We start from the raw sequence: 55,919 nt of genomic DNA on the forward strand, positions 1-55,919 counted from the left end.
TTATCGTAAGCTTTGCCCTGATTACGCCATATCCAGGCATCAAGCAGCATATTGCCAGGCCCGGTATCAAACCCGCGAACAGGCTGCCCCGGGATGAGTAAGGAGAGATTCGCAATCCCGCCGATGTTCAGCACCATGCGACGTTCGGTGGCATCCATCATCAAGGCCTGATGGAAGGCCGGCACCAGCGGAGCGCCCTGCCCGCCCAGCGCCATATCACGCCGCCTGAAATCCCCCACGACAGTAATGCCGGTCGCGGCAACAATCTGATTGTGATCGCCAATTTGCAGCGTATTCGGCGCTGCGCTCTGTGGCTCATGCCATACGGTTTGCCCGTGACAACCGATCGCCGTGATATCGCCAACTTCAAGGGATTCACGGCGCATCAGGGTCAATACCGCCTCAGCAAACAGCTGCCCCAGCCGCGTATCAAGCTGTCCTAACTGCGATAGCGTCAGGGCCTGTCCCTGGCAAATGGCCAGAATAGCCTGACGCAAATCCGGTGGCATGGGATGACAGTAGCTGGCCTGCTGAGCCACCATATTTTCGTCAATGGCCGCCAGAACCACATCCACACCATCAAGACTGGTGCCCGACATCACGCCGATGTAGCGTCCTGATTTCATAGCCGTTCCTTTTCATTAAGGTGAAAATGGTGTTACGCGCGTTAAGCCTGACAAAAAATTGCGGTTAAATCCATGATTAATTTGTTTTTAATCAATAAATTGCCTGTGAGTTAACGCCTTGGAACTTTTTTTCTCATCGATTGAATCATTGTTAAAATTTAACGGTCTATGCTGGCGTCAGCCATGTTTTATACCGGCAAAGGTCAATTCTCCAGTTTTCTGTCTTATACTGTTTACAGGATTTCGCGAGAGATAGGCGCATTCTTGAATAAAGGAGTTTTCAAATGATTAAGCGTGTAATTGTGGTCGCTTTGACTGGAGTGATGCTTGCAGGTTGTAGCAATACCGATACGTTGTCGGGCGATACCTACAGCGCCAGTGAAGCCAAACAGGTCCAGAGCGTTTCATACGGTACCTTAGTGTCCGTACGTCCGGTTAAAATTCAGGGCGGCGATGACAGCAATATCATTGGCGCTATCGGTGGTGCCGTACTGGGTGGATTCCTGGGCAACACGATTGGCGGCGGTGCGGGACGCAGCCTGGCAACAGCCGGCGGTGCCGTACTGGGTGGCGTTGCGGGCCAGGGCGTGCAAGGTGCGATGAACAAAACAGACGGTGTTGAACTGGAAATCCGCAAGGATGACGGCAACACCATTATGGTGGTGCAGAAACAGGCCGCCAGCCGTTACTCTGTAGGACAGCGCGTAGCGATGGCGACCGATGGCAGCCAGGTCACCGTTTCTCCACGCTAATACAGTAACCCACCGACGCCGGTGACTGGCACTGTGCGTCGGTATTACTTTTCTTTGTTCTGTAGTTCGAGAATATTCTTCTCAAGGCGCGCAATCAGCGACACCATCTGATTGATCTCATCGCGGCTGATACCGGTGAGAATATCGTCACGGGTAATGTCAATCACGTGTTCGACCTGCTGAATAACCGGCTCGGCCTGTTGTGTCAGCTTAATGCGTTTGGCACGGCGGTCATGTGCGCAGGTGGTTCGGGTAATCAGCCCTTTTTCTTCAAGCTGATCTAAGGTTCTGACCAGCGAAGGTTGTTCGATACCGATGGCTTTGGCTAACTGAATTTGTGACTGCTCAGGCGGTAACTGATGGATATTGTGCAGCGTAACCCAATGCGTTTGGGTTAAATCGAGTGGCTTCAGGCGTTGATCGATCAGAGCCCGCCAGATGCGCACCAGTCTGGACAGGTCCGTTCCGAGTGGGGTATCCATGTTATCTCCTTATAATTAGTCGGCTAGCTATCAGGCTGCATTGTATAGTATTTTGCAAGCCGGAAGTTAAATTACTAATCACTAAGTAGACAGTTTCGGCTGAAAATATTTCACTAACCTGTTCCAGAGTGCATCCCCATAATGGATATCATCAGCAACGGATTTCTCAGTGTTCACCCACTTACGGAACTGATTTTCGGTGCGTCACTTTACTTTCCTCCCCTGTTTAAAGCGGTGCTGGCCGGTTTTTTTCTCTGGCTGCTGATTCACCCACTGCTGCGCGGCTGGCTCGCCTCTGGCGACGTCTGGCATCCCACACTGTTTGATCTTTCCTTATTTGTGCTGTGCGTGACGGCCTCACTCTGGCTGATGGATCACGGATGAAAACGATGAAATTTTCCGGATTAAAGTACTTTTCAACGCTGATTGTTTTTACCCTTGCGCTACTAAGTGCCTGGTGGGCCTGGAATTACTACATGCAGTCACCCTGGACACGAGATGGAAAAGTGCGTGCCGAGTTAGTGGATATCACGCCGCAGATTTCAGGACGCATTGTGGCATTGAAGGTGACAGATAATCAGTTTGTTCACAAAGGCGAAACGTTATTGACGCTGGACCCCGTCCCCTGGCAAATCGATCTGAATAAAGCCGATGCGCAGCTTAGCCAGGCAAAAGCCGATCTCGCTAAAGCGCAAAACGAGTTCAGCAGGCGAAGCCGGCTGCCGCGCAATACCATTTCAGGTGAAGATCTGGATGTTGCCCGTCTGAACGCCGATGCCGCACTGGCCAGCGTGAAGGCGGCACAGGCACAGCGTGATCAGGCGCAATGGAACCTGCAGCAAACCACCCTCACCGCCCCCACGGACGGTTGGGTGAGTAATTTAACCCTGCGCCCTGGCAACTACGCCAGCGCCGGTACGTCGCTTTTTGCCCTGGTCGACAGCCACTCTTACTACGTCGTGGGCTACTTTGAAGAAACCAAGCTGCGCCACATTCATCCTGGCGCCGCTGCCAACGTGGTGCTTTACAGCAGCGGCGCGCAATTGACCGGTCAGGTAGAAAGCATCGGGCGGGCTATCTACGATCAAAGCCTGGAGGCGGATAACGGTTTACTGCCGGATATTAAACCGAACGTGCCCTGGGTTCGTCTGGCGCAACGTGTCCCTGTCCGTATCCGCCTCACATCGCTTCCCGATCGCGCGCTGTTGATCGCCGGTACAACCTGCACGATTACGATAGCACCATGAATCTCAACGGGCTGGCCTGGGGAAACCTTCCCTGGGTAAAGGCGGATCGCAGTCAATGGCGCTATGCGTTACGCAATGCAGGCGCGATGTGCCTTGCGCTGAGCATTGCCTATGGTTTGAACCTGGACGAGCCTTACTGGGCCATGACCTCAGCAGCAGTGGTAAGTTTTCCTACCCTTGGCGGCGTGATCAGTAAAAGCCTGGGCCGCATCGTGGGCAGCCTGTTGGGGGCGGCCGCTGCGCTGTTGATTGCCGGCCATACGTTAAACGAGCCCTGGCTGTTCACCTTGTATATTGCCGGCTGGCTGGCGCTGTGCACCTGGGTGGCAAACCACTATCAAAACAATGTGGCCTATGGTTTTTCGCTGGCGGGTTATACCGCAGCCATTATTGCCTTCAGCTGTGTCAACCTGACGGACATCACCAGCCTGTGGGAGATTGCTCAGGCGCGGGTATGTGAAGTGATTTCCGGGCTGCTGTGCGCGGGCTTTATGATGATGCTCTTACCCAGCACCTCTGACGGCGATGCACTCATCCACGCGCTAAAACAGATGCACGCCCGCCTGCTGGAACATGCCACGCGCCTGCTGCAGGACACCCGTAATGACGAGATACGCAGCGCCCATGAAACGGTGATTGGTCAGATCCTGACCATGAACTTATTACGCATCCAGGCCTTCTGGAGCCATTATCGCTTTCGCCGCCAGAATAACGTGCTGAATTACATCCTGCATCAGCAGCTGAGACTGACCAGCGTGCTGTCCAGTCTTCGTCGTATGCTGCTGAACTGGCCCGATGCACCTGAGGCGCTGTTTGAGGTACTGAAGGCTATCATGCAGGAACTGGCCAAACCCGACTGCAATAAGTATCGGCTCGCGGCGTTGTTGCGCACGATTACGCCTGCCAGCGAAGGGGATTATCGACAGCGGGCGTTCTGTCAGCGGCTGCGCTACTTCTGCTGGATGTACCTCAACGTATTGCGCTGGATACGACTGCTGGAGCACGCCGAGGCGGATACCCGCTTTCATCCACCGGCCGTATCTGCGCTGGCCAGTGAGAGCGATAGCGCAGAGGCAGGCTGGAGTACACTGCGCACTTTTACTGTCGTGGTCGCGGGTTGCGCATTCTGGATTACGACGCAGTGGTCTTCGGGCGCATCGGCGCTCACCTTCACGGCGATCGCCTGCGTGCTTTACGCCTCGGCTCCCTCACCCACAGGCAGCATTACATTATTACTGAAAACGCTGTTGTGGCTGTTTGCATTTAGCTTTGTGTTTAAATTCGGGCCGATGGTGCAGTTTAATCAACTATGGCAACTGCTGGCGGTGTTATTTCCGTTGTTGCTGACCCTGCAACTGTTCCGGGTGCAGCAGAAACAGCGGGCCGCCATGTGGGGACAGTTTATTGTTTTTCTGGGATCGTTTCTGGCCGTGACCAATCCACCAGACTGGGACTACCAAACGTTCTTTGACAGCAATATCGCCAAAATTTGCGGCGTACTGCTCGCCTGGCTGGCGTTTCAGCTGCTGCGCCCCAGTTCGGATAGCCGCCGCAGCCGACGCCATATTCAGTCTCTGCGCATGGCTTTTCTCGATCAGCTTCGCCCCCGGCCCCATTTGAGTCAACACCGCTTCGAGTCGCTGATCTATCACAAGATCGGCCAGCTCAGCAGCAGTCGGGATGAAAAAGCGCGCGTCTGGCTACTGCGCTGGGGCGTGGTTTTGCTCAACTGCTCACACCTCGTCTGGCAGCTGCGCGACTGGCCCACCGAATCCGCAGTTCTGAATCAGTATCGCGAGCGTGCGATGCAGGATCTGCAACATGTGATGAGCCTTCGCGGTGTTCAGCACCGGCAACTTGATGCGGCACTGGATGCGCTACAGACGATGACAGATGAAACGATCAGGGAAAATACCCGGGAAGCCGGAACGCTTGCCGGATTGTTGTGGCGCTTACGTTGTTCGCTGGAACAGCTGAAACAGGCCATTCCCGACTGACTACTGACAGTACTGCTGATGCTGGCGGTTAAAATCATCCTGCAGTTGCTGTACCGTTTTTTGTCCTTCGAATCGCGTCTTATCCGCCTCAGAAACCGGCTCAATAACCAGCGCTTTTTCATCCGGGGAGAAAATAAAGCGCCGGGAAATGAAGGTGCCAGTGAAGCTTTTCCCCGTGATGCCGCCGCAAATCATCACCGTATTGTGGTGATAGATCGTGGTATCTGTGAAATTGGTTTCCGTGGCGCTACGCAGAACATTTTGGCAATGCGATGCTTCAAGTTTTTGCACCACGTCCCGACTCAGCCGCTCACGGCCTTTCGCGATATGTTCACACCGAATCCGTGCAGGATTGGTATCAATGGTACGCTGAAGCTCTCGCCCGGTTTCGGTTACCAACTGCGTATCATTGGGTTTATCACAGCCTGCCAGCAGCAGGCACAGTAACCATGCGCCCTTCCATTTCATTTACCCTGCTCCTCAGGTTGTCAGGCTTTATGACGGGAATCAGTATCATAGGGGGGAATGAAGGCATGATGCTACAACAAATCTTCAACGTACGAAAAGCCATGCTGGCGGCAACCGATGCCGCCAGACTGTCTGATCAGATTACGCCGCAGGCAAAGCGGGCCCCGCCGCCGCCGAGCGGTTTCGGGTGATCCGCGTGATTATCGCCGCCCACGTGAACCATCAGTGCCTTGCCTTTTATCTCACTCAGGTTTTTGATCCGGGGTGCCAGCACTGGATAGCTGGCCTTGCCCTGGTCATCCACGTAGAGCGCTGGCAGGTCCCCTAAGTGACCTTCACCGTAGGGTCCGAGATGTTTACCGGTATTATCCGGGTCCAGATGACCACCCGCCGCGCCCGCGGCCACCGTTTTCCCCTCTGATTCACCTGGTTCACAGCTGCCTTTCGCATGGACATGGAAGCCGTGGATGCCCGGTTTTAGCCCCGCCAGCATGGGCGTAAACTGCAAACCATATTGCGTTTCTTCGATCTTCACCGTGCCAACAGATTTGCCGATACCCTGCGGCGACACCTCATGAATCGTCACCTCTTCACTGGCGGCCTGGGCTGCTCCGCAGGTTAACAGCGTCAACAACGCGATAGTTTTCACTTTCATTGTGGCTCCTTAGTGCTCTGGGTTCAGCTTAAGCCTGGCCTCAGTGCGCAAAGATTGCCGCAAATTGACGAATGTTTACGCTCAGGGTACATCGTAGCCCAGCGCTGCTTTACGAATACGGAACCACTGTTGGCGACTGAGCGACAGATCCACGGCCCCCGCCGCCTCAGTGACGCGCTGGGTTTTGCCGGAGCCGATGATAGGTAACGGCTTGCTCGGCAGGCGCATCACCCACGCGTAGACGACCTGTTCCAGACTGAATGCGCCTGTCTCCTCTCGGACCCGCGCCAGCTCGTCGCGCAACGGCTGGAAATGGGGATCGCTGAACAGACGTCCGCCCCCGAGACAGGACCATGCCATAGGGCGCAGGCGCTGCTGCTGGCAGTGATCCAGCGAACCATCCAGCAGCACGTTTTGCTGAACGGGAGAGATTTCAAGTTGATTAGTGACCAGGCTAAAAGGCAGACGCGACTGCAACAGGGCAAACTGCGCAGGTGTAAAATTGGACACGCCGAAATGAAGCACTTTACCGGCCTGATGCAGTTGAAGAAACGCCTCGGCAACGTCATCGGCGTCCATAAGGGGATCGGGCCGATGAATCAACAGGAGGTCGAGATAATCGGTGTGAAAAGCCTGCAGCGAACGCTCTGCGCTGGCAAGAATGTGTGCGGTATCGGTGATGTAATGGCCAATCTGATGTTCGGGTTTGGCGCGCGTCGCAATGCCGCATTTCGTGACAATCTGAAGCCGCTGGCGCAGCGAGGGTGCCTGTTTTAATGCTTCACCAAACGCCGCCTCGCAACGGTAATCACCATAAATATCGGCATGATCGACCGTGGAAATCCCCAGTGAAAGATGGTGTTCAATAAAGGCGACCCGTTGCTGTGGAGTCATGTCCCACTCCATCAGGCGCCAGTAGCCCATAATCAGCGGGGAAAAGTGAGGGCCCTGTGGCGCAATAGCTTGCGGTTGTAACATCGTGTTCTCCCTTTGACACAAAAGCGGCTGGTTGTCTGTCAGGGAGTATAACGGAAATCGTGCGGGGGTCAGAACAAGGTCGGTTGCTGGGGTTCCTGAGGCTCATCCTTATGCTGCTGACGCAGCATACGCAGGCGGCGCTGATGGCAAAGGCGCAGCACGTCACGTTTCTGGCTGTCGGTATAGCGCATCCAGTTAAAACGCTCGTCGCGGCTGCGCAGGCAACCGAGACAATAGCCACGTGAATCTGTCTGACAAATACTCCGGCATGGACTGGGAACCGGAAAAAACTCAAGCTGCTCTGCCACAACTGCCCCCGCTAAAACGTGCATCCCTCTATTGAAGACAGACTGGTGCGATTGTGCAAGAAATAATCACAACAAGGACGATTTATTCACTTTCAATACGTGATGATTTAACACTCTGTGCCTGTCCCGCGATTAAAATTTGCATTAGACCGATTGGTCTACCAGGATAAAGCCCATGAACAAGATGCCACAACGTCATGAAACACGTGAACACCTGCTGATAACGGGCGAGAAGCTTTGCCTGCAGCGCGGATTTACCGCCATGGGGCTGAGTCAGCTGCTGACACAGGCGGCCATTCCGAAAGGGTCGTTTTATTACTATTTCCCGTCAAAAGAAGCGTTTGGCGTTGCCCTGCTTGAGCGCTACTTTGTCCGCTACCTGCATGAGGTAGAGCAACAGTTGTCTCAGCAAGCGGGCACGGTGAGAGAACGATTGTTAGACCATTTCAGACATGCGCTTGCGGTGTTTGAACAACAGGGGCACATCGTCGGTTGTCTGAGTGTGAAACTGTCGGCTGAAGTTTGCGACCTGTCTGAACCCATGCGCGGTGCCCTGCAGCACGGTGCCAGTCATGTTATCGCGGCTTATAGCCGCGCCTTAACGACGGCACAGCAGGAAGAAGGACTGATATTGCCGCATCCGCCTGAACAGCTGGCAGAGCTACTCTATGTCTTGTGGCTCGGTGCCAGTTTGCAAAGCAAGCTTTCCCGTAAGGCACAGCCCCTGCGGCTGGCGTTTATTACCATCGAACAGTGGCTGAAAGCGCCACTGGTTTAAAAAAACCACAATTTGTAGACGACCGGTCTACTTAAAAGGAGTTGTTATGGCGAGTACTCAGCTGTTTCGTCCGCTAAAAGTTGGCGCAATTACCGTGCCTAATCGTGTCTTTATGGCCCCGCTGACGCGCTTGCGTAGCATTGAGCCAGGCGATATCCCGACGCCGTTGATGGCCGAATACTATCGTCAGCGCGCGGGGGCGGGCCTGATTATTACCGAAGCTACCCAGATTTCTTTCCAGGCCAAAGGTTATGCGGGTGCGCCGGGTTTACACACCCAGCCGCAAATCGCCGCGTGGAAAAATATTAACGAAGGTATCCACCAGGCAGGCGGACACAGTGCCGTACAGCTGTGGCACACCGGCCGTATTTCACATAACAGCGTCCAGCCGGAAGGTAAAGCGCCGGTTGCGCCTTCGGCGATTCCTGCAGGCACACGCACTTCCCTGCGTGCCGAAGACGGCAGCGTGTATCGCGAAGATACCTCAGTGCCGCGCGAACTGAGCATCAGTGAAATTCAGCAAATCGTTGCCGATTTTGGTCAGGCCGCTGCCAATGCGCGGGAAGCAGACTTCGACATGCTGGAACTGCACTCCGCTCACGGCTATCTGATGCACCAGTTCCTGTCACCGTCCTCGAATCAGCGTACCGATGAGTACGGCGGCAGCGTTGAGAAACGCGGACGTTTTGCGCTTGAAGTGGTCGATGCCGCGATTGCCAACTGGTCAGCGGATCGTGTTGGTATCCGTGTCTCTCCTGTCGGCAGCTTCCAGAACCTGGATAATGGCCCGAACGAAGAAGAAGATGCACTGTGGTACATCGCTGAACTGGCGAAACGCAAGATTGCCTATCTGCATATGTCAGAACCTGACTGGGCAGGCGGTACACCTTACAGCGACGCCTTCCGTCAGAAAGTCCGTGATACCTTCCCGGGCGTAATTATTGGCGCTGGCGCTTACACCGTTGAGAAAGCGGATGATCTTATCAGCCGCGGCTTGATCGATGCCGTTGCCTTTGGTCGGGATTACATCGCTAACCCGGATCTGGCCCAGCGTTTACAACAAGATGCACCACTGAATCCACAGCGTCCCGAATCCTTCTACGGTGGCGGCGCTGAAGGCTATACTGACTATCCTGCACTGTAAAACGCAGGCAGCCGTGAGTCTTTCACGGCTGCGGTTATTCTTTGGCGATTATCGTCGCTATACTGAGTGTTTGTGTCATCCGGGGATGACGTTTTTCAAAAGAGGAAGCTATGCGTTTACTTCATACCATGCTGCGCGTTGGCGATTTGCAACGCTCCATTGATTTTTACACTCGCGTGCTGGGCATGCGCCTGCTGCGCCAAAGCGAAAACGCTGAATATAAATATACCCTGGCGTTTGTGGGCTACACCGAAGAGAGCGAAGGTGCCGTTATTGAGCTGACCTACAACTGGGGCGTTGACAGCTACGATCTCGGTAACGCTTATGGTCACATCGCGTTGGGCGTTGATGATGTTGCCGCAACCTGCGAGCGCATCCGTAACGACGGCGGTAACGTGACGCGTGAAGCCGGCCCGGTCAAAGGTGGCACCACGATCATTGCCTTTGTTGAAGATCCAGACGGTTATAAAATCGAACTGATCGAAAATAAACATGCCGGACACGGCCTCGGCAGCTAAGCCGTCAACATCAGCCCGCGCAACGCGGGCTGATTCTCGCTTCCCTTACCTGTGCCTGCTGCAGACGGGGCGCTTTTTTGGCATACTACGCGCTGCCCTTTTTCTGCAATGAGATCCTGATGTCTGAATCGTCTTCCCCCAACGCACTCAATCAACGCTTTCGTGGTTTCTATCCCGTGGTTATCGATGTGGAAACGGCGGGCTTCAATGCGCAAACCGATGCGCTGCTGGAAGTCGCGGCCATTACGCTGAAAATGGATGACGAGGGTTGGCTTCATCACGACCAGACACTGCATTTTCATGTTGAACCTTTTGTCGGCGCTCTGCTGCATCCGGAAGCCCTTGCCTTTACCGGCATCGATCCCAGCAATCCGTTACGGGGCGCGGTGAGCGAATACGAAGCCTTGCATGCCATTTTTAAACTGGTGCGCAAAGGCATTAAAGATACCGGGTGCAATCGCGCGATCATGGTGGCGCATAATGCCACCTTCGATCTTAATTTTATGAATGCCGCCGCCGAACGCGCCAGCCTGAAACGGAATCCGTTTCATCCTTTTGCCACTTTCGACACGGCCGCTCTGAGCGGGTTAGTGCTGGGTCAGACGGTACTGGCCAAAGCCTGCAAAGCGGCCGGGATGGAATTTGACAGCAGTCAGGCGCACTCTGCGCTGTATGACACGCAGCAAACGGCCACGCTGTTCTGCGAACTGGTCAATCGCTGGAAACGTCTGGGAGGCTGGCCGCTGGCTCTAGCGGAAGAGGCAACAGAAGATCAGGGCGCGGCGGAGTAAACGCCCGTTAAACGAAGAAAAGGCCGACGATGTCGGCCTTTTTTATTATTCCGCTTCTTTAAACTTCTCAGCGGTTTCTTTGACCAGCGGTTGTAATTCACCACGCTGGAACATCTCAACAATAATGTCACAGCCGCCAACCAGTTCGCCATCGACCCACAGCTGAGGGAAGGTTGGCCAGTTAGCATACTTTGGCAGCTCTGCGCGAATATCCGGGTTCTGCAGAATATCCACGTAAGCGAAGCGCTCACCACAGGCAGACAGCGCCTGAACCGCCTGGGCAGAGAAACCGCAACTTGGCAGTTTCGGCGAACCTTTCATGTACAGCAGGATCGGGTTTTCTGCGATCTGGCGCTGAATTTTTTCTACAGTACTCATTATTGCCTTCCTTAATTCGTCACTTCGTGTTTCTTTATTGTAGCGACTTCCCTTCAGGACTGAAAATGAGATTTTCTTCCCGTTAGGGCAAACCGCCATGTTTGTTAAGTCCGCTTGCGCGCTATCCACCCGCTCATCGGGACCCAAAAGGTGAATGCATTAATAATTTGCAATAATTTTGCTGAGTTAACCTGCTGAAATTGCTTATTTATGCCTGCTTTTTACCCAAGTTATTAATTAATAAAAAAAGGACTTACTGTTTTAAAAAAAACTGGACTAGAATGTCTTCGGCGCTGATCGTTGATCAGATTTTTCTTAACCTTGTCAGATATCTGTTGAACCTGACAGCTTAACCAGTAAACGGACTATGCGTTCAATTATTACGCTTCTTATTCTGGCTTTTGCGCAACTGTTCTTTAACGTCGCCTCTGCATCACCGCAGGCGCCGGTTAAGGCCAGCTTGCATAAGGTAGAGAAAAAAAGTGCGCGCGAAGATGAGCGGCGCAAGCGACGCACGGTTAAAGCTTCGGCGAAAAAAAGCCGTTCCTCCGCAGAGCAGAAATCCAGCAAAACGCTTAAAACCAGTAAAAATCCCTCTCACGCGGTTGCCTCTCACAAAACCCTGACCAAAGCGACTGATTCACACAAGAAGCTCACAAAAAAAGTGGCGGCCAATGCCACCAGCAAGAAACGCTATGGTCATCAACGCGCGGTGAAGGTGGCGAAAGCGGACAGCAAGGATACCGGCACCATCAAAATGAGCAACGCACACCGTCAGCGCTATCAAAAAGCACGTGAAACGGCGATGGCAAAACTGATGGGACAGCTGGGCAAGCGCTACCAGTGGGGCGGAAAATCGCCGCATACCGGTTTCGACTGCAGCGGCCTGGTGTGGTACGCCTACAAAGATGTGGTGAAATTTAAAATTCCGCGTACTGCAAATGAAATGTATCACCTGCGGGATGCCGCGCCGGTGAATCGGGAAGCGCTGGAGAAAGGCGATCTGGTGTTTTTCCGCATCAACGGACGTGGCACGGCCGACCACGTGGGTGTTTACCTGGGTAACGGTAAATTTATTCAGTCACCGCGTACCGGAAAGGACATTCAAATCAGTGCGTTAAGCGAAGATTACTGGCAGCGCCACTATATTGGTGCGCGTCGCGTCATGACGCCAAAAACCGTTCGCTAAACGTCACTCCTCCGTCATACCGACGGAACGCAGCCGGGACAGGGAAACCTTCCCGGCTTTTTTATTAGTTCAGAATGGCGGTAAAGCTGAACGCAATAATCATCAACAGTGCAGCCGCCGTGGTCATCAATGACAGTTTCAGATCGGTACTCATCACAACTCCTTAGGCACAATTTTAGTAGGGGTTAAGCATTTTCCCACACGCGTGGGTAAAAATCTCGTTTTATCCGTGCAGCCTTGTTAGAATCCCCTCTTTGTTGCGCAACAGCGCGCAACATCGGTTGCGTCAGCACCCTTTTCAACCGTTATTTCCTGCCCCGATGCCCCATAACCGGTCAGAAAAACGATTTTTTTGCAGAAATAACCGTCCGCTGACGCAAACGTTTAACAACATGCTTATCAACAGGTTAGATAAGCCCGGGAGTTCGATTTTCATGGCAACAATTAAAGATGTGGCGAAACGTGCAGGCGTCTCTACCACAACCGTTTCTCACGTCATCAATAAGACGCGCTTTGTCGCAGAAGATACCCGCGAAGCGGTCTGGGAAGCGATTCGGGAATTACATTATTCACCCAGCGCCGTAGCACGCAGCCTGAAGGTGAATCACACCAAAACGCTGGGCCTTTTGGCCACCTCCAGCGAGGCGCCCTATTTCGCTGAAATTATTGAAGCCGTGGAGAATCACTGCTTTGATAAAGGCTACACCCTGATTTTAGGCAACGCGCATAACGACCTGCAAAAACAGCGTGCCTACCTCTCGATGATGGCGCAGAAGCGCGTCGATGGGCTGCTGGTCATGTGTTCTGAGTACCCGGATGATTTGTTGCAAATGCTGGAAGCCAACCGCAATATTCCCATGGTGGTCATGGACTGGGGCGAATCCCGTGCCGATTTTACTGACACGGTGCTGGATAATGCGTTTCAGGGCGGTTATCTGGCCGGCCGCTACCTCATCGAACGCGGGCATCGCGATATTGGCGCCATTCCAGGGCAAATGGAACGTAACACCGGTGGTGGCCGTCATGCCGGTTTCCTCAAGGCGCTGGAAGAAGCCGGAATTCAGCCGCGTTCAGAGTGGATTGTGCAGGGCGATTTCGAGCCTGAATCCGGGTATCAGGCTATGCAGCAAATTCTGTCGCAGAAGCAGCGCCCAAGCGCGGTGTTCTGCGGTGGCGATATTATGGCCATGGGCGCTATCTGTGCCGCCGATGAAATGGGCCTGCGCGTCCCGCAGGATATTTCGGTGATTGGCTACGATAATGTGCGCAACGCACGCTATTTCACGCCTGCACTGACTACCGTGCACCAGCCAAAAGCGCAACTGGGGGAGAAGGCTCTGGAGATGCTGCTGGACCGCATTACCAGCAAGCGTGAAGAGTCGCAAACCATCGAAGTGCATCCGACACTGATTGAGCGACGCTCTGTAGGCTACGGTCCCTATCGCGACTACCGTCGCTAATCCTCGCTCAACCACTCCTGATTGAGCGTTTGCGCATCACCCAGGTAATTGAGCAACCAGCCCAATGCCGGTGATGCGCGATCTTCCGCCCAACTGACGCAGCAGGGACTTTCTGGAAAAGGCTGGGGCAAGTTAAGTTCAGTCACTTCGCCGCTGTCCAGTAGCGGGCGGGCTAAGTGCCCCGGCACCATTGCGACGCACAGCCCGGCCCGGACGCAGTCCAGCCCGGTCTGCCATTCAGGCACCACCAGTCGGCGTTGATTATCCAGAGCCCAGGTCATACGGCGCGGTAACGCGCGCGAGGTGTCTTCCAGCACCAGCGAAGGCCAGTTGCGCAACGCCTCATCATCCAGCCGGGCGACCTGGGTTAACGGATGTTCCCGCGCGACGATGCAGCGCCAGTTCAGGGTTCCCATATCGCGGAAAGCAAACCGCCCGCCCACCGGAATCGCCTGAGTCGCGCCTATTGCGACCTCGACTCTTCCGTCAGCCAGCGCATCCCATACGCCGTTAAACACTTCATAACTGATGTGAAGCTCCATATCCGGAAAGTGGCGATAGAAATCCCTGACGAACTGACGGGTTCGGTGCGGTTTCACAATGCAGTCCACCGCAATCGCGATTTGCCCTCGCCAGCCGTTGGCCAGTTGCTGGCACTGACGGCGCGTGGCATCCATTTTTTTGATGACGCTGCGGCCTTCTCGCACAAAATGTTCGCCCGCAGGTGTCAAAACAACCTCCCGGTGCTGCCGTTCAAACAGCGGTACCGCCAGCCAGGTTTCAAGCTGGCGAACGGTATAGCTTATGGCAGAAGGCACACGGTGTAACTCCTGGGCCGCGGCACTGAAACTGCCGCCACGCGCGACCGCATCAACCACTTCAAGCGCATATTCAGACCACATATCCTGCCTTTAAATTTTTTAACAGCAACAGGCAAATTTTACCGTTTCACAGTATGAAGTACAGCTTTTACACTGCCCCGCGTTTATCCTGCAAAAAAATGAGAATCAGATGTCAGCTTCTAAAGGATTCATTCCCTATCTTGCCGTGCTCAGTATGCTGGGCTTTCTGGCCACCGATATGTACCTGCCCGCCTTCGGGGCCATGCAGCAAAGTTTTAACACCTCCGCCGGGATGATCAGCGCCAGTATGAGCCTGTTCCTGGCGGGTTTTGCCTGTGGTCAGCTGGTATGGGGACCGCTGTCAGATCGTATTGGCCGCAAACCGGTATTGCTGGCAGGACTGAGCCTGTTTGCGCTGGGTTGTGCGGGGATGCTGTGGGTGGACGACGTGGTACTGATGCTGGTGCTGCGCTTCATTCAGGCCATCGGAGTGTGCGCGGCTGCCGTGAGCTGGCAGGCCCTGGTGGTCGATCGCTATCCTCAGTCGCGCGCGAATAAAGTCTTTGCCACTATTATGCCGCTGGTCGCGCTGTCTCCTGCGCTTGCCCCGCTGCTGGGTGCCTGGCTGATTAGCCAATTTCACTGGCGCTCAATTTTTGTCGTTCTGACCGCGATTGCCGCGGCCCTGATCCTGATTACGCTGCGCCTGCCATCGGTACAAACAGCCCGCCGCCCGGCCCCGTCACAGCCCGGTTTTATGACGCTGCTGCGTTCACGCGTCTACAGCGGTAACGTCCTGATGTATTCTGCCTGCTCGGCCAGCTTTTTTGCCTGGTTGACCGGATCACCGTTTATTCTGGCAGCGATTGGCCTGTCGCCTGCTGATATCGGCTTAAGCTATATTCCGCAGACCATTGCTTTCTTAGTCGGCGGTTTTGGCTGCCGTGCGCTCCTTAACCGTTTCAAAGGGGCGCAGTTGCTGCCATGGCTGCTCATCGTCTATAGCCTTAGCGTACTGGCCCTGTTTGCCGTCGCCCTGTCAGGCTCGGTTTCACTCACCGCTTTGCTGGTGCCGTTTTGCGGCATGGCGCTGGCGAACGGGGCGATTTATCCCATCGTCGTATCCAGTGCACTTCTGCCCTTCCCCCATGCGACCGGCAGAGCCGCCGCCCTGCAGAACACGCTGCAGCTGGGCCTGTGCTTTGTCGCCAGCCTGGCCGTCTCGGCGGGCCTGACCCAGGCGCTGTTCACCACAACGCTCATCATGGCGGTGACGATTGTACTGGCGCTGGCAGGCTATCAGATGCAGCGCCGCACCGGCGCACAAACTGATATTGCCTCAACGGCACATCCCTGCCAGGATAATAACTGAGGCAACGACTTTTGTCGTCTGAGTGATCAACACGTGACGGGCCCGCCAGCGCCTCCTGTGCCGGGCCCTGATTCGCCGTACCATCATAATAACAATGTTTGACGCAGCCTCATCGCTGTGAAGGTGTCTTTGTGGGCAAATGCACTCTGCTGGCCCCTGCATTGCACCCTTTCTCTGTACGCTTAAGGTTGTCTGGCGCAAGGCGTCATCTGTGACTTTTCTCATAATCCTGAGAAACGGCTCCTGCTCTTTCTCAGGTTCTGACAGTTCTGGTGATGGAGTGGCTATGAGTTCAACATGTGTAGCAGAAGTGAATATCGAACGAAACCATTGGTACCGTATCGTTCATGAGTTATTGCAAAAAGCAGACATCGAAATCAACGGTTCCCGCCCATGGGACATTCAGGTTAAACATCCCGATTTTTTTAAACGCGTCCTGCAAAAGGGCTCCCTGGGGCTGGGCGAAAGTTATATGGACGGCTGGTGGGAGTGCGAAAGGCTGGATATGTTTTTTCATCGGGCGTTGAAACATAAGCTTGATGAGCAGCTTCCTCATCACGTGCAGGATATCGTGCGCATTGCGCTGGCCCGCCTGGTTAACCTGCAGTCGAAAAAACGGGCCTGGCAAGTCGGCAAAGCGCACTATGATCTGGGTAATGACCTTTTTACCCTGATGCTCGATCCTTACATGCAATACTCCTGTGGCTACTGGAAAGACGCCACGACGCTTGAGGCGGCACAGGAAGCCAAACTGGACATGATCTGTCGCAAGCTGCAACTGAAACCCGGTATGACCTTGCTGGATATTGGCTGTGGCTGGGGCGGTCTGGCGGCTTATGCAGCAAGAAACTATGGCGTCAGCGTACAAGGCGTGACGATCTCTGCAGAACAACAAAAGCTGGCGCAGCAACGCTGCGAAGGGCTGGATGTCACTATCCTGCTTCAGGATTATCGCGATCTGAATCAGCAGTTTGACCGCATCGTCTCGGTGGGGATGTTCGAACACGTGGGGCCGAAAAACTACCCAACCTACTTTGCCACGGTCAATCGCAACCTCAAGCCGGACGGGATTTTTCTGCTGCATACCATTGGCGCGCTCAAAACGGATATGCACGTCGATCCGTGGATCGGCAAGTATATTTTCCCGAATGGCTGCCTGCCTTCTTTACGCCATATTGCCGACGTCAGCGAACCGCATTTCATTATGGAAGACTGGCACAACTTCGGCGCTGACTACGACACCACGCTGATGGCCTGGCATGAGCGTTTCCAGCGTGCCTGGCCTGACCTGGCCGGACGTTATGAAGAACGTTTCCGACGCATGTTCTCCTACTACCTGAACGCCTGCGCCGGTGCGTTTCGCGCCCGTGAGATTCAGCTCTGGCAGGTTGTCTTCAGCCGTGGCGTTGAGGGTGGATTGCGGGTGGCGCGATGATTGCGCCTGTTGACGCGCCGTGGCAAGGTCAATACTGTCCGGACCGAACGCGGACGGCAGCCGGTAAGCCCGGTTGCCGCGTTATCTGTCTGCCCCCACCTTCGCAGACGGGAAAATGGCGATCTTAAACCGCAGTCCATGGCAGCAGCACATTCACGCCGGGCGTTTTCGCCCGGGCAGTTGACACTGCACAGCCGTCAGTCGTCCTGGAAAACAGCGGGAGACACGGCAACCTGCTGGCCTGTGGGCAACGCTTTGGTCACGGCTGGCGTTATTTACCGCTATTTACCGCTGTTAATCCCGATCCGTTTCGGGCTGATCGGCCTGCTCTGCCAGTGCCCTGAGCGCGGCATCTTCACGCTGGGCCAGGACGCGCTCCACCGTGTCCACAATAGCCTGAGTATGGGGATCGATTTCGATGTTAACTCTGTCGCCAAAGGTTTTGGCGCCGAGAGTGGTTCGCTCCAGCGTCTCGGGGATAAGATAAACGCAGAATTTTGTTTTGGTCACGTCGCCTACGGTCAGACTGATACCGTCGATGCCCACAAATCCTTTGTGCAGGATATATTTCATCTGCAAAGGATCCTGAATTTTAAACCAGACTTCGCGGTTGTTTTCAGAGCGGACAATTTTGCAGATTTCAGCCGTGGTCATGATGTGGCCGGACATCAGGTGGCCGCCAATTTCATCGCTGAATTTTGCCGCCCGCTCGATATTCACCACATCGCCCTGCTTGAGATCACCAAGATTGGTCACGCGCAGAGTTTCTTTGATCAGGTCAAAACTCACCAGATCGCCGTTGATTTTGGTGACGGTCAGGCAGCAACCGTTATGGGCAACCGATGCGCCCAGCGCTAAACCCGGCAACAGGTCAGCAGGAAGCCTGGCCACATGGGTGCGAAACAGACCTTTATCTTCAATGGACACGATTTCTGCGGTGCCCTGCACAATACCGGTAAACATAGTCTTTGCCTCTACGAAATTTGTGCCAGTTTAACACAGCCATGCTTAAGTGTTAGGTTTCAACAGCCTGAGAGACAGGCGGCACAAGTCCAAAACGCATTGCGTGACAAAGATTGGAGAAATCGGTCGCGCCAGTTACACTAAGCCCTGCTTCGTCTGAAGCAGTCCTCATTTCTTTATTAATCAGATAAGTCAGGTGTTTACGTGCAGAAGTATTTAACAGAAGCGCGTCAATTGCTGGCCCTCGCGATCCCCGTTATCCTGGCTCAGGTGGCGCAAACCGCGATGGGATTTGTAGATACCATTATGGCCGGCGCCGTCAGCGCCACGGATATGGCCGCCGTTGCTGTTGGCACGTCCATTTGGCTTCCCGCCATCCTGTTTGGTCATGGTGTTTTACTGGCATTGACGCCCACCATTGCGCAACTTAATGGTTCAGGTCGCCGTGAGCGAATCGCTGAACAACTTCGTCAGGGCTTTTGGCTGGCGTTTTTCCTTTCTCTGCTCATCATGCTGGTGCTGTGGAATGCCGGGTATGTTATCCGCTCGATGCATGATATCGATCCGCTGCTGGCAGAAAAGGCCGAGGGCTATCTGCATGCCCTGCTGTTTGGCGCGCCAGGCTACCTGTTTTTTCAGGTTATGCGTAACCAGTGCGAGGGGCTATCCAAAACCAAGCCCGCGATGGTGCTGGGTTTTCTTGGGCTGATGCTGAATATCCCGCTGAACTACATCTTTATCTACGGCCATTTCGGCATGCCGGCGCTGGGCGGCGTAGGCTGTGGCGTGGCGACGGCCTCGGTGTACTGGGCCATGTTCTTCTGCATGCGTTTTTGGGTACGACGGATGCGCAGTATGCGAGACATTCGCGTCGAGAGCCGCTGGTCAGCGCCTTCACGCGTTATCCTGCAACGTCTCACAGGGTTGGGTTTGCCGGTCGCGCTGGCGCTGTTTTTTGAAGTGACCCTGTTTGCCGTGGTGGCCCTGTTAGTCTCGCCGTTGGGGATTGTTAACGTCGCCGGGCACCAGATTGCCCTGAACTTCAGTTCGCTGATGTTTGTCCTGCCGCTGTCGTTGGGCGTTGCCGCCACCATTCGCGTTGGCTATCGGCTGGGTCAGGGCTCGACAGAGCAGGCGCGGGTCGCCGCGTGGACCGCGCAGGGCGTTGGCGTCAGCATGGCGGTGATTACGGCCATTTTTACCGTGACCTTTCGCCATCAAATTGCCCAGCTTTATAACGACAATCCCGCGGTGGTCACGCTGGCTGCGCAACTGATGATGCTGGCTGCGATTTACCAGATTTCGGATTCTATTCAGGTGATCGGCAGCGGAATTTTGCGCGGTTATAAAGATACGCGATCGATTTTCTTCATTACCTTTATCGCTTACTGGTTGCTGGGTTTACCTTCTGGTTACATCCTGGCACTGACCGACTGGGTGGTGCCGCGCATGGGGCCAGCCGGCTTCTGGTGCGGTTTTATCGTTGGCCTGACGTCGGCCGCCGTCATGATGCTGTGGCGCGTGCGACGTTTGCAGCAACTTCCTGCGGAATTAATTCTTACGCGCGCGTCTCGCTAACTCGCTGAACGGGCCCGAAAAGGCCCGTTACGTTCAAAAAAACGGCGCATCGCGCAGATGATGTTCATTCATTGGCAAATTTGCGTTTTTCCCCTTGCCAGCCTCTTACGCTGCCGTTAATATTCGTCCCCGCTGTCGCCCTGACAGCGTGTTGCGCTCTTAGCTCAGTTGGTTAGAGCACCACCTTGACATGGTGGGGGTCGATGGTTCGAGTCCATTAGAGCGCACCAAGTGCGTCCGTAGCTCAGTTGGTTAGAGCACCACCTTGACATGGTGGGGGTCGGTGGTTCGAGTCCACTCGGACGCACCAAATTTGATATGCGCTCTTAGCTCAGTTGGTTAGAGCACCACCTTGACATGGTGGGGGTCGATGGTTCGAGTCCATTAGAGCGCACCACTCTTTTTACGTCCTTTCTTCTTTTGCGCAACAACCCTTTTCTTGATTTACATTACCTTTACGTACTGTTTTTCGATTGGTTTTCGCATACTTAGTGATTATACTGGCCGCGTTGTCCTACTTGAAAGGTTTCAGCGACTACGTGCTTATGACGATAATAAAGATTGTTTGCGCAACAACGTCCCGGTGGTTAACCAAGCTAACCACGCAACTTCCCTGCACGCCTGGCCTTCGTCACCTATTCTTATCCTGTACTGCCCTTTTCGATTTCAACCAGAGTTCTCATTTCGGTGCACTGTCATCGAAATCCTGTTTTTCATCCATCACAACTTACAGATAACCCGTCATGAAAAAGACTAAGATCGTTTGTACAATCGGCCCAAAAACCGAATCCGAAGAGATGCTGACTCAGCTGCTTGAAGCAGGCATGAACGTCATGCGTCTTAACTTCTCTCACGGTGACTATGCAGAACACGGTCAGCGTATTACCAACATGCGTGCCGTGACGAAAAAAACCGGCATTCCTGCGGCTATCCTGCTGGATACCAAAGGGCCGGAAATCCGCACCATGAAGCTGGAAGGTGGCAACGATGTGTCACTGAAAGCCGGTCAAACCTTTACCTTTACCACCGACCAGAGCGTGATTGGTAACAACGAGCGTGTTGCCGTGACCTACTCAGGCTTCGCGAACGATCTCAAAATTGGTAACACTGTACTGGTCGACGATGGTCTGATCGGCATGCAGGTCACCGAAGTCACTGAGAACAGCGTTGTGTGTGAAGTGCTGAACAACGGCGATCTGGGCGAAAACAAAGGCGTTAACCTGCCTGGCGTTTCCATCCAGCTGCCTGCCCTGGCAGAGAAAGACAAACGCGACCTGATTTTTGGTTGTGAGCAAGGCGTGGATTTTGTTGCAGCATCGTTTATTCGTAAACGCTCAGACGTGCTGGAAATTCGTGAACACCTGAAGCAGCACGGTGGCGAAAACATTCAAATCATCTCCAAGATTGAAAACCAGGAAGGCCTGAATAACTTCGACGAAATCCTCGAAGCCTCTGACGGCATCATGGTTGCGCGTGGCGATCTGGGCGTTGAAATCCCGGTTGAAGAAGTGATCTTCGCGCAGAAGATGATGATTAAAAAATGTAATAAAGCCCGCAAAGTTGTCATCACCGCGACGCAGATGCTGGATTCCATGATCAAGAACCCGCGTCCAACCCGCGCTGAAGCTGGCGACGTGGCTAACGCCATTCTGGATGGAACGGATGCGGTGATGCTGTCTGGCGAGAGCGCGAAAGGCCGCTATCCGCTGGAGTCGGTCACCATCATGGCGACCATCTGTGAGCGTACCGACCGCGTGATGAAGCCACGCATCGACGGACAGAATGACAGCCGTAAGCTGCGCATTACCGAAGCCGTTTGCCGCGGTGCCGTTGAGACAGCCGAAAAACTGGAAGCACCACTGATTGTAGTCGCCACAGAAGGCGGTAAATCAGCCAAGGCCGTGCGTAAGTACTTCCCTAATGCAACCATCCTGGCACTGACCACCAACGCCACCACGGCGCGCCAGTTGATTCTGAGCAAAGGGATCGAGACACGTATGGTCAGCGAAATCGCCTCTACCGATGATTTCTATCACCTGGGTAAAGAAGCGGCGCTGGAAAGCGGTTTTGCTCAGAAAGGTGATGTTGTTGTGCTGGTTTCAGGTGCGCTGGTACCCAGCGGAACGACCAATACGGCATCGGTACACGTTCTGTAATATCGCGTTTAACGCCTCTTTTTTAAAAAGCGCCTTCAAAGGCGCTTTTTTATTGTCTTCATAATACAGATTCAGGAAAAAGCCAGCGCGTAATGACAATAAAAATGCGCTGCAAATTAAGGTTAATCCGATTAAATCTCTCTGTTTTAGCTAAATTTTTTTATGTTGTTCTTCAATTCGCTGCTTCTTTGAGCGAACGATCATGTTTAAGCATGTTCTTATCAAAAAATTATTCTCAAGTTAAAAAGCTTTGTGTAATACTTGTAACGCTACATGGAGATTAACTCAATCTAGAGGGTATAAATAATGAATCGTACTAAACTGGTACTGGGCGCGGTAATCCTGGGTTCAACTCTGCTGGCTGGTTGCTCAAGCAACGCTAAAATCGACCAGCTGTCTTCAGACGTTCAGACTCTGAACGCTAAAGTTGACCAGCTGAGCAACGACGTGAACGCAGTGCGTTCTGACGTTCAGGCTGCTAAAGATGACGCAGCTCGCGCTAACCAGCGTCTGGACAACCAGGCTCACTCTTACCGTAAGTAAGAGTTCTGGTTTTAAAAATGGTGCCCTTGTGGCACCATTTTTTTTGTCTGCAGTTTGGGATAACGACGTCCGCCCTACTCGCCCACAGCGCGCTGGGATGACGCAGAGGCCGCAGCCTCATCCTGTATCGGCTCACCCGCACTGACCAGCACAGGCATGCCTGAGCGACGCGTCAGCGTGGCTTTAATCAACGCTCTGTCACTCTTCTCGCTCTTCATAAAGGATCTGAAGTCCGCACTGAGCGCTAACGGAGCCGTTTGCGGATCCTCCTTCTCATTACGTGACAGCGGCTGATGCACCTCAACGTAGCGCTTACCATCCGGTTCAACGCTGAACTTTACCGGTTGGTTAATAATCTGTACCCGCGTCCCTACCGGCACGCTATTGAACAGCGCTTCGATATCCTCGGTACGTAAACGAATACAGCCTGAACTGACGCGCATACCGATACCAAAATTGGCATTGGTGCCGTGGATAAGATACTGGCCTGTTCCACGCGCCATACGCAGCGCATGCAGCCCCATGGGGTTATCCGGGCCTGCTGGCACGACGGCGGGCAGCGTGATGCCCTCTTTGGCATAGCGCTTGCGGATATTCGCCGTGGGCGTCCACGTAGGATTGGGTATTTTCTGGCTGATGCTGGTCACCATAATGGGCGTGACGATCCCCATCTGACCAATGCCAATGGGATACACGATAACCTTGTCTTCGCCCTTTGGATAATAGTACAACCGCAGTTCGGCCAGGTTCACCACAATGCCTTCACGCGGCGTGTCCGGAAGAATCATCTGCAGAGGAATGGTCAACTGGGTGCCCGGTTTCGGTAACCAGGGATCGGTACCGGGGTTCGCTTCCAACATGCCCAGCAGCCCGACCTGATAACGCGCAGCAATCTCTTCAAGAGGACGTTTGTTATCCGGTACCTGGGTCACCACATTCTCACCAATCAGGCGGCTGTCGGCGGGCGGTAACGGGTATTCCGTGGCAAAAACGGGTGCAGAGAGCCCAAAACAGGTCAGCAGCAATGCACCAGCTAAACGCAAAGCAGGTTTCATGCGGTTTTCTCGTCAGATAGTAAAAAGACGCCGGATGGCGTCTTTGAAGTGTATCTTAGCTGAGGTTCTGAGCGGTATGGCGAATTGACTTAATCATCGCTTCCAGCCCCTGCGAACGCGTTGGCGTGAGGTGCTGAACCAGGGCCAGTTCGCTGAACCAGTGGCGCACATCCAGCGCCACAATGTCAGCGGGCTGCAGGTTTTGATAGAGACTAAATACGATAGCTATCAATCCCTTAACAATGGCTGCATCACTGTCACCTTCAAAGCCGATGGTGCCATCTGCCTGCGGTGTCATCTTGATCCACACCTGGCTCTGGCAGCCCGTAATGGCATATTCGGGCTGATGCAGTGTTTCAGATGATTCCGGAAGTTTGGCACCCAATTCAATGATGTAGAGGTACTTCTCTTCCCAGTTGGCGCAACGGTTGAAGTTGCGCACCAGTTTCTCTTTTTCTGGCAACGTCGCCATTAATCACTCCGTTTACTCTGCTCAACCGCCCAGCAGACGATGAATACGCGTCAGGCCGGCCGCCAGGCGATCGACCTCTTCTTCACTGTTGTAGAAGGTGAAGGAAGCACGGCACATCGCCGGCACCTGATAGTGGCGCAGTAACGGCATTGCGCAATGATGTCCGGTGCGAATCGCAATACCGTACTGATCAAGGAAGCTGCCGACGTCAAACGCGTGGTGTTTGCCAAGGTTAAAAGCAATCACGCCTGCGCGCTGCTGCGGACCGTAAATCTGAATATCAGGTACGGATGAGAGTTTATCAAGGGCATAGTTCATCAATGCGGTTTCACGCTGATGAATCGTATCCAGCCCCAGCGCCTGCACATAGTCCAGCGCCGCACCCAGCCCAATAATGCCGCCGGTGTTTGGCGTACCGGCCTCAAAGCGCCATGGCGCCGTATTCCAGGTGGTACCGGTTGGCAGCAGGACTTCACCAATCATCGAACCACCACCTTCCCACGGCGGCATGGCATCCAGAAGTGCCTTGCGGCCATAAAGTACGCCAATGCCGTTCGGGCCATAGAGCTTGTGGGCGGAGAAGACATAGAAGTCGCAGTCGATGTCCTGCACGTCAACGGTGTTATGCATCACAGCCTGAGCCCCGTCAATCAGCGTGACGACGCCAGCCGCTCTGGCCTGCGCGACGATCGCTTTCACCGGGTTAACCGTGCCCAGCACGTTTGAAACGTGCGTCACCGCCAGTAAGCGGGTCCGGCTGTCGATCAAACCAGCCAGTTGGTCCAGCGCCAGCTCACCGTTGTCGGTCAGCGGCAGCACCCGGATCTCGGCACCGCAGCGCTCTGCCACCATCTGCCAGGGCACGATATTCGCATGGTGCTCCATATGCGTGATAATCAGATTATCACCGGGCTGAAGCTGACTGCCGCCCCAGCTGTTGGCGACCAGATTGATCCCTTCCGTCGTACCCTTTACAAAAACAATCTCTTCCGACAACGATGCATTGAGAAAACGTGCCGCCTGTTGGCGAACGTTTTCCATATCGCTGGTCGCCTGCTGGCTGAGCGTGTGAATACCGCGGTGCACGGCCGCGTAGCCGTGCTGGTAGAAATGACTTTCGGCATTGATGACCGACAGAGGACGCTGTGCGCTGGCGGCGCTGTCAAGGTAGGCCAGCGGATGACCGTTGACCTCACGCTTCAGGATGGGAAAATCCGCCCTGATACGCTCGAGATCGAAGTTCATCATGAGTCGCCTCCCGGGAAGCGCTGCGCGATGCGCTGCAGCACAGCCTGGCGCAGAATTGGGTTATCCAGCGTTTCGGTTAACTCGGCAGCAAAGGCATGGATGATCATGGTCTGCGCCGCGTCCTGTTCAATGCCGCGAGAACGCAGGTAGAACATCTGCTCGTCATCAATACGGCCTACGGTCGCCCCGTGGCTGCACTTCACGTCATCCGCGTAAATTTCCAGCTGCGGCTTGGTATCCACTTCCGCCAGACGGCCTAACAACAGGTTGTTATTGGTCATCTGTCCGTCAGTTTTGAGTGCGTGCTGCGCGACTTTGATGTGACCGTTAAACACCGCACGGCCTTTGTCACGCACGATGGTTTTATGCATCTGGCGACTCAGGCAGTGGCCTTTGTTGTGTTCAAGATAGGTGCGGGTATCCGCCACTTCCTGATTCACCGGCAGCACCAGGCTGTTCAGGGACAGCTGAGTATTTTCACCATTGAGCTGCGTACTGGTATTGTGACGGCTCAGGCCAGCACCCAGTAAGAAGCTGGTGCTGGTCACCTGCGCATCGCGGTTGATCACTATGTCGTTATGGGCAAAGTGATAGCTTTTGCTGCTCTCAAAAGCCAGCTTGGTGTGACGAAGCCTGGCATTGTCCGCAACGGCAAAGGTGAAACGGGCGCCGGTAAAATGCGCGCTGTCGTTTAGCGTGACAAAGTGCTCAATCACTTCCGCTTCTGCGCTTTCTTCCAGTTGCAGATGATGACGATGATGAACCGTGTTCATGCCGTCGTCTTTGCCGCTGGTGATATGCAGCAGATAAAGCGGACGTGCCGCCGCCTTGCCACGCGCCAGCCGAATATGCGTCACTTCTTCAGCCAGGCTTTCGGTCAGGTGCAGAAAAATCTCCGGCTGCACGGCTGCAGGCAGGTCGCGGCGCTCGGCCGCAACGCTGTGCTGAATCTCGAACAGTTCGGTATCGCCGCTACTCAGCGCAGGCTGGAATCTTCCGTCGACAAAAACCAGACGTACGGCATCCAGCGGGAGCGACAGTGCATCAACCTGCGTAGCGCTGAGCTCGTGCGCCTCAGGCAACACGAAGTGATGTGCCAGCAGGCCATCCAGCGGCGTGTATTTCCAGTTTTCATGTTTGCGGGTGGGCAAGCCCAAACGCATTAACTGCTGCCAGTGCTGCTGAGCCTGCATTGAACGCATTTCACCGCGTGATTCAAACAGGTGGTGCCACTGTTGCAGCGCGGTATCACTCTTCGTCGGTAAGCCAGCCATAGCCCTGCTCCTCCAACTGTTTCACCAGCGAGAAATCGCCTGATTTTACGATTTTACCCTGATACAGCACGTGTACGAAGTCTGGCTTGATGTAGTCCAGAATACGCTGATAGTGGGTTACGATGATAAATGCACGCTTTTCGTCACGCAGGCTGTTTACGCCATTGGCGACGATTTTCAGGGCATCGATATCCAGACCGGAGTCGGTTTCATCCAGAATGCAGAGATCGGGTTCCAGCGCCGCCATCTGCAGAATATCGTTACGCTTCTTCTCACCACCGGAGAAGCCTACGTTAACGGAACGCGTCAGCAGATCTTCTGGCATTTTCAGCAGATCGATTTTTTCTTCAATGAAGTCCTGGAAATCAAAGCGATCCAGCTCGTCCTGCTGACGGTATTTACGCACCGCATTCACGGAGGTCTGCAGGAAAAACTGGTTGCTGACGCCGGGGATTTCAACCGGGTACTGGAAAGCCATAAAGATGCCTTCGCCTGCACGTTCCTCAGGTTCCAGCTCCAGCAGATCCTTGCCCTTAAAGGTTACGGAACCGCCGGTGACTTCATAGTCTTCACGTCCGGCCAGGGTCGCAGACAGCGTACTCTTACCCGAACCGTTCGGTCCCATGATGGCATGAACTTCGCCGGGCTTAATCTCAAGGTTCAGACCACGTAAAATCGCTTTGTCTTCAACGCTAACCTGTAAATCTTTAATACTTAACATGCTTATTCCTTCACATTGCTTCCGGCAACGCGTGTGACGGCGTCAATCAGCCCACACTGTGCTCAAGGCTGATGGCTAACAGTTTTTGCGCTTCCACTGCAAATTCCAGCGGCAGCTCAGAGAATACGTCTTTACAGAAACCGTTCACGATCATCGAAATCGCATCTTCTTCACTGATGCCACGTTGCAGACAGTAGAACATCTGATCTTCGCCGATACGTGAGGTGGTGGCTTCGTGCTCCAGCTGAGCGGTATTGTTACGGGTTTCAACATACGGGAACGTATGCGCGCCACAATCCGGACCAATCAGCATGGAATCGCACTGCGTAAAGTTACGTGCGTTGGTGGCCGTGGGCATGATTTTTACCAGGCCACGGTAGGTATTCTGGCTTTTCCCGGCGGAAATACCTTTAGAGATAATCGTCGACTTCGTATTTTTGCCGATGTGGATCATCTTGGTACCGGTGTCCGCCTGCTGGCGTCCGCTGGTCAGTGCCACCGAGTAGAACTCGCCCACGGAGTGATCGCCACGCAGGATACAGCTTGGATATTTCCAGGTAATGGCCGAGCCGGTTTCCGACTGCGTCCACGACATTTTGCTGTAATCCCCTTCGCACAGGGCGCGCTTGGTGACGAAGTTGAGGATACCGCCCTCGCCTTCACCGCCCGGGAACCAGTTCTGAACGGTGGAATATTTCACTTCCGCGTTCTTATGAATGATGACCTCTACCACCGCAGCGTGCAGCTGGTAGGTGTCACGCACGGGCGCGGAACAGCCTTCGATGTAGCTCACGTAGCTGTCTTCATCTGCAATCAGAATCGTACGTTCGAACTGACCGGTTTTCGCAGCGTTAATGCGGAAATAGGTAGACAGCTCCATCGGGCAACGCACCCCTTTCGGGATGTAGACGAAAGTACCGTCGGAGGCTACCGCAGAGTTCAACGCGGCAAAAAAGTTATCATTGGGTGGCACCACGGTACCCAGGTACTTTTTCACCAGCTCTGGATGATCGTGGATCGCTTCGCCAAAGGAGCAAAAGATAATTCCCTGCTCGGCCAGCTTGCTGCGATAGGTCGTGGATACGGATACGGAGTCGAAGATGGCGTCAACGGCCACTTCTTTACCTTCACGTACCGGAACGCCCAACTGATTAAACGCGTTCTCAACTTCCTGCGTCAGATAATCACTGGCCGGGGCGCTGCCCGATGCCTGGGTCGCGCCCGGTTCAGACGCACAGGTGTCATCGCAGTTTCCGCACGATGGCGCGGAGTAGTAACTGTAGTCCTGATAATCCAGCTTTTCGTAATGCGCTTTCAGCCAGTGCGGCTCTTCCATTTCCAGCCAGGCACGAAAGGCTTTAAGACGAAACTCCAGCATCCACTCTGGCTCGTTACGCTTAGCCGAAATTGCCCGTACCACATCTTCATTGATGCCGTTGGCAAATTCTTCGGTTTGCAATTGGGTAAAGAAGCCCTCTTTATAATTGAGCTTACCTTCCCACATTTGTACATCGTCAGATGTTTCGCTGTGTCGTGACATATTTCACTTACTCGACGCCAAAGCTTTCACCGCACCCGCAGGCGTGCTGAGCTTTAGGGTTATTGAATTTAAAAATCTGATTCAGGCCTTCGCGAACATAATCCACTTCGGTGCCATCGATAAACGGCATTGCCTGAAGCGGCACAAACAAGGTTGCGCCGTAGTAGCTAAACTGCAGATCATCCTCTTCTGGCTGCTTCACCAGATCCATTACATAACCAAAACCGGCACAGCCGGATTGTTTAATTGCTAAACGCAGGCCCTTGACTTCTGGGTTTTCTGCGGCCAGATTTAGAATTTGTTTCGCTGCGGTTTCAGTCAGCGTTAACCCTTTCCACACATACTCGTCGGGTGAGAAAGAGTCTGCATTCACGGATGACATGTTGATACCTCTTGAGTCCGGACCTTTTCAGGCTATCCCCCTATGGTAGTGATCTGACAAATCACTTCAACCTCTTGTTTTGCAGGGATAATCATAAGATGCTATTTTTACAGCTCATTTCTTAAGCATAGTCGCTGCAGCCAGGCTTGCATCGGCGAGCGTCCACTGAATTCGGGTTCTGTAACCTGTTAATAAATCGTAAATTTTTAAATGGCACCTTTACGATAATGCCTGTATTGATAGGTTACGCCTTTCTGGCATGTAAACAGATTGTTATTTCCGATTATACCGACAGGTGAGATAAATCGAAAAAAATTTCTTGCCGGGGAATTGCATTCCCGCTCCAGTTGAATATGATAATTATTATCATTCAACATTGAGGCGCGTTATGTCGTTATCGGTTTCAGCCTGGCTTCAACATAAACTCGATGAATACCGTTTTTCGGTTCGCGATCTCACCGTTGATTTTTACCTGGCACAGGCCAAACTCAACCGGGCTGAATGTACGATTCAGCAACTGCGTCAGTTTAACGATACCTGTTTAGACATGGCAGAGATCTGCCAGTTGAACGGCGATGACCTGAGTTATCTGCATGCCATGGGCAAACTTCACCACCGGCTGGTCGAGGAGATGCAAAACCCGGATCGTGACCGGCTGTTTCGCATCCAGGCTTACCAGTTGGCGCGACTCTCCCTGACTCAGCTGTGTCATCAACTCGCGATAACCGGTGAATGGGAACAAGCCACCGTATTGCAGAGTGAATTCGTCAGGCACGCAGGCTGGATATTCTAATCCAACCTGCGTCCGGCGTCGCCTCACCTTTTCAGATTAACTCAAGCAGTGCCTGAAGAGGATGACGCATGCCGTTGCCCTCCACGCGCTTGACCTGACTGCGACAGGAAAAACCGGTTGCCAGGCAGCGCTGGCGCGGCAGTTTCTGCAATTGCGGATGCCATGACAGCGCATAAATTCCCAGGGAGTTCTCCAGGTTCTGGCTCTCATGACCGTAGGTGCCGGCCATGCCGCAACAGCCCACATTGATGTTTTCGAGCTTTGCGCCGAAGCGTGAGAAGATCGCCTGCCACTGACCGGGCGTGCCCGGCAGAGCGGTCACTTCGGTACAGTGAGCAAACAGATACCATGCTTCTCCGCTGGTGACCTGCACCTCACGTTCCTGCAGCGCCTGATGGAGCCACTCATGTACCAGAAGCACGTTGAAATCGCCACGGGCCTCGCCCAACATCTGGTGATACTCATCGCGGTAACAGAGCACCGTTGCCGGATCGATCCCCACCATCGGCATGCCCAGCTTTGCCACGCGATTCAGGAAATCGGCTGTTTTACTGGCCGTACGCGCAAAGCGTTGCAAAAAGCCTTTCACATGCTGCGCTTTGCCGTTGGGTGAGAACGGCAGCAGAACGGGCTGGTATCCCAGTTTCTCAATCAGTCGGATAAAATCATGTACCAGTTTGGCTTCATAGAAACTGGTAAAGGGATCCTGCACCACCAGCACTTTTTGGGCTCGCTGTGTTTCACTGAGCGCTTCGAGCTGCTCCAGCGTCATATTCATCGCCGGATGACCACTCAACTGCTGCTTGAGCGTAGGCGAGGACAATAAAGGCAGGTCGACCATGCCAATGTGTGTCTTACTGAATGAGGTCGCCCAGGGCTGTTTCAGGAAAAAGTTAAACACCCCCGGTGCTTTCGCCATCAGGGGCGCATAGCTTTCTACGCCCGCCACCAGATGGTCGCTGAACGGGCGCAAATAGCGTGTATGGTAAAGCTGTAAAAAACGCGAGCGGAAGGCCGGAACGTCAATTTTTATGGGGCACTGGGTCGAGCAGGCTTTACAGGCCAGGCAGCCGGACATCGCCTCTTTCACCTCATGCGAAAAATCATATTCCCCTTTATTGGCATACCAGGTATTGCGCATTCTGCTTATCAGCGCGCGAAGCGACAGGGAACTTTCCGGCAGCTTTTTCTCCAGCATCACCGGATCGGCGCCCTGCTCTGCCAGCAACCGAAGCCATTCCCGCGTTAAGGTCGCGCGCCCCTTCGGCGAGTGAATGCGGTTACGGGTGATTTTCATTGACGGGCACATCGGACTGCGGGCATCGAAGTTAAAGCACAATCCGTTACCGTTGCACTCAAGCGCACCGCGCCAGGTTTCTCGTACCTGAAGGGGGATCTGACGATCGTAGCTGCCCCGTTTCGTCGCATCTACCTGCATCATCGCCGCCTCGCTGTCGAAAGGCGTACAAATCTTACCGGGATTGAGACGATTGTGGGGATCGAAGGCTGCTTTAATGCGGCGCAGCTCGTTAAACAGCGTTTCGCCAAAAAAGGCCGGACTGTACTGCGCACGGAATCCCTTGCCATGTTCTCCCCACAGCAGGCCACCATAGCGTGCCGTTAAGGCAACCACCTCATCGGAAATTTGCTTCATCATCATTTCCTGATGGGGATCGCACATATCCAGGGCCGGACGGACATGCAGCACGCCGGCGTCCACGTGACCGAACATGCCATAACTCAGACCATGGCTGTCCAGAAGCGCGCGAAACTCAACAATATAGTCGGCCAGGTGTTCAGGTGGAACGGCGGTATCTTCAACAAAGGGGATCGGTTTGGCACGGCCTTTGGCATTACCGAGTAAGCCCACCGCCTTTTTACGCATGTTATAGATGCGTTCAATACCGTCCAGATCGTCACAGAGTTGATAGCCGATCACCCCGCCCTGCTGCTGCGTCATCAACGTATCCAGACGGGCGCAAAGCTGTGTGATCTGCCGATCGATTTGCCCGGCATCATCCCCGGCAAACTCAACGATATTCAGCCCTAACATTTCTTTATCCGGGATAGCCGTAATCAGCTCGCGCACGGAGTGCCAGACAATATCTTCCCGTGCCAGATTGAGCACTTTCGAGTCAACCGTTTCCACCGACAGCGCCTGCGCCTCGACCATCAGGGGGGCATTGCGAAGCGCAGAATCGAAGGCGTCATATTTAATATTAACCACGCGCCGGACTTTGGGCAGCGGCGTGATATCCAGACGGGCTTCGCTGATAAACGCCAGCGTTCCCTCTGCACCACACAGCAGCCGCGTCAGGTCAAAGGTCTGCATGTCATCGCTAAACACGTGGCGCAGGTCGTAACCGGTCAGGAAGCGGTTGAGCTTAGGAAACTTCTCCAGAATCAGTTCGCGATGCTCACGGCAGCGGGTGAGCACCTGCTGATAAATTCGGCCTTCAGGCGTGGGCGTTTGCGCCAGATTTTCAGCCAGCGCGGTAGGCACCGGTCGGGTATCCAGAATATCGCCGCCGAGCAGCACGGCCCTGAGTCCTAAAACATGGTCAGAGGTTTTACCGTAGACCAGCGAGCCCTGACCGGATGCATCCGTGTTAATCATGCCGCCCAGGGTGGCGCGGTTACTGGTGGAGAGCTCCGGTGAAAAGAAGAAACCAAAAGGTTTCAGGTACGCATTAAGTTGATCTTTGACTACCCCAGCCTCGACGCGCACCCAGCGTTGTTCGGTGTTGATTTCCAGGATGCGGTTCATGTGGCGCGACATATCCACAATGATGCCTTGATTGAGCGACTGACCGTTGGTCCCGGTGCCGCCACCGCGCGGGGTAAAGACCAGACTGGAGAACGCCGCTTCACCCGCCAGTCGGGCTATCAGTGCCACGTCTGCCGTCGAGCGCGGGAAAAGCACCGCATCGGGCAGGAGCTGATAGATGCTGTTATCGGTTGAAAGCGAAAGTCTGTCGGCGTAGCTGGTGGCGGTATCGCCGGTGAAACCCTGCGCTTTGAGGGTTTCAAGAAATGTCAGCACCCGCTGGATAAGACCCGGTGCCTGAGAAATCTGTGGGATCATGGAGTATGTGACCAAAGATGTTGTGTAGGTTTGCGTCTGTATCTTGCTTTAATCCTCAGTTTTATCACATTTCCCACCGCGCTGTCGTTTTTTCAGGAAGGGCTGAAACCTTTTCTTTACAAGCCTGTTTAAACGCCCTGAAATAGCCCATGATTACGGGGCAGCGTCATCCCCTGAGTTGACGAATTCCAATGAGGTAACGCACAAGATGAAAAGCCTGGAACGGCAGATTGATCTTCCCCAGATGTTATTTACCCTGATTTTTATTTTACTCCTGATCGCCGCGTGCTTGTGGGTTGTCCAGCCATTCATATTGGGCTTCGCCTGGGCAAGCATGGTGGTTATTGCCACCTGGCCCCTGATGCTGAAGATACAGCGCCTGCTGTGGGGGCGGCGTTCGCTGGCGGTCATTGTGATGACTATCCTGCTGCTCCTGCTGTTTATCATCCCGGTTGCCCTGCTGGTTAACAGCCTGATAGATAACAGCGCACCGGTCATCGCCTGGGCGACTCAGGGACATATGTTACCCACTCTGAGCTGGCTCAACGATATTCCCATGGTGGGTGAGAAACTGTATGCCAGTTATCAGAAACTGGTGGCGGGCGGCGGCGCAGCGATCATGGCGAAGTTACAACCTTATGTTGGCCGTACCACCGGTTTTTTTGTGGCGCAGGCCGGGCACTTTGGCCGTTTTATGATCCACCTGGCCGTGATGCTGTTGTTCAGCGTACTGCTCTACTGGCGCGGTGAGCAGGCGGCACAGGGCATCCGGCATTTTGCCTGGCGCATGGCTGGCCGACGCGGTGATGCTGCCGTATTGCTGGCCGGACAGGCAGTACGCGCGGTGGCGCTGGGCGTTGTCGTCACTGCGTTGGTGCAGGGCGTACTGGGCGGTATCGGGTTAGCCGTTTCCGGTATCCCCTACGCCACATTGCTGACCGTGTTGATGATCCTCTGCTGCCTGGTGCAGATCGGCCCGCTGCTGGTGCTGGTGCCCGCGATTGTTTATCTCTACTGGAGTGGAGACACCACCTGGGGCACGGTACTGCTGATCTGGAGCTGTGTTGTGGGCACGCTGGACAATATTTTGCGGCCGGTGCTGATTCGTATGGGCGCCGATCTGCCGCTGATTCTGATTCTGTCCGGCGTTATTGGGGGATTAATCGCGTTTGGTATGATCGGCCTGTTTATCGGGCCGGTTGTGCTGGCTGTCTCTTACCGACTGGTCTCTGTCTGGATGCATGAAGTGCCTGCGCCGCAGGCCGATCCGCTAAGCGTGGTAAGTGAATCACCGGAGCAAAAGCCCTGATCCCTCCTTTTATATGATTAGTACTCGTTAAGTGGGCTGGCTGATTAAGATATCGCCAGCCTTTTTTTCATTAGCGTACTTTAAGATAAAACGCATGTTTTACGCCTTTAGCCCCTCTCCCGCCTTAAAATGATTACTTTCTAAACATAATAACGGTCCGAAACGCTCTCCCTAGCCCTCAAAATATTATTTCCTTTAAACTAATAAGAGGATTCTTAAAGACGCCAGCGAGCCGTGTGAATACCATGTTTCCTATGTTGGAAATCAAGTTACTGATTTCTAAACGCCCTAATTTCCCCTGAGTAGCGTAAAGAATTGCTGTGTGTAGTCTTTGCCCATCCCCTGTGATGGGCTTTTTTTTGCCTGTCAAAAAGCAAAAAAAAAGCCAGCTTGCGCTGGCCTTCTGGCATCGGAGGTTATCCATCACCTCAGGCGGGTTTGTTTAGCGCCGCCAGGCTTAACCAGGTTTCCACCACGGTGTCCGGATTCAGAGACAGACTGTCGATGCCCTGCTCCATCAACCAGGCCGCGAAATCCTGATGATCTGACGGCCCCTGACCGCATATTCCTACGTATTTGCCCTGTTTTTTCGCCGCCTGAATCGCCATGGACAGCAGCGCTTTGACCGCCTCATTACGCTCATCAAACAAGGCCGATACCACGCCGGAGTCGCGATCCAGCCCCAGCGCCAGCTGAGTCATATCATTAGAGCCGATGGAGAAACCGTCAAAGTGTTGTAAAAACTGCTCGGCCAGCAGGGCATTCGAGGGGATTTCACACATCATAATGACCTTGAGCCCGTTCTCGCCGCGCTTCAGTCCCTGGCGACCCAATTCCTCTACCACCGCCTGAGCCTGATCGACCGTACGCACAAAGGGCACCATGATTTCCACGTTGGTCAGCCCCATCTCGTTGCGTACGCGCTTCACCGCTTCGCACTCCAGCGCGAAACAGTCGCGGAAACTCTCGGAGACATAGCGGCCTGCGCCACGGAACCCCAGCATCGGGTTTTCCTCTTCGGGTTCGTAACGTTCTCCACCCACCAGATTGGCATATTCGTTCGTTTTAAAATCCGACAGGCGGACAATAACGCGCTTCGGCGCGAACGCCGCGCCCAGCGTCGCGATCCCTTCGGTCAGACGGGCGATGTAAAACTCAACCGGATCGTCAAAACCTTTCATCATCTGACGAATCTGCTTCTGCAGTTCAGGGGTTTGCTGATCGAACTCCAGCAACGCTTTTGGATGCACGCCGATCATGCGGTTGATAATAAATTCCAGCCGCGCCAGACCAACCCCTTCGTTTGGCAAACAGGCGAAATCGAACGCGCGATCCGGGTTGCCCACGTTCATCATGATTTTAAGCGGCAGGTCCGGCATGGTATCAACCTGCGAACTGGTGACGTCGAAGTCGAGCAGTTCATCGTAGACATAGCCGGTATCGCCCTCAGCACAGGATACGGTAACGGTATGTCCCTCTTTCAGCCGCTCGGTGGCATCGCCACAGCCAACCACCGCCGGGATGCCCAGCTCACGCGCGATAATCGCGGCATGGCAGGTACGGCCGCCGCGGTTCGTCACAATGGCGGAGGCTTTTTTCATGATCGGTTCCCAGTCGGGATCGGTCATATCGGTCACCAGCACGTCACCTTTTTCGATGCGGTTCATTTCGCTGATATCGTGAATGACCTTGACGGTACCGGCGCCGATGCGGTGACCAATCGCACGGCCTTCAATCACTACCTTGCCCTGTCCCTGCAGGCTGTAACGCTCCATGACCTGACCGTTGGAACGCACGGTTTCAGGGCGCGCCTGGACAATAAATAACTTCCCGGTGTGGCCGTCTTTGGCCCACTCAATATCCATCGGGCGCTTGTAGTGTTGCTCAATCAGTACCGCCTGATGGGCCAACGCCTCCACTTCGGCATCGCTCAGACAGAAACGATCGCGCTCGGCTTCCGCCACATCTTCGATGCGCACCTGCTCGCCATGTTCACGCGAGTCGGCGTAAACCATCCGCACCTTTTTCGAGCCCATGTTGCGGCGAACGATAGCGGGACGTTTCGCGGCCAGCGTCGGCTTGTGCACATAAAACTCGTCCGGGTTCACCGCGCCCTGTACCACCATTTCACCCAGGCCCAACGCGGCGGTAATGAACACCACCTGATCAAAGCCCGATTCGGTATCAATGGTGAACATGACCCCTGAGGACGCCAGATCGGATCGCACCATGCGCTGAATTCCCGCCGACAGCGCCACGCCGCGATGGTCGTAACCCTGATGGACGCGATAGGAGATGGCGCGATCGTTAAACAGTGAGGCATAAACGTGTTTCACTGCCACCATGACTGACTCGATGCCCTGCACGTTCAGGAAAGTTTCCTGCTGGCCGGCAAAGGACGCGTCAGGCATATCTTCGGCGGTGGCGGATGAGCGCACGGCGAAGGATGCCTCAGCATCGTCGGCAGAGAGCTGCTCATAGGCCGAAAGAATCGCGGCTTCCAGTTCAGGCTGGAACGGGGTTTCGACTACCCACTGGCGTATCTGCTTACCCGCCTTCGCCAGTTGATCCACATCATCAATATTGGTGTCATCCAGCAAAGCATAAATACGCTGGTTCAGACCGCTCTGCTCAAGAAACTGATTAAAGGCCCAGGAGGTGGTCGCAAAACCGTTGGGAACGGAGACGCCCAGAGATGACAAATTGGTAATCATCTCACCCAGAGAAGCATTTTTGCCTCCCACCCGATCAACATCATGCATGCCAAGCTGGTTGTACCAAAGTACTAACGGCTGTTCGCCTTTATTGGACATTGAACTGATCCTTTATTAATGAATGGGCACATGGAAAATCCTGCTATTAACAAATCCAGCCTGGCATAACGTCTGATTAAACACGATCTGTTGAATCGTTAAAGCAGATTCTCAGACACAGTTTCAGAATTGCGCCTGGTTTTTTTCAGCGTTGCGCAAGGCCCTTATTTTTTGCTAATACGCTGATAATTAGCTCATTATTTTTTTTACTGCCTGTTATGCGGCGTTTTTGTTGCGCAACAAACACAGGCGTTGTCTGTCACCTGAGGCGGTGTTGATGGCGCAAAAAAGAGTGAACAGGTGACGTCATGATGCAAAAGCGAGAGGGAAACGATGCCCCAGACTACACTTGCCCCTGAAGGCATGCTTATATTATCTCACTTGTTTTTACGACTTCCCTGCCCGAGGCACGACTTATGACCACCGACAGAAGCGTTTTCTACATTTCCGACGGGACAGCAATTACAGCCGAAGTATTAGGCCATGCCGTGTTATCTCAGTTTCCGGTTAACACCACGAGCGTGACCCTGCCGTTTGTTGAAAACGTCCAGCGTGCGCAGGCCGTTAAGGCGCAAATCAATGCGCTTTATCAGCAAAGCGGCGTGCGCCCACTGGTGTTTTTTTCCATCGTTACGCCTGAAGTCCGTGACATCATTGTGCAGAGCGAAGGCTTCTGCCAGGACATTGTGCAGGCACTGGTCGCGCCGCTTCAGCAGGAGTTGGGGTTGTCACCGGCACCGGTTGCGCACCGCACCCACGGGCTTGATGCCAGCAATCTCGGCAAATACGACGCCCGTATTGCGGCAATCGATTACACGCTGGCGCATGATGACGGCATCTCGTTGCGCGGCCTGGAGGATGCGCAGGTGATCCTGTTAGGCGTTTCGCGCTGCGGCAAAACACCCACCAGCCTGTATCTTGCCATGCAGTTCGGTATCCGTGCTGCTAACTATCCGTTTATCGCCGACGACATGGATAATCTGAAATTGCCTCCCGCCCTGCGTCAGCATCAGCACAAGCTGTTTGGCCTGACGATCGATCCGGAACGCCTGGCGGCCATTCGTCAGGAGCGCGCAGAAAATACCCGCTATGCCTCTATGCGCCAGTGTCGGCTGGAAGTGGGTGAAGTTGAAGCGCTGTTTCGCACTCACCAGATTCGCTACCTCAACAGTACCAACTACTCTGTGGAAGAGATTGCGACGAAAATCCTCGATATCATGGGCCTGACGCGCCGCATGTATTAGTCAATTGCCGACGGCGGCGCTGTAACGTCCCGCTGCCGTCATTTTGACTTTCATTATCATGTTGTCGCTTGAATTCGCAGGTTAATGGTTTATTGTGACCATCATCACTTCCCGGTATTTCACCGCTGCGAAGAAAAAGCTTAGAGAACACCATGAACAAAACTGATGAACTGCGCACCGCGCGCATTGGCAGCCTGATTTCCCCTGCCAGTCTGGCAGCTGAACACCCGCTTTCGACTACCATGGCCGATAACATCACCGCCGCACGCAAGCGCATTGCCCGCATTCTGACCGGAGAAGATCCCCGTCTGCTGGTGGTGATTGGCCCCTGTTCGCTGCATGACCCGGTCGCCGCGCTGGACTACGCTCAGCGTTTGGTCGCCCTGCGTGAGCGTTATCAGGATCGGCTGGAAATCGTGATGCGCACCTATTTCGAAAAACCACGCACGGTTGTGGGCTGGAAAGGCCTGATTTCCGATCCCGATCTGGACGGCAGCTTTGACGTTAATCGCGGCATCAGCATCGCCCGCAAGCTACTGATTGATATCAATGCGTTGGGTTTACCGACCGCCACCGAATTCCTGGATATGGTGATCGGCCAGTTTATTGCCGATCTGATTAGCTGGGGGGCAATTGGCGCCCGGACCACCGAAAGCCAGATCCATCGTGAAATGGCCTCGGCGCTCTCCTGCCCGGTCGGTTTTAAAAACGGAACAGATGGAAACGTCCGCATTGCCGTGGATGCCATTCGTGCATCCCGTGCCAGCCATATGTTTCTGTCGCCCGACAAACAAGGTCAGATGACGATTTACCAGACCAGCGGGAATCCGCACGGCCATGTGATTCTGCGTGGCGGCAAACAGCCTAATTATCATGCAGGCGACGTTGCCGAAGCCGCTGCCTGTTTAGCTGAGTTTGGTCTGCCGCAGCAGTTGGTGATTGATTTCAGCCATGGCAACTGCCTCAAGCAGCATCGCCGTCAGCGCGATGTTGCACTGGACGTCTCCGGGCAGATTAAAAGCGGCTCTCGCGCCGTTGCCGGGGTAATGATTGAAAGTTTTATTGAGGAAGGCAATCAAAAAGTGGTGAGCGGTGAACCCCTGACTTACGGTCAGTCGATCACCGATCCCTGCCTCAGCTGGCAGGACAGCGAAGAGGTCCTTGCGCTGTTAGCTGAGGCGGTTTCTCACCGTCTGTAAATCAGCTTGAGCAGCTGACCTCCAGTGTCTTGCCCCAGTCCGGTGGCCGTTGACGATATTCAGCGGCCGCCGCGTCACTAAAAGGCTGCTGAAGCGCCTGATGTAAACGCGCCAACGCGCCGCTCTCTCCCTTCTCCGCCTCGTCTATCACCTGTTGAGCAAGGTAGTTACGCAGCACCACGGCTGGATTGGCGGCTTTCATCACCTGCTGCCGTTCGGCATCGCCAACCTGCTCCTGCAGCAGGCGTTGACGGTAGCGCTGATACCAGCGATCAAAAGCAGAACGATCGATAAATTCATCCCGCAGTGGCGAACGGCTCTCCGCCTGCTGCGTATCACTTAACAGACGGAACGTGAGCGTATAGTCGCTGCGTTCCTGACTCATTAAGCTGAGTAATTCGGTAAGAATCTCATTATCCCCGGCATCGGCCGTCAGCAGGCCCAGCTTCGCCCGCATCCGCTCTCCCCAAACGCGCATCAGCGCATTCTCATAGCCGCTTAAGGCCTGTTTGAGCTGTTCGGTAGTCATTAACCCCGATAACGCATGGGCCAGACGGTTGAGGTTCCATAAGCCAATCATGGGCTGATTCTCGAAGCTGTAGCGGCCCTGATAATCGCTGTGATTGCAGATATAATCCGGCTGATAGTCATCCAGAAAACCATAGGGACCGTAATCGAGGGTCAGGCCGAGGATCGACATGTTGTCGGTATTCATTACGCCATGAGCGAAGCCCACGCTTTGCCACTGGGCGATCAGTCGCGCAGTGCGCAGCACGATATCGGCAAACCACAGCTGATAACGATCGGCCTCATCCACCAGCTGCGGCCAGTGGTGGCGAATGGCATAGTCTGCCAGCTGTTTGACCTGTTCCGGCTGCTGGCTGTAAAAAAAGTGTTCGAAATGCCCAAAGCGCAGGTGACTCGGTGCAATACGCATCAGCATCGCGCCACGTTCGGCGGTCTCGCGGTAAACGGGCTCGTCGCTAACGGCAAGGGTGAGTGCGCGCGTGGTGGGAATGCCTAAATGATGCAGCGCTTCAGAGGCGAGAAATTCACGCACCGTGGAGCGTACCACGGCACGACCGTCGCCCATGCGCGAATAAGGCGTTAGCCCGGCACCTTTCAGGTGCCAGTCGAGCCTGCGACCGTCTTCCAGCCGCTGTTCGCCCAGCAGAATACCGCGGCCATCCCCCAACTGACCGGCCCAGACGCCGAACTGATGCCCACTGTAGACCTGGGCCAGCGGTGCCATGCCGGGTAATAACGCGGCACCATACCACACGCCATGGCCCTGCCCGGAAAACAATGCGCTGTCCAGTGCCATTGCCTTCGCCAGTGGCGCGTTGTGATACAGCAGTCGGCCGCCCGCAAGTGGCGTAGGGTTTAACGCGGTATAGCTGCCAGGAAGCTCACGAAACCAGCTGTTATCAAAGATCATCAATTCTCCCAACGACACCGGGTATCGTGTGATAAAACCCACAGTGTAGCGTTGATGACCAGGATTGGACAGGCGGCAGGCGTGCGAGTATCAGGGAGTGTGCAGGAATTGCTCAGAGTAGATTAACGTCTCAAAGGCGTCTGATTTAACCACTGGAAACAGCGCGCCCTGGAGTTGGACGTTACTGAGCTGGCTAACTTTATCCAGTAAAATTTCATCATCCACACCACAAATAATCATCCGATCGCAATGGCTGCGGAAATTATCGATGATGCTCTGCATAAATGGTAAAAAAGAAGCACGTTTAGACAGTGAGTGAATAAAGTGTTTATCCAGTCTGATACAGCTAAACAGATTATCGTAAACGGCTGTCGTGGAGGATTTCCCTGCGCCAAAATGGGACAGAGACAATTTAAACTCACGATTTAACGCGGCGAGTAATGGGTTATTTTTTCCCAAATTCAGCGAGAGAAACGTTTCGCTGATATCCAGCATTATAAAAGGAAGCTGTTTTATTTTGCGCGTCAGAAACTCACTCTCGAGAATGGTGTTCGCCATGCCCTCATCGACAGGCATAAAAGCCAGCAGGTGATGGGTTTCAAAAAACGTCTGGTGTTTTTCCAGCAGCGAGATCTGGCGCTGCAGCAGGCGCAGGCGCTGTGTCTCATCAAGCTGAGGCAACAGAACATCCTGCGGCAACGTGATCGGCGCACTCTCGTGCACGAACTGCGTAGCCAGCTCAATGGCGGTTAAGTGCCCTTCCTGAGAACAGGCGGCATAAAACCAAATTTCCGACTGGTAGTCGGCAGACAGGTGAATTTTCATTTTACAGCCAGAATATGTGGCGATAGTGCATCGTATATGATTAAAAACATACTGGCAATAGTAGCAAAGGACTGATGAGATGGATATTTTTATCGCTTCATTACCGTTAGGCTAAAAAAATAAACTTTAAGCCAAATAATTCCAGGAACAATTCTGTTAACCGTGAAAAACATTCTTAGGTCCGGTGTTATAAATAAAACGAACCGGTTAAATCCGAATTAAGAATATTTTTCCAGGTCCGTTTTTTTTCTGATTTAATCCGCACAAACCCACTGGTTTTCCAGCGGAGAAATTAGATGCGGCGCGCCTGCCAAAAGACCTTCCGCCAGTAGACATTATCCAGCGAAGAGCGAATTACGCCCTGACTGGTGGACGCATGGATGAAAGCGTTATCCGTGTCATAAATGCCCACATGCAGGCCATTTTCACCACTCCCCGTTTTGAAGAACACCAGATCACCGGGCAAGAGATCGTCTTTGCTGATGCGGGTGCCAATATCGCTTTGTGCGGAAGTGGTGCGGGGAAGTTGCAGATCAAACCTGTCGCGAAACGTCAGGTAGACAAAGCCTGAACAGTCCACCCCGCCGCGGCTCATGCCACCATAACGGTAAGGCGTGCCCCGCCAGCTTCCCAGTTGATCTCTGAGTTGCGCTATCACGGTGATGGAGTCAGAGAGGCGACTGTTAATGGGCGGTGCATGATGGCTACAGCCCACCAGCAATAAAACGAATAACAGCAACCCCATGCGCATCACAGCTCATCCTTAATAAAGAGTAACCGGATTAATGTAGCGGCAAAGCGCGCCAGGTGGCAAGTCTCAGGGCAAAACGGTCAGTAGAGGCCGTCCTTCTAAGATGAGCTGACGAAACGGAATGCCGTACAGGGGCGAAAGCTGTTCTGGCCGAAGGACATCCGCAGGCTCGCCCTGCAACACCACCTGGCCCTGATGTAACAGCCAGACCTGATTGGCATACCATAAGCTATGGTTAAGATCGTGACTGCTGGCGACAACGCAAACTCCTGCGGCACAGAGTTCACTAATCAGATCGTCCACCGCTTTTTGTTGAGCAACATCCAGCGCCGTCATAGGCTCATCCAGGATCAGTAATTGCCCTCTGGCGTTGATCTGCGGATCGATTTGCATCATTACCGCGCCAAGCCGCACCCGCTGCCACTCACCACCGGAGAGTTGGGTCAATGGCCAGGCTAATTTATCATCCAACTGCAACCGCGACAGTATCGTGGCGAGTCGGGCTTCATCTGGCGAGGTGGAAGACGAAAGATGCAGCCGCAGATAGTGGTAAACCGGCATCTGCCCCGGAGGAAGCTGTTGCTGAGGCAGCCAGCTGCGCACGCTGGCCAGCGCCGGGCCTGTCCAACTGGCGAGGGCGGTATTCAGTAGCGTGGCGCGGCCGGTAAAGGGTTCCAATCCCGCCAGGGCTGACAGCAGTGTGCTCTTCCCTGCGCCATTCGGCCCCACCAGATGCACCCGTTGCCCGGCCTGCATCGTGCCGCTTACCGGTTGCAGCCGTCCGGGGACGGCTGCATTTTCCAGGCTAAGCAACACTTACTTTGCCAGCGCCTGTTTGATCGTTTCCAGAATAATGGGATCTTCTGGCGACATGTCCGGTGAGAAACGCTGAATAACGCTGCCATCACGCCCTATCAGGAATTTTTCGAAGTTCCACAGAATATCGCCCGGCGCTTTGGGAGCCCGTCCTTTGCTGACCATGCGCTCATAAAAACCACTTTCTTCCGGACGCACGGCCTCGGGTTTCGCCGCGACCAGCTGTGCATAAAGCGGATGACGATGCTCACCATTGACCTCACACTTTTCGAACATCGGAAACGTCACACCGTAGGTCGTGCTGCAAAACGTTTTGATTTCTTCGCTACTGCCTGGCTCCTGCTCCAGAAACTGGTTGCAGGGGAAACCCAGCACGCTGAAGCCCTGCTCATGCCAGGCTTTATGAATATTTTCCAGCGCTTCATATTGTGGGGTTAAGCCGCATTTGGAGGCCACGTTGACCACCAGCAGCACCTGTCCCTGCCAGGAGGACAGCGCCGTTTTCTCACCATCCAGTGTAACCAGTTCAGTTTGATAAATGCTCATACGGAGTTCCTGTGGTTAATGCATGTATGTCAGCTAAAGCTGACGTGACGATTTGACTAACAAGATGATAAACAGCGGTGCGCCGAGCGTTGCCGTGACCACGCCGATGGGTAACTCAGCGGAGGCCAGCGCCAGGCGGGCAATAATATCCGCGCCAAGCAATACGCTGGCTCCCGCCAGCGCCGAAGCCGGCAGCAGCGCACGGTGGTCGTTCAGCCCCACCAGCCGCAGCAGGTGCGGAATCACCAGGCCCACAAAGCCTATTGCACCGGCAAGCGCCACGCTGACGCCAACCAGCCATCCCGTGGCCAACACCAGCAGATTACGCCAGTAAAACAGTGACAACCCAAGCTGGCGGGCTGACGTTTCCCCCAGCGCCAGTAAGTTAAGCACCCTGCTCGCTGTGGTGAGCGCCAGGATAACCGGCAGCAGCGCCAGCATCATCCAGCCATAGCGCCAGTCGATACCGCTGAAGCCGCCCATCATCCAGTACATGAGTTGGCGCAGATCGAGGCTGCTGCTGAAATAGACGGCCCACGTCATGATCGCGCTGCAAATAATCCCCAGCGCAACGCCAGTGAGCAGCAAACGCGTGACGGATAAATGACGCCGGGCAAAATGCAACAGAATCAGGGTAACGACCAGCGCACCGGCCATTGCCGAAAAGCTGAGACTCCATAGCGAACCGCTGCTCAACAGAACGCCCGCGACCAGGCCAATGCCGGCCCCGTTGGAAACGCCAAGCAGCCCGGGTTCGGCCAGTGGGTTGGTAAACAACGCCTGCATGACAACGCCGCTCAGAGCCAGCGCGCTCCCCACCAGGATAACCGCAAGGCTGCGCGGCAGGCGAAGCTGGCCGACAAAAAGCCTGCCGCTGTCGCTGAACCATTGTGTGGGGCTTATCCAGCGCTCACCCGCGCACAGGCTGAGGATAAATAACACCAGCAGCAGGCTGCCGAGACCCAAAAGCCAGGCTTTACTGCGGCGATCGCTGTGCAGAGCAAGTTGTTCAAGCTGGGACATAAGCAGAATTAGCCAGAATGACAGAGGATTGATTGTAAAAGGATTGCGAAAAAAAGAAATGAAAAAGGCCGCTTGCGCGGCCTTTTTGAAACACTGGGATCAGTCACTGTCTTTTGGTGTGGCGTTTTCAACGCGACTTTTAAGCTTCTGCCCTGGACGGAAGGTCACTACGCGACGCGCAGTAATGGGAATATCTTCTCCCGTTTTTGGGTTTCTGCCCGGACGTTGGTTTTTGTCACGCAGGTCAAAATTACCAAACCCCGACAGTTTAACCTGTTCTCCATTTTCCAACGCGCGGCGAACCTCTTCGAAAAACAACTCCACCAACTCTTTTGCGTCACGTTTGCTCAGCCCGAGTTTCTCAAACAGGTATTCTGACATCTCAGCTTTTGTAAGCGCCATAGGTTCAATCCCTCAAGGTTGCCTGGAATCGCTCTTTTAATGCCGCAACGCATTTGGCAACCGTCGCGGCAATCTCCTCTTCTTCGAGTGTCCGGCTGGTATCCTGCAAAATCAGGCTGATTGCGAGGCTCTTATAGCCCTCGGAAACACCCTTACCTCGGTACACGTCAAACAAGTTTACGCCAACTACCTGATTTACGCCAACTTTCTTACACTCTGCGATGATATCTGCTGCCGGCACATTTTCGGCCACAACAACGGCGATATCACGGCGGTTTGCCGGGAAGCGTGAAACCTCTTGCGCATCAGGCAGGACGCGGTCTGCGACCTTATTCCAAAGCAGTTCAAAGACTAAGGTACGACCGTTGAGATCCAGCTTACGTTCAAGCTCGGGATGAACCACTCCGATAAATCCGATTCGTTCATCCTGTAAATAAATTGCCGCACTTTGTCCAGGATGGAGCGCTGGATTCGCCTCTGCACGAAAGCTAATCGCATTCAACTTGCCGGTTAAATCCAGCAACGACTCTAAATCACCTTTCAAATCATAGAAGTCAACGGTCTGACGCGCCAGATCCCAGTGTTCTTCATAGCGGTTGCCACTCAGCACGCCTGCCAGCATCAGATCCTGACGAATACCGAGATCCGCCTGAGTATCAGGAACAAATCGCAGACCGCTCTCAAACAGACGCACGCGGCTCTGCTGACGGTTCTGGTTATAGACCACCGCGCTGAGTAAGCCAGTCCACAGTGACAAACGCATGGTGGACATGTCGCTGGAGATCGGGCTGGGCAGCAGCAGCGCCTCTTCACCCGGATGCAGCAACTGCTGTACTTTCGGGTCCACGAAGCTGTAGGTGATGGCTTCCTGGTAGCCTTTATCCACTAACAGCATTTTTGCACGCTTCAGCGACAGGTTAGCTTCACGGTGCTTTGTCATGACCAGACCGGCCTGAACCGGCACGTCCGGGATGTTGTTGTAACCATAAATGCGGGCGATCTCTTCTACCAGATCCTCTTCGATAGCCATATCGAAGCGCCAGGCGGGGGCGACCGCCTGCCATTCCCCAGGGGTTACGCTGACCTGACAACCCAGGCGCGTCAGAATATCCGTGACCTGATCATCGCTGACAACATGACCAATCAGCCGATCCAGCTTTTCACGACGCAGCGTGATCGTGGCCGGTTGCGGCAAGGCGTCCGCCGACGTCTGATCGATAACCGGGCCCGCTTCACCGCCGCAGATGCTCAGCAGCAGCTGAGTCGCGCGTTCCATCGCCTTGTGTTGCAGTGCAGAATCCACACCGCGCTCGTAGCGATGTGATGCATCGGTGTGCAAACCATGACGGCGCGCGCGGCCCGCAATCGCCAGCGGTTCGAACCAGGCACACTCCAGCAAAATATTTTGCGTTTCGCCGTTTACACCAGAATGTTCACCACCAAAAATGCCGCCCATCGCCAGGGCTTTCTGATGATCGGCAATCACCAGCGTATCGCTGCTGAGCTTCACCTCTGTGCCATCCAGTAGCGTGAGCGCCTCACCATCTTTCGCCATCCGCACGACGATACCGCCGTTAATGCGGTCCAGATCGAACGCGTGCATTGGCTGGCCCAGTTCGAGCAACACGTAGTTGGTGATATCAACGACCGGATCGATAGAGCGAATACCACAGCGACGCAGCTTCTCTTTCATCCACAGCGGCGTTGCTGCGCTAACGTTGATGCCTTTCACGACACGGCCCAGATAGCGTGGGCAGGCAGCGGTGGCTTCGACATTAATCGGTAACGTATCAGCAATCGTCGCCGCAACCGGCTCAATGACCGGCGCGTTAAGCGGCAGGCTGTTCAGCACCGCCACATCGCGGGCAATCCCGATAATGCCCAGGCAGTCTGCGCGGTTAGGCGTGACGCTGATTTCAATGGTGTTGTCGTCCAGCTGCAGGTAGTCACGGATATCCGTGCCAATCGGCGCATCGGCGGGCAGTTCGATAATGCCGCTGTGGTCGTCGGAAATCCCCAGCTCAGAGAACGAGCACAGCATGCCTTCGGACGGTTCGCCGCGCAGCTTAGCCGCTTTAATTTTAAAATCGCCCGGCAGCACGGCACCCACGGTGGCGACTGCGACTTTCAGGCCCTGACGGCAGTTTGGTGCGCCGCAGACGATGTCCAGCAGCCGATCGCCGCCGGTATTGATTTTGGTCACACGCAGTTTGTCGGCATTAGGGTGCTGACCGCATTCCACTACCTCACCGACCACGACGCCGTGAAACGCGCCCGCAACGGGCTCAACGCCGTCCACTTCCAGGCCGGCCATGGTGATTTGCTCAGATAAGGCCGCACTGTCAAGGGCTGGATTTACCCATTCGCGTAACCAGAGTTCACTGAATTTCATTGGATAACCTGCCCTTACTTAAATTGTTTGAGGAAACGTAAATCATTTTCGAAGAATGCGCGTAAATCGGTCACGCCGTAGCGCAGCATGGTCAGGCGCTCCATGCCCATGCCAAAGGCGAAGCCTGAATAGACTTCCGGATCGATACCGACATTGCGCAGAACATTGGGGTGCACCATGCCGCAGCCCAGCACTTCCAGCCACTTGCCGTTTTTACCCATTACATCCACTTCAGCGGACGGCTCGGTAAACGGGAAATAGGAAGGACGGAAGCGGATCTGCAAATCTTCCTCAAAGAAGTTGTTCAGGAAATCGTGCAGCGTGCCTTTCAGGTTGGTGAAGTTGATATTCTTATCGACGATCAGCCCTTCCATCTGGTGGAACATCGGCGTGTGCGTCTGATCGTAATCGTTACGGTACACGCGGCCCGGCGCAATAATGCGCAGAGGCGGCTGCTGGTTCTTCATGGTGCGAATTTGCACGCCTGAGGTTTGCGTACGCAGCAGGCGCGTGGCATCAAACCAGAAAGTATCATGATCGGCACGCGCCGGGTGATGGCCCGGAATATTGAGCGCATCGAAGTTATGATAATCGTCTTCAATTTCCGGACCGGTCACTACCGCAAAGCCCAGCTCGCCAAAGAACGTTTCAATACGATCGATGGTGCGGGTCACCGGATGCAGGCCGCCGTTTTCGATACGGCGTCCCGGCAGGGAAACGTCGATGGTTTCTGCCGCCAGACGGGCGTTAAGGACCGCAGACTCCATCTCCTCTTTACGCGCGTTCAGACGATCCGTTACCTGCTGTTTAGCCTCGTTAATCACCGCACCGGCCGCAGGACGCGCTTCCGCTGGCAATTCACGCAATGTGGTCATCTGTAATGTCAGATGCCCTTTCTTCCCCAGATATTCGACGCGCACCGCGTCAAGGGCGGCGATATCGGTCGCCCCGTCGATGGCCGCCGTGGCGTTCGCCACCAGTTCTGCTAGTTGGGACATGTTTTCCTCTTTTTCCAGTCAGGCTGGTTAGTACTTGTTGGGACCTGCCGGTCCAATATGCCAGCGCCAAAAACAAAAAAAGCCTCCACGTGGGAGGCTTTCAGCGCGATTTTTCGTTTCTTTTCTTATGCGCAAAAGCCCCTGATTGTCAGGCGCTAAAGTAAAAAAAGAAACGGAAAATAGCAGCATTCATGCTTGCGTTACCTTGTCATGATTTCCAACGGCACTATTGAAATGCGCAGCGGCGAAAAAGTCAATCTTTTGCTCAGGTTACAGGTAATAAAAAAGGGAGCAAGCTCCCTTTTTCAACTGACTTACGCCAGCGCTGATTTCGCTTTTTCTACCAGTGCAGTGAATGCCACTTTGTCGAATACGGCGATGTCGGCCAGGATTTTACGGTCAATTTCAATGGCTGCTTTTTTCAGACCATTGATGAAACGGCTGTAAGACATACCGTTCTGACGCGCTGCTGCGTTGATACGCGCGATCCACAGCTGACGGAACTGACGCTTACGTTGACGACGGTCGCGGTAAGCATACTGACCAGCTTTGATAACAGCCTGGAAGGCAACGCGGTAAACACGTGAACGTGCACCGTAGTAACCTTTAGCTTGTTTTAAGATTTTTTTGTGACGTGCGCGAGCAACTACACCACGTTTTACACGAGCCATTTAGCTCTCCTGTTTAATATTCTGAATTAATTAAAAAAATTTACTTATGCGTACGGCAGGCAGGCAATAACCAGACCCAGATCGCCTTTAGACACCATGCCTTTCGGACGCAGGTGACGTTTACGCTTAGTAGATTTCTTAGTCAGAATATGACGCAGGTTTGCGTGTTTACGCTTGAAGCCGCCAGAAGCGGTCTTCTTGAAGCGCTTAGCCGCGCCACGTACAGTTTTAATCTTTGGCATTTTAAAAAATATCCACTTCGCATTGTTGATAACATGACCCAGACAGGCGAACAACAAACCGCACAACGCAAGCGCTGCGCGGTCATTGCTACTTGAATGCCTACTGTTTCTTCTTAGGAGCGAGCACCATGATCATCTGGCGGCCTTCGATCTTCGAAGGGAAGGATTCGACAATGGCCAAATCCAGATCTTCACACAGGTCTTTACGGACGCGGTTAAGCACTTCCATACCGATCTGCTGGTGCGCCATCTCACGACCGCGGAAACGCAGCGTGATTTTGGCTTTATCGCCTTCTTCCAGAAAGCGAATCAGGTTGCGTAGTTTGACCTGATAGTCGCCATCATCGGTTCCAGGACGGAATTTGATTTCCTTAACCTGAATAACTTTTTGTTTCTTCTTCTGTTCCTTAGAAGATTTACTTTTTTCATAGAGGAACTTGCCGTAGTCCATGATGCGGCAAACCGGCGGTTCGGCGTTCGGGCTGATTTCAACTAAATCTACACCCGCTTCCTCAGCTTTTTCCAGAGCTTCGCGTAGACTTACAATACCAAGTTGCTCGCCTTCAACGCCTGTTAAGCGCACTTCTGTTGCGCGAATTTCACTGTTGATGCGATTCGGACGCGTAGGTTGTACTCGTTTTCCGCCTTTAATACTTTATTCCTCCAATTGGTGAAGATTGCGGCTGCGAATCTCTTGCTGCAGCTTCTCAACAAACACATCGACGTCCATCGACCCAAGGTCTTTACCACGGCGGGTGCGAACGGCCACTTTGCCAGCTTCCACCTCTTTATCACCACAGACCAACATATAAGGGACGCGACGTAATGTGTGCTCGCGGATTTTAAAGCCTATCTTCTCGTTTCTCAAGTCCGCTTTCACACGAATGCCAGCATTCTGCAATTTACGTGTCAAAGTCTCAACATATTCTGCCTGACCGTCGGTAATATTCATTACCACAGCCTGCATCGGCGCCAGCCAGCTTGGGAAGAAACCGGCGAACTCCTCGGTCAAAATACCGATGAAGCGCTCCATCGAACCCAGAATCGCACGGTGAATCATTACCGGCGTCTGACGATCGTTGTTTTCACCCACGTAGGTGGCATCCAGACGCTTAGGCAGGGAAAAGTCTAGCTGAACCGTTCCACACTGCCAGGCGCGGTCAAGGCAATCGTATAGTGTAAATTCAATTTTAGGGCCGTAGAACGCGCCCTCACCCGGCTGGTACTCAAACTCAATGTTGTTTTCATTGAGCGCCGCAGCCAGATCTTCTTCTGCACGATCCCAGGTTTCGTCAGAACCAATACGCTTTTCAGGACGGGTGGACAGTTTCACCACAATCTTTTCAAAGCCAAAGGTGCTGTACATGTCATAAACCATGCGGATACAGCTGTTCACTTCGGTACGCAGCTGATCTTCCGTACAGAAAATATGCGCATCATCCTGGGTAAAGCCCCGCACACGCATCAGGCCATGCAAAGCACCTGAAGGTTCATTACGGTGGCAGCTACCGAACTCAGCCATACGCAGCGGCAAATCGCGATACGATTTCAGCCCCTGGTTAAAAATTTGGACGTGCCCTGGGCAGTTCATCGGTTTGATGCAGTACTCACGGTTCTCAGAAGAGGTCGTGAACATCGCATCCTTATAGTTTTCCCAGTGGCCGGTCTTTTCCCACAGCACCCGATCCATCATGAACGGGCCTTTAACTTCCTGATACTGGTACTCTTTTAGCTTACTGCGGACGAACACTTCCAGCTCACGGAAAATTGTCCAGCCGTCATTATGCCAGAAAACCATGCCCGGCGCTTCTTCCTGCATATGATAGAGGTCGAGTTGCTTACCAATTTTACGGTGGTCGCGCTTCGCCGCCTCTTCCAGACGCTGTAAATAAGCCGCCAGCTGTTTCTTATCTGCCCATGCTGTACCGTAAATGCGCTGCAGCATTTTGTTGTCGCTGTCGCCGCGCCAGTATGCGCCGGAGATTTTCTGCAGTTTAAAATGGTGACAGAAACGCATGTTCGGTACGTGCGGACCGCGGCACATATCGACATATTCTTCATGATGATACAGCCCGGGGCGATCGTCATGACTGATGTTTTCATCCAGGATGGTGGTCTTGTAGACTTCACCTCGCGCCGCGAAGACATCGCGCGCTTCCTGCCAGCTGACTTTTTTCTTCACGACATCGTAGTTGGTCTCGGCCAACTGATGCATGCGTTTTTCCAGCAGCTCAATGTCTTCCTGGGTCAGGGTACGATCGATATCGACATCATAATAGAAGCCGTTGTCGATCACCGGACCGATCGCCATTTTGGTATCTGGCCACAGCTGCTTAATCGCATGGCCTAACAGATGCGCGCAGGAGTGGCGGATGATCTCCAGACCCGCTTCGTCTTTGGCAGTGATAATGGCAACAGACGCGTCGTCGGTGATGGGATCGACCGCATCAACCAGTTCACCGTTAACTCGTCCGGCGATGCAGGCTTTTGCCAGACCGGGACCAATATCAAGCGCGATATCCATGACGCTGACAGGGCGGTCGTATGAGCGCTGACTGCCATCAGGAAGCGTAATTACAGGCATAGAATGTCCTTAGTTGCAGTGGTAAGCCACACGAAAGCTTACATACAAAATTGAGTAGTGTTATTGACCTGGCGTTATGTCAGACCCACATTGTCGGAATGTCGCCAGGAGTGTAATGCGGGACGGATAATAGCAGTTTTCAGGCGCGAGCAAAACCCATGCGTTTGTCGCTAAGCCTCAGAGAGATCGAAAAAAAGCGGCCAGGCACTGTGCCAGACCGCGCTTTTTCAGACATCCTGACGCCTGTTACATCGCGTAGGTCAGCATGACGGAAGTTCGGGTATCGGTACGGTCTGGTGCAGAAGCCGGTGGGTTGTTGTTCCAGGTCACGTTGTAGGCCAGCTTGAGGGCAAAGTGATCGTTAATAGCAACCTGTAAACCCGTTTCTGAGTTCACCGTGGTGTCTTCTCCCAGCGAGCTCAGTACGGAAACACCCTGAATGAACTTAGTGGTGTCGGTAAGTTGCCACTGATAGCTCACAGCGCCGTAAGCCAGCCCCTGCGTTTTATGATCGCCGTCGCGGTAATCGTCGTAACGCACACCCGGACCGAATTCAGCACGCAGTGAATGCACCGGGCCGTTCAGAATCTGGCGACCATAACCGGCGGTCAGCACATCACGAGAATCATAGCCGTTATAACGATCGCTCAACCAACTTGCCTGACCAAACAGGTAGTCGTAGGCGCTCATGTTGTAACGCGAACGGGCACCCAGGTTGTAGGTTTCCGAAGAACGCTCATCGTTGGCAGAGGTGTTTGCGGCGTTACCCCACAAGCTGTAGGCCATTGATTCTGTGTACCAGGTCATATTGGTTTGCGCGGTCAATGATGAACTGGTGGTGTTACCGGTTTGTGCCAGGTAACCCGCAGAAGCAGAACCTTCAAAAGGCTTTTTCGCCGTTGAAGGGTCATCCATTGCGGTAAAGACAGCATTATCGGCCAGCGCCTGGTGACAAAACGCTCCGGCAGAGAGCAAAAGAACAGCAGACAGCTTGTTAAAGGCTTTCATTAAATGTGATCCGTGCAGCAGTTTTAAAAACGAAGATTCTGAAGGGTTTCCCAATGCGATCAATGCAATTTACGGTAACTTTTGTAAAAAAACATGAATTCGCTCAGAACGGCATACTTTAGCGTAACGCCGCGTATTCACTAGGCGTTAACCTGATTTCGGCGCGCATTATAGAGCCATTTTTGGCAAATGGCATCTTTTCATTTACAAGATTTACACAGGATTTTGCCTGGAATATCAGCGAAATTTGCACACAGATTGATCTGATTTTACGCCTCATCTCCTTCATTATTCGCCTGTTTTTTCACCCTGTACTACGCTGTGTATTATTTGAGCATACCGAGGTGCAGAATGAGCAACGGGAATTTACACCGCTATGTCGTCACGTTTCATTACCGGGAAACCGGTCTCAGTGAGGTGCTGACGTTAACCGGGGCAATGACCTCCGGCGGCTTTTCTACCACGCTAATGGATGACAAGGGAAACCCGCATGAGCTTGGCACCAACAGTTTTGGCATTGTGACTACGCTTACGCAGGAGGATTTAAAACAGCAGGTTATTGCCGCGGGCGAAAGCGCGCTGGGACAAACGCCCGACGTGACGCTCACCACGCTTGACGATTTTCTGCGCGACGCAGCACGTTCAACAGAGTAGTCTGTGCGCAGGCGCAGACTTTGCGCAGTGCTAACGCGTTACAATCGAATTCAGGCAGCGAATAAAGAGGATAACCCGATGTGGTCAGCCATTAGTCGTCTGTTAAGCGAGCAATTTGGTGACGCCGATATTACCCAACGCCACGAGCTCCCCGGTGGCGATGTGCATCCCGCCTGGCTGATTCGCTATGGTGAGCAGGATGTCTTTGTCAAATGCAACAGCCGCGATAAGGTTTCGCTGTTCAGTTGGGAAGCCGATCAACTCGCCCTGCTGCGCCGTACGCAGACCGTCCGGGTCCCTGAGGTCTACGGGGTGGGCAGCGATCGCGACTACAGCTTTCTGCTGCTGGAATACATCAAGCCTCAGCCTCTCGATGCGCACAGCGCACTGCAGCTGGGCCAGCAATTGGCACATCTGCATCAGTGGAGCGAACAACCGCAGTTTGGTCTTGATTTCGATAACAACCTGACCACCACACCTCAGCCAAACAGTTGGCTACGGCGCTGGTCAGTCTTTTTTGCAGAGCAGCGTATCGGCTGGCAGCTGCAAATTGCCGCCGAGAAAGGCATTCTCTACGGCAATGCCGAGCTGATTGTCGACTGTGTGCAGCGCACCCTGGCCTCCCATCACCCGCAACCTTCCCTGCTGCATGGCGATCTGTGGCCCGCCAACTGCGCAGCCAGCCTGAACGGGCCATGGATTTTTGATCCGGCCTGTTACTGGGGCGACAGAGAATGTGATCTGGCGATGCTGAGCTGGTTTAACGATCTGCCCAGAGAAATCTTCGACGGCTATAATCAGGTTTGGCCACTGCCGGATGGCTTCTCACAGCGCCAGCCGGTTTATCAGCTTTATTATCTGCTAAACCGGGCCAACGTGTTCGGCGGCAACTGGCTGGGGGCCGCGCAGTTTGCCGTAGGTCAGTTACTGGACGACGACGCGCTGGCGGCCGGCCAGGCTAAACCGGCCTGACCGGTTAGAGAAAACCGAGTAACGAAAGCAGAAAATATCCGGCGATAACAATCACGATGGGCAAAATATAGAGCGGGAAAATCTGCAGAAAAATGGTGTGACGAGGAATGCGCACCTTCTCTTCCACCTGCTGACGCGTGCGCCCTTCGCTGCCTTTCGCCTGTTCGAGGATCATCTGGTCTTCAATGCCTTCGCGGACATGGCGAACCTGCCTCCCCATACGCGCACCTGACGCTTCCAGGGCCAGCCCGATGAAGATCAGAATATAGATTAGCCAGAACCCCAGGTTCATCTGGCCGTTAAACTCCGGCACGGGCGAGTTGTGCCAGAAAACGTTCAAAAACGGCGTGTTAAAACGAATCATATCGACCATGACATGAATAAAATCGAGCATCACGGCATCAATGCCGGGTTTCTTTTCACTGTGTTTAAAGAGAAAACTCAGCAGTGAGATGATCGTGGAGAGCAACGCCAGTAAAAAAACTATCCAGCCGACAACGCGTTTAAGGATGGCAATACGGCCAGCCTGTTGATAGGTCATGATATCTCCTGAACCCAAAATCCTGTTAGCCTTCAGTCTAACCTGCCCTTAGGGAATTTTCCCAAAAAAAAGAGCAGGCTGCGCCCGGCAAGGCTCTCGTTAACCCCCCGCCTGCGTTCGTGGTAAGGTAGCGGGATTATTTACAGGGGAGCGCCTTATGTCTTACCACCGCCCGGTTTACGCTGCTTTATTTGATATGGATGGATTACTGATTGATTCGGAACCGCTCTGGGATCGGGCCGAAATGGATATCTTTTCCAC

General features: G+C 53.9%; 57 protein-coding genes, 3 tRNA genes, 1 other RNA gene and 1 other annotated feature (2 of these 62 running past the window's edge). Of the genes, 26 read left to right on the forward strand and 35 right to left on the reverse strand.

Features of this window, described 5'->3' with window-relative positions; translation table 11 throughout:
- Positions 1-626, reverse strand: the 5' portion of a protein-coding gene (gene anmK, locus NXS97_RS03695) for an anhydro-N-acetylmuramic acid kinase (protein WP_014605944.1). 511 nt of this gene lie to the left of the window's left edge; only the first 626 of its 1,137 coding nucleotides appear in the window; it begins with the start codon at positions 624-626; its stop codon lies beyond the left edge, outside the window.
- A gap of 284 nt (positions 627-910) precedes the next feature.
- Between anmK and slyB the strand changes: the two genes are divergently transcribed.
- Positions 911-1,378: an outer membrane lipoprotein SlyB gene (slyB, locus tag NXS97_RS03700; protein WP_013025623.1), complete on the forward strand. Its 468-nt coding sequence runs from the start codon at positions 911-913 to the stop codon at positions 1,376-1,378.
- Positions 1,379-1,422: 44 nt separating this feature from the next.
- On the opposite strand, the gene slyA is transcribed toward slyB, so the two are convergent.
- Entirely contained in the window at positions 1,423-1,860 is a 438-nt protein-coding gene (gene slyA, locus NXS97_RS03705) for a transcriptional regulator SlyA (RefSeq protein ID WP_013025622.1), read from the reverse strand.
- Between the two features lie 141 nt (positions 1,861-2,001).
- On the opposite strand from slyA, the gene NXS97_RS03710 reads away from it, so the two are divergent.
- Genes NXS97_RS03710 through NXS97_RS03720 form a run of 3 tightly spaced genes read left to right on the forward strand, consistent with a single transcriptional unit; the run spans position 2,002 to position 5,104 of the window.
- Positions 2,002-2,244, forward strand: coding sequence for a DUF1656 domain-containing protein (locus NXS97_RS03710; RefSeq protein WP_013025621.1), 243 nt, complete (start codon positions 2,002-2,004; stop codon positions 2,242-2,244).
- Between the two features lie 5 nt (positions 2,245-2,249).
- Positions 2,250-3,107: an HlyD family secretion protein gene (locus NXS97_RS03715; RefSeq protein ID WP_200287022.1), complete on the forward strand. Its 858-nt coding sequence runs from the start codon at positions 2,250-2,252 to the stop codon at positions 3,105-3,107.
- The gene (locus NXS97_RS03720) at positions 3,104-5,104 is read left to right on the forward strand and encodes an FUSC family protein (protein ID WP_116219704.1); all 2,001 of its coding nucleotides are present in this window, start codon (positions 3,104-3,106) and stop codon (positions 5,102-5,104) included. The genes NXS97_RS03715 and NXS97_RS03720 overlap by 4 nt, the downstream gene beginning before the upstream one ends.
- On the opposite strand, the gene NXS97_RS03725 is transcribed toward NXS97_RS03720, so the two are convergent.
- The 4 genes from NXS97_RS03725 to NXS97_RS03740 all read right to left on the reverse strand — a co-directional run bounded on the left by NXS97_RS03725 (position 5,105) and on the right by NXS97_RS03740 (position 7,513).
- Positions 5,105-5,572, reverse strand: coding sequence for a hypothetical protein (locus NXS97_RS03725; RefSeq protein WP_014593614.1), 468 nt, complete (start codon positions 5,570-5,572; stop codon positions 5,105-5,107).
- Positions 5,573-5,708: 136 nt separating this feature from the next.
- Positions 5,709-6,227 carry a superoxide dismutase family protein gene (gene sodC, locus NXS97_RS03730; protein WP_014605947.1) on the reverse strand — a complete coding sequence of 173 codons (519 nt, stop codon included), beginning with the start codon at positions 6,225-6,227 and terminating at the stop codon, positions 5,709-5,711.
- An 81-nt stretch (positions 6,228-6,308) separates the two neighbouring features.
- Positions 6,309-7,205 (reverse strand): aldo/keto reductase family oxidoreductase, encoded by an 897-nt coding sequence (locus NXS97_RS03735; protein WP_116219703.1) that lies wholly within the window; start codon positions 7,203-7,205, stop codon positions 6,309-6,311.
- A 68-nt stretch (positions 7,206-7,273) separates the two neighbouring features.
- Positions 7,274-7,513: a DUF1289 domain-containing protein gene (locus NXS97_RS03740; protein WP_071785158.1), complete on the reverse strand. Its 240-nt coding sequence runs from the start codon at positions 7,511-7,513 to the stop codon at positions 7,274-7,276.
- Between the two features lie 175 nt (positions 7,514-7,688).
- Here NXS97_RS03740 and NXS97_RS03745 point away from each other — a divergent pair, with 175 nt between their 5' ends.
- The 4 genes from NXS97_RS03745 (at position 7,689) to rnt (ending at position 10,744) form a co-directional block, all read left to right on the forward strand.
- On the forward strand, positions 7,689-8,291 hold the full coding sequence (locus NXS97_RS03745) for a TetR/AcrR family transcriptional regulator (protein ID WP_259231713.1): 603 nt from the start codon (positions 7,689-7,691) through the stop codon (positions 8,289-8,291).
- A gap of 46 nt (positions 8,292-8,337) precedes the next feature.
- On the forward strand, positions 8,338-9,435 hold the full coding sequence (locus tag NXS97_RS03750; RefSeq protein WP_014605951.1) for an alkene reductase: 1,098 nt from the start codon (positions 8,338-8,340) through the stop codon (positions 9,433-9,435).
- A gap of 110 nt (positions 9,436-9,545) precedes the next feature.
- The gene (gene gloA / locus NXS97_RS03755) at positions 9,546-9,953 is read left to right on the forward strand and encodes a lactoylglutathione lyase (RefSeq protein WP_013025612.1); all 408 of its coding nucleotides are present in this window, start codon (positions 9,546-9,548) and stop codon (positions 9,951-9,953) included.
- 119 nt (positions 9,954-10,072) lie between these two features.
- Positions 10,073-10,744, forward strand: a complete 672-nt coding sequence (gene rnt, locus NXS97_RS03760; protein ID WP_029569947.1) for a ribonuclease T — start codon at positions 10,073-10,075, stop codon at positions 10,742-10,744.
- A 45-nt stretch (positions 10,745-10,789) separates the two neighbouring features.
- On the opposite strand, the gene NXS97_RS03765 is transcribed toward rnt, so the two are convergent.
- Entirely contained in the window at positions 10,790-11,125 is a 336-nt protein-coding gene (locus NXS97_RS03765; RefSeq protein ID WP_170934913.1) for a Grx4 family monothiol glutaredoxin, read from the reverse strand.
- 364 nt (positions 11,126-11,489) lie between these two features.
- Here NXS97_RS03765 and NXS97_RS03770 point away from each other — a divergent pair, with 364 nt between their 5' ends.
- On the forward strand, positions 11,490-12,311 hold the full coding sequence (locus tag NXS97_RS03770) for a C40 family peptidase (RefSeq protein ID WP_014593610.1): 822 nt from the start codon (positions 11,490-11,492) through the stop codon (positions 12,309-12,311).
- Positions 12,312-12,375: 64 nt separating this feature from the next.
- On the opposite strand, the gene NXS97_RS03775 is transcribed toward NXS97_RS03770, so the two are convergent.
- On the reverse strand, positions 12,376-12,465 hold the full coding sequence (locus NXS97_RS03775) for a YnhF family membrane protein (protein ID WP_019105306.1): 90 nt from the start codon (positions 12,463-12,465) through the stop codon (positions 12,376-12,378).
- A gap of 280 nt (positions 12,466-12,745) precedes the next feature.
- Between NXS97_RS03775 and purR the strand changes: the two genes are divergently transcribed.
- A complete protein-coding gene (gene purR / locus NXS97_RS03780; protein ID WP_014605954.1) occupies positions 12,746-13,771 on the forward strand; it encodes an HTH-type transcriptional repressor PurR in 1,026 nt (341 codons plus the stop codon).
- Here purR and punR read toward each other — a convergent pair.
- On the reverse strand, positions 13,768-14,673 hold the full coding sequence (punR, locus tag NXS97_RS03785; protein ID WP_013025606.1) for a DNA-binding transcriptional activator PunR: 906 nt from the start codon (positions 14,671-14,673) through the stop codon (positions 13,768-13,770). The two genes, purR and punR, sit on opposite strands and share 4 nt — an antisense overlap.
- A 109-nt stretch (positions 14,674-14,782) precedes the next feature.
- On the opposite strand from punR, the gene punC reads away from it, so the two are divergent.
- Both punC and cfa read left to right on the forward strand, forming a co-directional pair.
- A complete protein-coding gene (punC, locus tag NXS97_RS03790; RefSeq protein ID WP_116219702.1) occupies positions 14,783-15,985 on the forward strand; it encodes a purine nucleoside transporter PunC in 1,203 nt (400 codons plus the stop codon).
- A 286-nt stretch (positions 15,986-16,271) separates the two neighbouring features.
- Entirely contained in the window at positions 16,272-17,420 is a 1,149-nt protein-coding gene (gene cfa, locus NXS97_RS03795) for a cyclopropane fatty acyl phospholipid synthase (protein ID WP_024471835.1), read from the forward strand.
- Between the two features lie 294 nt (positions 17,421-17,714).
- Here cfa and NXS97_RS03800 read toward each other — a convergent pair whose 3' ends face one another.
- On the reverse strand, positions 17,715-18,383 hold the full coding sequence (locus NXS97_RS03800) for a riboflavin synthase subunit alpha (protein ID WP_116219701.1): 669 nt from the start codon (positions 18,381-18,383) through the stop codon (positions 17,715-17,717).
- A 204-nt stretch (positions 18,384-18,587) separates the two neighbouring features.
- Between NXS97_RS03800 and NXS97_RS03805 the strand changes: the two genes are divergently transcribed.
- From NXS97_RS03805 to NXS97_RS03830, 6 genes are all read left to right on the forward strand, one after another.
- Positions 18,588-19,961, forward strand: coding sequence for an MATE family efflux transporter (locus NXS97_RS03805; protein WP_014605958.1), 1,374 nt, complete (start codon positions 18,588-18,590; stop codon positions 19,959-19,961).
- A gap of 153 nt (positions 19,962-20,114) precedes the next feature.
- Positions 20,115-20,191, forward strand: a tRNA-Val gene (locus NXS97_RS03810).
- 3 nt (positions 20,192-20,194) lie between these two features.
- A tRNA-Val gene (locus NXS97_RS03815) sits at positions 20,195-20,271 on the forward strand.
- A 10-nt stretch (positions 20,272-20,281) separates the two neighbouring features.
- Positions 20,282-20,358 (forward strand) — tRNA-Val (locus tag NXS97_RS03820).
- Positions 20,359-20,704: 346 nt separating this feature from the next.
- Positions 20,705-22,117 carry a pyruvate kinase PykF gene (gene pykF / locus NXS97_RS03825; protein WP_013025600.1) on the forward strand — a complete coding sequence of 471 codons (1,413 nt, stop codon included), beginning with the start codon at positions 20,705-20,707 and terminating at the stop codon, positions 22,115-22,117.
- Positions 22,118-22,423: 306 nt separating this feature from the next.
- Positions 22,424-22,660, forward strand: coding sequence for a major outer membrane lipoprotein (locus tag NXS97_RS03830; RefSeq protein ID WP_006118977.1), 237 nt, complete (start codon positions 22,424-22,426; stop codon positions 22,658-22,660).
- A gap of 74 nt (positions 22,661-22,734) precedes the next feature.
- On the opposite strand, the gene NXS97_RS03835 is transcribed toward NXS97_RS03830, so the two are convergent.
- Genes NXS97_RS03835 through sufA form a run of 7 tightly spaced genes read right to left on the reverse strand, consistent with a single transcriptional unit; the run spans position 22,735 to position 29,352 of the window.
- Complete coding sequence (locus tag NXS97_RS03835; protein WP_013025599.1) at positions 22,735-23,715, reverse strand: L,D-transpeptidase family protein; 981 nt, start codon at positions 23,713-23,715, stop codon at positions 22,735-22,737.
- A gap of 55 nt (positions 23,716-23,770) precedes the next feature.
- Positions 23,771-24,187, reverse strand: coding sequence for a cysteine desulfuration protein SufE (gene sufE, locus NXS97_RS03840; RefSeq protein WP_014593602.1), 417 nt, complete (start codon positions 24,185-24,187; stop codon positions 23,771-23,773).
- Positions 24,188-24,208: 21 nt separating this feature from the next.
- On the reverse strand, positions 24,209-25,432 hold the full coding sequence (gene sufS / locus NXS97_RS03845; protein WP_116219700.1) for a cysteine desulfurase SufS: 1,224 nt from the start codon (positions 25,430-25,432) through the stop codon (positions 24,209-24,211).
- Positions 25,432-26,709, reverse strand: a complete 1,278-nt coding sequence (sufD, locus tag NXS97_RS03850; RefSeq protein ID WP_116219699.1) for a Fe-S cluster assembly protein SufD — start codon at positions 26,707-26,709, stop codon at positions 25,432-25,434. The genes sufS and sufD overlap by 1 nt, the downstream gene beginning before the upstream one ends.
- Positions 26,684-27,430 (reverse strand): Fe-S cluster assembly ATPase SufC, encoded by a 747-nt coding sequence (sufC, locus tag NXS97_RS03855; protein ID WP_013025595.1) that lies wholly within the window; start codon positions 27,428-27,430, stop codon positions 26,684-26,686. Before sufC ends, sufD begins: the two co-directional genes overlap by 26 nt.
- Positions 27,431-27,476: 46 nt before the next feature.
- On the reverse strand, positions 27,477-28,970 hold the full coding sequence (sufB, locus tag NXS97_RS03860) for a Fe-S cluster assembly protein SufB (protein ID WP_013025594.1): 1,494 nt from the start codon (positions 28,968-28,970) through the stop codon (positions 27,477-27,479).
- Positions 28,971-28,977: 7 nt separating this feature from the next.
- Positions 28,978-29,352, reverse strand: coding sequence for a Fe-S cluster assembly scaffold SufA (gene sufA, locus NXS97_RS03865; RefSeq protein WP_013025593.1), 375 nt, complete (start codon positions 29,350-29,352; stop codon positions 28,978-28,980).
- A gap of 388 nt (positions 29,353-29,740) precedes the next feature.
- Between sufA and NXS97_RS03870 the strand changes: the two genes are divergently transcribed.
- On the forward strand, positions 29,741-30,145 hold the full coding sequence (locus NXS97_RS03870) for a hypothetical protein (RefSeq protein WP_019105314.1): 405 nt from the start codon (positions 29,741-29,743) through the stop codon (positions 30,143-30,145).
- A 31-nt stretch (positions 30,146-30,176) separates the two neighbouring features.
- On the opposite strand, the gene NXS97_RS03875 is transcribed toward NXS97_RS03870, so the two are convergent.
- Complete coding sequence (locus NXS97_RS03875; protein WP_029568726.1) at positions 30,177-33,230, reverse strand: FAD-binding and (Fe-S)-binding domain-containing protein; 3,054 nt, start codon at positions 33,228-33,230, stop codon at positions 30,177-30,179.
- A 208-nt stretch (positions 33,231-33,438) separates the two neighbouring features.
- Between NXS97_RS03875 and ydiK the strand changes: the two genes are divergently transcribed.
- Together ydiK and rprA are read left to right on the forward strand one after the other, a co-directional pair.
- Positions 33,439-34,539 carry an AI-2E family transporter YdiK gene (gene ydiK, locus NXS97_RS03880; protein WP_014605961.1) on the forward strand — a complete coding sequence of 367 codons (1,101 nt, stop codon included), beginning with the start codon at positions 33,439-33,441 and terminating at the stop codon, positions 34,537-34,539.
- Between the two features lie 254 nt (positions 34,540-34,793).
- Positions 34,794-34,902: antisense sRNA RprA (gene rprA / locus NXS97_RS03885), an RNA gene on the forward strand.
- 65 nt (positions 34,903-34,967) lie between these two features.
- Here rprA and ppsA read toward each other — a convergent pair.
- Positions 34,968-37,352 carry a phosphoenolpyruvate synthase gene (ppsA, locus tag NXS97_RS03890; protein WP_013025589.1) on the reverse strand — a complete coding sequence of 795 codons (2,385 nt, stop codon included), beginning with the start codon at positions 37,350-37,352 and terminating at the stop codon, positions 34,968-34,970.
- 416 nt (positions 37,353-37,768) lie between these two features.
- Here ppsA and NXS97_RS03895 point away from each other — a divergent pair, with 416 nt between their 5' ends.
- Positions 37,769-38,596 carry a pyruvate, water dikinase regulatory protein gene (locus NXS97_RS03895; RefSeq protein ID WP_013025588.1) on the forward strand — a complete coding sequence of 276 codons (828 nt, stop codon included), beginning with the start codon at positions 37,769-37,771 and terminating at the stop codon, positions 38,594-38,596.
- 152 nt (positions 38,597-38,748) lie between these two features.
- A complete protein-coding gene (locus NXS97_RS03900; protein ID WP_013025587.1) occupies positions 38,749-39,795 on the forward strand; it encodes a 3-deoxy-7-phosphoheptulonate synthase in 1,047 nt (348 codons plus the stop codon).
- A 1-nt stretch (position 39,796) separates the two neighbouring features.
- On the opposite strand, the gene NXS97_RS03905 is transcribed toward NXS97_RS03900, so the two are convergent.
- The 15 genes from NXS97_RS03905 to NXS97_RS03975 form a co-directional block, all read right to left on the reverse strand.
- On the reverse strand, positions 39,797-41,233 hold the full coding sequence (locus tag NXS97_RS03905) for a protein adenylyltransferase SelO (RefSeq protein ID WP_019105317.1): 1,437 nt from the start codon (positions 41,231-41,233) through the stop codon (positions 39,797-39,799).
- Positions 41,234-41,323: 90 nt separating this feature from the next.
- On the reverse strand, positions 41,324-42,058 hold the full coding sequence (locus NXS97_RS03910) for an EAL domain-containing protein (protein ID WP_019105318.1): 735 nt from the start codon (positions 42,056-42,058) through the stop codon (positions 41,324-41,326).
- Between the two features lie 292 nt (positions 42,059-42,350).
- Positions 42,351-42,809 (reverse strand): NlpC/P60 family protein, encoded by a 459-nt coding sequence (locus tag NXS97_RS03915; protein ID WP_014605964.1) that lies wholly within the window; start codon positions 42,807-42,809, stop codon positions 42,351-42,353.
- 66 nt (positions 42,810-42,875) lie between these two features.
- A complete protein-coding gene (gene btuD / locus NXS97_RS03920; protein WP_019105319.1) occupies positions 42,876-43,625 on the reverse strand; it encodes a vitamin B12 ABC transporter ATP-binding protein BtuD in 750 nt (249 codons plus the stop codon).
- Positions 43,626-44,171, reverse strand: coding sequence for a glutathione peroxidase (locus NXS97_RS03925; protein ID WP_013025582.1), 546 nt, complete (start codon positions 44,169-44,171; stop codon positions 43,626-43,628). It lies immediately after the preceding gene.
- Positions 44,172-44,204: 33 nt separating this feature from the next.
- Entirely contained in the window at positions 44,205-45,194 is a 990-nt protein-coding gene (gene btuC / locus NXS97_RS03930) for a vitamin B12 ABC transporter permease BtuC (protein ID WP_013025581.1), read from the reverse strand.
- Between the two features lie 99 nt (positions 45,195-45,293).
- A complete protein-coding gene (ihfA, locus tag NXS97_RS03935; protein ID WP_006118960.1) occupies positions 45,294-45,596 on the reverse strand; it encodes an integration host factor subunit alpha in 303 nt (100 codons plus the stop codon).
- 4 nt (positions 45,597-45,600) lie between these two features.
- Complete coding sequence (gene pheT, locus NXS97_RS03940; protein ID WP_105082505.1) at positions 45,601-47,988, reverse strand: phenylalanine--tRNA ligase subunit beta; 2,388 nt, start codon at positions 47,986-47,988, stop codon at positions 45,601-45,603.
- Positions 47,989-48,002: 14 nt separating this feature from the next.
- On the reverse strand, positions 48,003-48,986 hold the full coding sequence (gene pheS / locus NXS97_RS03945) for a phenylalanine--tRNA ligase subunit alpha (protein WP_013025578.1): 984 nt from the start codon (positions 48,984-48,986) through the stop codon (positions 48,003-48,005).
- 72 nt (positions 48,987-49,058) lie between these two features.
- Positions 49,059-49,184, reverse strand: a sequence feature (Phe leader region).
- On the reverse strand, positions 49,135-49,179 hold the full coding sequence (gene pheM / locus NXS97_RS03950) for a pheST operon leader peptide PheM (RefSeq protein WP_106120997.1): 45 nt from the start codon (positions 49,177-49,179) through the stop codon (positions 49,135-49,137). It overlaps the preceding feature by 45 nt.
- Positions 49,185-49,300: 116 nt before the next feature.
- Positions 49,301-49,657: a 50S ribosomal protein L20 gene (rplT, locus tag NXS97_RS03955; RefSeq protein WP_006118956.1), complete on the reverse strand. Its 357-nt coding sequence runs from the start codon at positions 49,655-49,657 to the stop codon at positions 49,301-49,303.
- 44 nt (positions 49,658-49,701) lie between these two features.
- Complete coding sequence (gene rpmI, locus NXS97_RS03960) at positions 49,702-49,899, reverse strand: 50S ribosomal protein L35 (RefSeq protein WP_004157374.1); 198 nt, start codon at positions 49,897-49,899, stop codon at positions 49,702-49,704.
- A gap of 100 nt (positions 49,900-49,999) precedes the next feature.
- Positions 50,000-50,551, reverse strand: a complete 552-nt coding sequence (gene infC, locus NXS97_RS03965; RefSeq protein ID WP_026020952.1) for a translation initiation factor IF-3 — start codon at positions 50,549-50,551, stop codon at positions 50,000-50,002.
- A 3-nt stretch (positions 50,552-50,554) separates the two neighbouring features.
- Positions 50,555-52,483, reverse strand: a complete 1,929-nt coding sequence (thrS, locus tag NXS97_RS03970; RefSeq protein WP_014593593.1) for a threonine--tRNA ligase — start codon at positions 52,481-52,483, stop codon at positions 50,555-50,557.
- 246 nt (positions 52,484-52,729) lie between these two features.
- Positions 52,730-53,491: a YdiY family protein gene (locus NXS97_RS03975; protein ID WP_014605966.1), complete on the reverse strand. Its 762-nt coding sequence runs from the start codon at positions 53,489-53,491 to the stop codon at positions 52,730-52,732.
- Positions 53,492-53,842: 351 nt separating this feature from the next.
- Here NXS97_RS03975 and ghoS point away from each other — a divergent pair, with 351 nt between their 5' ends.
- Together ghoS and NXS97_RS03985 are read left to right on the forward strand one after the other, a co-directional pair.
- The gene (ghoS, locus tag NXS97_RS03980; RefSeq protein WP_019105321.1) at positions 53,843-54,145 is read left to right on the forward strand and encodes a type V toxin-antitoxin system endoribonuclease antitoxin GhoS; all 303 of its coding nucleotides are present in this window, start codon (positions 53,843-53,845) and stop codon (positions 54,143-54,145) included.
- A gap of 78 nt (positions 54,146-54,223) precedes the next feature.
- Entirely contained in the window at positions 54,224-55,117 is an 894-nt protein-coding gene (locus tag NXS97_RS03985) for a fructosamine kinase family protein (protein WP_259231719.1), read from the forward strand.
- Positions 55,118-55,121: 4 nt separating this feature from the next.
- Here NXS97_RS03985 and NXS97_RS03990 read toward each other — a convergent pair whose 3' ends face one another.
- Positions 55,122-55,658 (reverse strand): YniB family protein, encoded by a 537-nt coding sequence (locus NXS97_RS03990; protein ID WP_014593590.1) that lies wholly within the window; start codon positions 55,656-55,658, stop codon positions 55,122-55,124.
- A 157-nt stretch (positions 55,659-55,815) separates the two neighbouring features.
- Here NXS97_RS03990 and hxpB point away from each other — a divergent pair, with 157 nt between their 5' ends.
- A protein-coding gene (gene hxpB, locus NXS97_RS03995) for a hexitol phosphatase HxpB (protein ID WP_019105322.1) crosses the window boundary here: on the forward strand, positions 55,816-55,919 show its 5' end (the start). 565 nt of this gene lie beyond the right edge of the window; 104 of the gene's 669 nt are visible here — the first part of the coding sequence; its start codon is at positions 55,816-55,818; its stop codon lies off the right edge, out of view.

It is taken from the genome of Pantoea sp. B623 (assembly GCF_024814475.1).
Lineage (GTDB): Bacteria > Pseudomonadota > Gammaproteobacteria > Enterobacterales > Enterobacteriaceae > Pantoea > Pantoea ananatis.

What these genes read in the sequence shown, in the direction of transcription:
- punC (WP_116219702.1), top strand. Translation starts at nt 14,783, where the DNA reads ATGTCAGCTTCTAAAGGATTCATTCCCTATCTTGCCGTGCTCAGTATG.
- pykF (WP_013025600.1), top strand. Translation starts at nt 20,705, where the DNA reads ATGAAAAAGACTAAGATCGTTTGTACAATCGGCCCAAAAACCGAATCC.
- NXS97_RS03910 (WP_019105318.1), bottom strand. Translation starts at nt 42,058, where the DNA reads ATGAAAATTCACCTGTCTGCCGACTACCAGTCGGAAATTTGGTTTTAT.
- NXS97_RS03895 (WP_013025588.1), top strand. Translation starts at nt 37,769, where the DNA reads ATGACCACCGACAGAAGCGTTTTCTACATTTCCGACGGGACAGCAATT.
- sufC (WP_013025595.1), bottom strand. Translation starts at nt 27,430, where the DNA reads ATGTTAAGTATTAAAGATTTACAGGTTAGCGTTGAAGACAAAGCGATT.
- rnt (WP_029569947.1), top strand. Translation starts at nt 10,073, where the DNA reads ATGTCTGAATCGTCTTCCCCCAACGCACTCAATCAACGCTTTCGTGGT.
- NXS97_RS03870 (WP_019105314.1), top strand. Translation starts at nt 29,741, where the DNA reads ATGTCGTTATCGGTTTCAGCCTGGCTTCAACATAAACTCGATGAATAC.
- thrS (WP_014593593.1), bottom strand. Translation starts at nt 52,483, where the DNA reads ATGCCTGTAATTACGCTTCCTGATGGCAGTCAGCGCTCATACGACCGC.
- sodC (WP_014605947.1), bottom strand. Translation starts at nt 6,227, where the DNA reads ATGAAAGTGAAAACTATCGCGTTGTTGACGCTGTTAACCTGCGGAGCA.
- sufD (WP_116219699.1), bottom strand. Translation starts at nt 26,709, where the DNA reads ATGGCTGGCTTACCGACGAAGAGTGATACCGCGCTGCAACAGTGGCAC.
- pheT (WP_105082505.1), bottom strand. Translation starts at nt 47,988, where the DNA reads ATGAAATTCAGTGAACTCTGGTTACGCGAATGGGTAAATCCAGCCCTT.
- rpmI (WP_004157374.1), bottom strand. Translation starts at nt 49,899, where the DNA reads ATGCCAAAGATTAAAACTGTACGTGGCGCGGCTAAGCGCTTCAAGAAG.
- NXS97_RS03900 (WP_013025587.1), top strand. Translation starts at nt 38,749, where the DNA reads ATGAACAAAACTGATGAACTGCGCACCGCGCGCATTGGCAGCCTGATT.
- ihfA (WP_006118960.1), bottom strand. Translation starts at nt 45,596, where the DNA reads ATGGCGCTTACAAAAGCTGAGATGTCAGAATACCTGTTTGAGAAACTC.
- sufS (WP_116219700.1), bottom strand. Translation starts at nt 25,432, where the DNA reads ATGAACTTCGATCTCGAGCGTATCAGGGCGGATTTTCCCATCCTGAAG.
- NXS97_RS03735 (WP_116219703.1), bottom strand. Translation starts at nt 7,205, where the DNA reads ATGTTACAACCGCAAGCTATTGCGCCACAGGGCCCTCACTTTTCCCCG.
- sufE (WP_014593602.1), bottom strand. Translation starts at nt 24,187, where the DNA reads ATGGCGACGTTGCCAGAAAAAGAGAAACTGGTGCGCAACTTCAACCGT.
- NXS97_RS03725 (WP_014593614.1), bottom strand. Translation starts at nt 5,572, where the DNA reads ATGAAATGGAAGGGCGCATGGTTACTGTGCCTGCTGCTGGCAGGCTGT.
- NXS97_RS03775 (WP_019105306.1), bottom strand. Translation starts at nt 12,465, where the DNA reads ATGAGTACCGATCTGAAACTGTCATTGATGACCACGGCGGCTGCACTG.
- purR (WP_014605954.1), top strand. Translation starts at nt 12,746, where the DNA reads ATGGCAACAATTAAAGATGTGGCGAAACGTGCAGGCGTCTCTACCACA.
- NXS97_RS03745 (WP_259231713.1), top strand. Translation starts at nt 7,689, where the DNA reads ATGAACAAGATGCCACAACGTCATGAAACACGTGAACACCTGCTGATA.
- NXS97_RS03835 (WP_013025599.1), bottom strand. Translation starts at nt 23,715, where the DNA reads ATGAAACCTGCTTTGCGTTTAGCTGGTGCATTGCTGCTGACCTGTTTT.
- slyB (WP_013025623.1), top strand. Translation starts at nt 911, where the DNA reads ATGATTAAGCGTGTAATTGTGGTCGCTTTGACTGGAGTGATGCTTGCA.
- slyA (WP_013025622.1), bottom strand. Translation starts at nt 1,860, where the DNA reads ATGGATACCCCACTCGGAACGGACCTGTCCAGACTGGTGCGCATCTGG.
- NXS97_RS03990 (WP_014593590.1), bottom strand. Translation starts at nt 55,658, where the DNA reads ATGACCTATCAACAGGCTGGCCGTATTGCCATCCTTAAACGCGTTGTC.
- NXS97_RS03715 (WP_200287022.1), top strand. Translation starts at nt 2,250, where the DNA reads ATGAAATTTTCCGGATTAAAGTACTTTTCAACGCTGATTGTTTTTACC.
- NXS97_RS03830 (WP_006118977.1), top strand. Translation starts at nt 22,424, where the DNA reads ATGAATCGTACTAAACTGGTACTGGGCGCGGTAATCCTGGGTTCAACT.
- ydiK (WP_014605961.1), top strand. Translation starts at nt 33,439, where the DNA reads ATGAAAAGCCTGGAACGGCAGATTGATCTTCCCCAGATGTTATTTACC.
- NXS97_RS03905 (WP_019105317.1), bottom strand. Translation starts at nt 41,233, where the DNA reads ATGATCTTTGATAACAGCTGGTTTCGTGAGCTTCCTGGCAGCTATACC.
- ghoS (WP_019105321.1), top strand. Translation starts at nt 53,843, where the DNA reads ATGAGCAACGGGAATTTACACCGCTATGTCGTCACGTTTCATTACCGG.
- NXS97_RS03915 (WP_014605964.1), bottom strand. Translation starts at nt 42,809, where the DNA reads ATGCGCATGGGGTTGCTGTTATTCGTTTTATTGCTGGTGGGCTGTAGC.
- NXS97_RS03720 (WP_116219704.1), top strand. Translation starts at nt 3,104, where the DNA reads ATGAATCTCAACGGGCTGGCCTGGGGAAACCTTCCCTGGGTAAAGGCG.
- rplT (WP_006118956.1), bottom strand. Translation starts at nt 49,657, where the DNA reads ATGGCTCGTGTAAAACGTGGTGTAGTTGCTCGCGCACGTCACAAAAAA.
- pheS (WP_013025578.1), bottom strand. Translation starts at nt 48,986, where the DNA reads ATGTCCCAACTAGCAGAACTGGTGGCGAACGCCACGGCGGCCATCGAC.
- NXS97_RS03925 (WP_013025582.1), bottom strand. Translation starts at nt 44,171, where the DNA reads ATGAGCATTTATCAAACTGAACTGGTTACACTGGATGGTGAGAAAACG.
- btuC (WP_013025581.1), bottom strand. Translation starts at nt 45,194, where the DNA reads ATGTCCCAGCTTGAACAACTTGCTCTGCACAGCGATCGCCGCAGTAAA.
- NXS97_RS03710 (WP_013025621.1), top strand. Translation starts at nt 2,002, where the DNA reads ATGGATATCATCAGCAACGGATTTCTCAGTGTTCACCCACTTACGGAA.
- cfa (WP_024471835.1), top strand. Translation starts at nt 16,272, where the DNA reads ATGAGTTCAACATGTGTAGCAGAAGTGAATATCGAACGAAACCATTGG.
- sufB (WP_013025594.1), bottom strand. Translation starts at nt 28,970, where the DNA reads ATGTCACGACACAGCGAAACATCTGACGATGTACAAATGTGGGAAGGT.
- NXS97_RS03875 (WP_029568726.1), bottom strand. Translation starts at nt 33,230, where the DNA reads ATGATCCCACAGATTTCTCAGGCACCGGGTCTTATCCAGCGGGTGCTG.
- NXS97_RS03770 (WP_014593610.1), top strand. Translation starts at nt 11,490, where the DNA reads ATGCGTTCAATTATTACGCTTCTTATTCTGGCTTTTGCGCAACTGTTC.
- sufA (WP_013025593.1), bottom strand. Translation starts at nt 29,352, where the DNA reads ATGTCATCCGTGAATGCAGACTCTTTCTCACCCGACGAGTATGTGTGG.
- NXS97_RS03985 (WP_259231719.1), top strand. Translation starts at nt 54,224, where the DNA reads ATGTGGTCAGCCATTAGTCGTCTGTTAAGCGAGCAATTTGGTGACGCC.
- NXS97_RS03750 (WP_014605951.1), top strand. Translation starts at nt 8,338, where the DNA reads ATGGCGAGTACTCAGCTGTTTCGTCCGCTAAAAGTTGGCGCAATTACC.
- gloA (WP_013025612.1), top strand. Translation starts at nt 9,546, where the DNA reads ATGCGTTTACTTCATACCATGCTGCGCGTTGGCGATTTGCAACGCTCC.
- punR (WP_013025606.1), bottom strand. Translation starts at nt 14,673, where the DNA reads ATGTGGTCTGAATATGCGCTTGAAGTGGTTGATGCGGTCGCGCGTGGC.
- NXS97_RS03975 (WP_014605966.1), bottom strand. Translation starts at nt 53,491, where the DNA reads ATGAAAGCCTTTAACAAGCTGTCTGCTGTTCTTTTGCTCTCTGCCGGA.
- ppsA (WP_013025589.1), bottom strand. Translation starts at nt 37,352, where the DNA reads ATGTCCAATAAAGGCGAACAGCCGTTAGTACTTTGGTACAACCAGCTT.
- NXS97_RS03800 (WP_116219701.1), bottom strand. Translation starts at nt 18,383, where the DNA reads ATGTTTACCGGTATTGTGCAGGGCACCGCAGAAATCGTGTCCATTGAA.